The sequence below is a fragment of the Streptomyces sp. NPDC028289 genome (assembly GCF_055565975.1).
This window is the reverse complement of record NZ_JBVHTI010000001.1, coordinates 1,153,999-1,211,534: the sequence shown is the minus strand read 5'-3', so window position 1 is coordinate 1,211,534 and position 57,536 is coordinate 1,153,999. Positions and strand designations below refer to the sequence as shown.

Below are 57,536 nucleotides of genomic sequence, written 5' to 3'. Positions count from 1 at the left end.
GTCTCCGGGTACGGCCCGGCGCGGGCCGGCTGGACCCGGCTCCTCGCCCGGGACTCGCTGACCCGCCGCCTGGACTGGCCGATGCTGGTGGCGGCGGTCGCCCTGTCCCTGCTCGGCTCGGTGCTGGTCTACTCGGCGACCCGCAACCGCACCGAGATCAACCAGGGCGACCAGTACTACTTCCTGGTCCGGCACCTGATGAACACCGGCATCGGGCTCGTCCTGATGATCGGCACCATCTGGGTCGGCCACCGCCAGCTCCGCAACGTCGTGCCGATCCTCTACGGCCTCTCCCTGGCGGGCATCCTCGCGGTGCTCACCCCGCTGGGCGCCACCATCAACGGCAGCCGCAACTGGATCGTCTTCGGCGGCGGTTTCTCGTTGCAGCCCGCCGAGTTCGTGAAGATCACGATCATTCTGGGCATGGCGATGATACTGGCGGCGCGGGTCGACGCCGGTGACAAGAAGTACCCCGACCACCGCACCGTCGTGCAGTCCCTGGGCCTGGCCGCGGTCCCGATCCTGATCGTGCTGCTCATGCCCGACCTCGGCACGGTCCTGGTCATGGTCACCATCATCCTCGGCGTGCTGCTCGCCTCCGGCGCCTCCAACCGCTGGGTCTTCGGCCTGCTCGCGACCGGCGTGATCGGCTGTGTCGTCATCTGGCAGCTGCACATCCTGGACGAGTACCAGATCGCCCGCTTCGCCGCCTTCGCCAACCCGAGCCTCGACCCGGCCGGCGTCGGCTACAACACCAACCAGGCCCGCATCGCCATCGGTTCCGGCGGCCTCACCGGCGCGGGCCTGTTCCACGGCTCGCAGACCACCGGCCAGTTCGTCCCCGAGCAGCAGACCGACTTCGTCTTCACGGTCGCGGGGGAGGAACTGGGCTTCGTCGGCGCCGGCCTGATCATCGTGCTCCTCGGGGTCATCCTGTGGCGCGCCTGCCGTATCGCCCGCGAGGCGACCGAGCTGTACGGCACGATCGTCGCGGCGGGGATCGTGGCGTGGTTCGCGTTCCAGGCGTTCGAGAACATCGGCATGACCCTCGGCATCATGCCAGTCACCGGCCTGCCGCTGCCGTTCGTGTCGTACGGCGGTTCCTCGATGTTCGCGGTGTGGGTGGCGGTGGGGCTGCTGCAGTCGATCAGGGTGCAGCGGCCGATGTCGGCATAGTCGGCTCCGCCCCGGGGAACTCAGGGAGGTGAACACATCAACCCGATCTGTTCACCTCCCATACCGATTCAGTCTTCCTCCGATTCACCCACCTTGGCCTCTGCCTCTGCGGCGGCCCGACCACTAGATTCAACTCATGGCGGATACGAAGCGCGAAATCGAGCGCAAGTACGAATCCGATGACAGCGGCCTGCCCGATCTGACCGGCGTCGCAGGAGTGGCGAACGTCGTGGACAAGGGCACCGCCGACCTCGACGCGACCTACCACGACACCTCCGACCTGCGCCTGGCCTCGGCCAAGGTCACCCTGCGCCGCCGCAGCGGAGGCAGCGACGCCGGCTGGCACCTCAAACTCCCCGTCGCACCCGGCGTCCGGGACGAGATCCACGCCCCCCTCTCCGACACCCTCCCCGACGAACTCGCCGCCCTGGCCCGCTCCCGGGTCCGCGAGGGCCAGCTGGTCCCGGTGATCCGGCTGCGCACCACCCGCGACGTCCAGCACCTCGTCGACGCCGACGGCGCCCTGCTCGCCGAGGTGAGCGTGGACCGCGTCCGGGCCGACCGGCTCTTCGGCGGCGACGGCAAGGCACAGTGGACCGAGATCGAGGTGGAACTCGCCGACGGCGGCGACCCCGCCTTCCTCGACAAGGTGGAGAAACGGCTGGGCAAGGCGGGCGTACGCCCCTCGACGTCCGCATCGAAGCTCGCCCGCGCCCTGGCCGAGACGAAGGGCGGCAAGCCGCGCCCGCCGAAGACCGCCTCCGCCGCGCCCGTCACGGCGGGCGACCACGTCATGGCCTACGTCCGCGCCCAGCGCGACGCGATCGTCGAGCTCGACCCCGCCGTGCGCCTGGACACCGAGGAGGGCGTGCACGACATGCGGGTCGCCACCCGCCGGCTGCGCAGCACCTTCCGCACCTTCGGCAAGGTCCTCGACCGCCAGGTCACCGACCCGATCGCCGACGAGCTGAAATGGCTGGCCGGCGAACTGGGCGTGGGCCGCGACCAGGAGGTCCTGGCCGAACGCCTGATGTCGGCCCTCGCCGACGTGCCCCCCACCCTCGTCCACGGCCCCGTCCACGACCGCATCCAGCGCTGGGCCGAGGCGAGCGAACGCGGCTCCCGCAGCCGGCTCCTCGGCGTCCTCGACTCCACCCGCTACCTGGCGCTCCTCGACACCCTGGACACCCTGGCCGCCGACCCGCCCCTGCTGAAGGCCGCCGCCAAGGACCCCGAGAAGGTCCTCACCAAGGCCGTCCACAAGGACTTCGCCAAGGTCACCGACCTGATCGAGACGGCCATGGCAGAGCCCCCCGGCCACGACCGCGACCTCGGCCTGCACGAGGCCCGCAAGAAGGCCAAGCGCACCCGCTACGCGGCCGAAGCCGCCCGCCCCGCCCTCGGCAAACCGGCCAAGACCATGGTCAAGTCCATGAAGTCCCTGCAGACCATGCTCGGCGAGCACCAGGACAGCGTCATGGCCCGCGAGACCCTGCGCGAACTGTCCGCGGTGGCCCACGCGGCCGGGGAGAGCGCGTTCACGTACGGGCTGCTGTACGGCCGCGAGGAGCAGCGGGCGGCGGCGGTGGAGACGGAGGCGCCCAAGGCCTGGGAGGACATCAAGACCGAGGCTCCGGTGTGATCCGGGCGTACGGGGGAGTCCGCCGACCGGGTTAGGCTTGATGGTCACCCTTCCCGGCCACCGGCCGGGGGGCGCCCCCAGCCACCTCACAAAGGTCCGCGAGATGCCTGCCGAAGCCGCCGCTCAGGTCGCCGAGTCTGTGTTCCCGCAGCTCGAAGCACTGCTCCCGCATGTGCAAAAGCCGATCCAGTACGTCGGCGGAGAGCTCAACTCCACGGTCAAGCCGTGGGAGGCCTGCGACGTCCGCTGGGCGCTCATGTACCCGGACGCCTACGAGGTCGGCCTGCCCAACCAGGGCGTCATGATCCTCTACGAGGTACTCAACGAGCAGGAGGGCGTCCTCGCCGAGCGCACGTACAGCGTGTGGCCGGACCTGGAGGCGCTCATGCGCGAGCACCGGGTCCCGCAGTTCACGGTGGACAGCCACCGCCCGGTGAAGGCCTTCGACGTGTTCGGTCTGTCCTTCTCCACGGAGCTGGGCTACACCAACATGCTCACGGCCCTCGACCTGGCCGGCATCCCCCTGGAGTCCAAGGACCGCACCCTCGACGACCCGATCGTCCTCGCGGGCGGCCACGCGGCCTTCAACCCGGAGCCGATCGCGGACTTCATCGACGCGGCGATCATCGGCGACGGCGAGCAGGCCGTCCTCGACATGACGAAGATCATCCGGGAGTGGAAGGCGGCGGGCCGCCCCGGTGGCCGCGAGGAGGTCCTCCTGCGCCTGGCGAAGACCGGCTCCGTCTACATCCCGGCGTTCTACGACGTCGAGTACCTCCCCGACGGCCGGATCGCCCGCGTGGTCCCCAACAGGTCGGGCGTCCCGTGGCGTGTCTCCAAGCACACCGTCATGGACCTGGACGAGTGGCCGTACCCCAAGCAGCCCCTCGTCCCGCTCGCCGAGACGGTCCACGAGCGCATGTCCGTCGAGATCTTCCGCGGCTGCACGCGCGGTTGCCGCTTCTGCCAGGCCGGCATGATCACCCGCCCGGTGCGCGAGCGCTCGATCACCGGCATCGGTGAGATGGTCGACAAGGGCCTCAAGGCGACGGGCTTCGAGGAGGTCGGACTGCTCTCGTTGTCGAGCGCCGACCACTCGGAGATCGGCGACATCGCCAAGGGCCTGGCCGACCGCTACGAGGAGGACAAGATCGGCCTGTCCCTCCCCTCCACCCGCGTCGACGCCTTCAACATCGACCTGGCCAACGAACTGACGCGCAACGGCCGCCGCTCCGGCCTCACCTTCGCCCCCGAGGGCGGCTCGGAACGCATCCGCAAGGTCATCAACAAGATGGTCTCCGAGGACGACCTGATCCGCACCGTCTCGACGGCCTACGGCAACGGCTGGCGCCAGGTGAAGCTGTACTTCATGTGCGGCCTGCCCACCGAGACCGACGACGACGTCCTCCAGATCGCCGACATGGCGACGAAGGTCATCGCCAAGGGCCGCGAGGTCTCCCGCTCGAACGACATCCGCTGCACGGTCTCCATCGGCGGCTTCGTGCCCAAGCCCCACACCCCCTTCCAGTGGGCCCCGCAGCTCTCCGCCGAAGAGACCGACGCCCGCCTGGAGAAGCTCCGCGACAAGATCCGAGGCGACAAGAAGTACGGCCGCTCGATCGGCTTCCGCTACCACGACGGCAAGCCCGGCATCGTCGAGGGCCTCCTCTCCCGCGGCGACCGCCGCATCGGCGCCGTCATCCGCGCCGTCTACGAGGACGGCGGCCGCTTCGACGGCTGGCGCGAGCACTTCTCCTACGACCGCTGGATGGCCTGCGCCGACAAGGCCCTCGCCCCCTCCGGCGTCGACGTCGACTGGTACACCACCCGCGAGCGCACCTACGAGGAGGTCCTCCCCTGGGACCACCTCGACTCGGGCCTGGACAAGGACTGGCTCTGGGAGGACTGGCAGGACGCCCTCGACGAAACAGAGGTCGAGGACTGCCGCTGGACCCCCTGCTTCGACTGCGGGGTGTGCCCGCAGATGGACACCAGCATCCAGATCGGCCCGACGGGCAAGAAGCTGCTGCCGCTGACGGTCAAGAACGCTGCCCCGGCGCCGAGTGGACACGCTCACTGAGGCGAGTGAGCCACTGAGGCGCATCGCGGATGTGCCGGTGGGGGCGATGGAGGTCGAGGTTGTCGCTGTGGGCGGCTGACGGCTTGCTGGGGCCTCCTCGTGGTGCCTCAGTTCTGGCAGCCGCAGCCTGATGCGGCCTTGGCGTCTGTGACCGTGACGGCCGGGTCGGTGGAGGTCTCGGCCGGAGTGCAGCAGGAGTTCACGCCGCAGCAGGCGTCGGAGGGCTCCTTGGCTTCGGTCGCTTCGGTCGCTGCGGTGGGCTTGGTGGCGCGCACGGTCGCAGAGTGCATGCCGTCGGCCACGCCGTGGGTCGGAGTGATCTCGACGTCGGTGAAGCCCGCCGCTGCGAGGCCTTCGCGGTACTCGCTGAAGGAAAGGGCGCCGGCGATGCAGCCGACGTGGTCGCCGCGCTCGGCTCGCTGCTCGGGTGTCAGGGAGTCGTCCGCGACGACGTCGGACACGCCGAGGCGGCCGCCGGGCTTCAGGACGCGGAACGTCTCCGTGAACACCGCTGCCTTGTCCGTGGACAGGTTGATCACGCAGTTGGAGATCACGACGTCGATGGTGTTCGCGGGCAGCGGGACGGCCTCGATGGTGCCCTTGAGGAACTCGACGTTCGTGGCGCCCGCCCTCGCGGCGTTGGCCAGGGCCAGGGAGAGCATTTCCTCGGTCATGTCGAGTCCGTACGCCTTGCCCGTCGGGCCGACGCGCCGGGCGGAGAGCAGGACGTCGATGCCGCCTCCGGAACCGAGATCGAGGACACGTTCCCCTTCGTGCAGCTCGGCCACCGCGGTGGGGTTGCCGCAGCCGAGGGAGGCGGCGAGGGCCTCGGCGGGGAGTGCCTCCCGCTCGTCGGCCGGGTAGAGGGCGGCGCCGAAGTTCTCGTCGATCTCGACGGGCTCCGACCCGCAACAGGCGGTGCCGCCTTCGGTGACCTTGACGGCTGCTGCCGCGTAACGCCGGCGGACGGTTTCGCGTAGGTCTGTGGACTTGTCGGGCATGACTCGCTCCTGGATCGTGGGGCATGACGGCGCCCCGGAACGGCTTGTATTGACGTTCATCGATGCAACCTTGCGCCTTGGATCGAGGAACGTCAATATAGAGGCATGTCGAAACAAGAGCTGAAGATCCTCGGCCAGGACGGCGATGACGCCTGCTGCGAGGGGCTGGCCACGGCGCCCCTGGACGAAGAGCAGGCGGCCGACCTGGCGAAGACCTTCAAAGCCCTGGGCGACCCGGTGCGTCTGCGGCTGATGTCGATGATCGCTTCGCGGGAGGGCGGCGAAGTCTGTGTCTGTGAGCTGACCCCCGCTTTCGATCTGTCGCAGCCCACGATCTCGCACCATCTGAAGCTGCTCCGGCAGGCGGGGCTCATCGACTGCGAGCGACGCGGCACCTGGGTCTACTACTGGATCCTGCCGACCGCCCTCGACCGCTTGGCCGGCTTCCTGGCCATGCCGCACGCGGCAAAGGCATCCGTGTGAACGCGCCCCTCGGCCGCCGCGTCGCTGCCGAAGCGGTGGGTACCGCCGGCCTGGTGGCCGTGGTCGTCGGCTCCGGGATCCAGGCGACCGAACTCTCACGTGACGTGGGCGTCCAACTGCTCGCCAACTCGATTTCCACGGTCTTCGGCCTGGGCGTGTTGATCGTGCTCCTCGGGCCGGTCTCAGGTGCGCACTTCAACCCTGCTGTCACCCTTGCGGCATGGTTCGCCGACCGGAGGAGCGGCAGCGGGCTGAGCCTGCTGGACGCGACCGCGTACGTCGCGGCGCAGATCACGGGAGCCGTCGCCGGTGCGGTCCTGGCCGACGCCATGTTCGCCGAACCCCTGGTGAAGTGGTCCACGCACGACCGCTTCGCAGGACACCTGTGGCTGGGGGAAGTCGTGGCGACTGCCGGGCTGGTTCTGCTGATCTTCGGCCTGAACCGGACGGGGCGCGGGCGATTGGCTCCGGGGGCTGTGGCGTCCTTCATCGGGGCCGCCTACTGGTTCACCTCTTCCACCTCGTTCGCGAACCCCGCGGTGACGATCGGCCGGACGTTCACCGACACCTTCGCCGGGATCGCCCCGGCGTCCGTCGCGCCGTTCATCGCGGCACAACTGGTGGGCGCCGCCGTCGGCCTGGGCCTGGTGGCGTTGGTCTTCGGGACCGCCGTTCCCGCCGGAACCGATGCCGTCATGCCGCAAGGCGACACCGAACTCGCTGTTTCCCCTCGCTGACCCCCTTCCAAGGAACTTCCGTCGTGACCGACTCCACCCCTCGCCCCTCCGTTCTGTTCGTCTGCGTCCACAACGCCGGGCGCTCTCAGATGGCTGCCGCCTTCCTCACCCACCTCGCCGGGGACAGGGTGGAGGTCCGCTCGGCCGGCTCCGCCCCTGCCGACACGGTCAATCCGGCCGTGGTGGAAGCCATGAACGAAGTCGGCATCGACATCTCCGCCGAGACCCCGAAGATCCTGACGACGCAAGCCGTGCAGGCGTCCGACGTCGTCATCACGATGGGATGCGGAGACACATGTCCGGTCTTCCCGGGTAAGCGATACCTCGACTGGCAACTCGACGATCCGGCCGGCCAGGGAGTCGATGCCGTTCGCCCGATCCGGGACGACATCGAACACCGCATCCGCGCTTTGGTGAACGACCTGATCGGCTGAACGATGTGGGCTCGGCAGTTGCCATGTGCGACAGCCCGCATCGGTCACGGCGGCACTCACACCTACGGCTGGAGCGACTTCAGCAGTTCCACGGAGCGCTGCGACGTACGCCTCGGCCCCTTCACCTTCACCGGCGATGTGCGGACTCGCCACAGCCCCCGCCGCAAGGTGCCGGCCGCGGTTCCCGCCCGCCCGCGTCGAGTTCCTGACGGCAGACGGCAGACGGCAGACGGCAGACGGCAGACGGCGGCAAGGCGGCAAGGCGGCCCCGGTGGGGCCGGGGGAGTGCCGGCGGGCCCGGATGCCGTTCCGCCGGGTGGGTGACAGACTGAGGTTCCGGAGCCGGGTGGCCGCGGCGGAGAGTTCGGGGCGGCGCCGGCCGTCCCCGCTCTGCGCGTCCCAGCAGCGATCGGTCCGTTCGCCGGCCAGTCGGGAACCTTCCATGACCTCTGAAGCGCGGTACTCCCCGCGGGAAACCGCTCTGCTGATCGTCGACCCGTACAACGACTTCCTCTCCGAGGGCGGAAAGCTGTGGCCCCGGGGGAAGGAGGTGGCGGAGCGGGTCGGACTGCTCGACCACATGCGTACCGTTTTGGCCACGGCCCGTGGCCGCGGGTGCCGCGTCCTCATCGTGCCGCACCACCGGACGACACCGGGCGACTACCGCACCTGGGACCACCTGTCGCCGTCCCAGCGGCGCATCGTGGTCAACCAGACGTTCGCCGAGGGAAGCTGGGGAGGCGAGTGGCACCCCGACTTCCGGCCCCGCGAGGACGAGATCGTCATCGGGCAGCACTGGGCCTCCAGCGGTTTCGCCAACACCGACCTCGACCTCATGCTCCAGCAGCACCGGATCCGCAAGATCGTGCTCATCGGCATGCGGGCCAACACCTGCGTCGACACCACCGCACGCTTCGGCCAGGAACTCGGCTACCACGTGACCCTCGTCCGCGACGCCATCGGCTCCCTCAGCTGGGAGGAGATGACAGCGACCTTCGAGTTGAACGCACCCCTGTACGCCCACGCCGTCATCACCACCGACGAGTTCGTCGGCCTCGTGGAGGGCGAGGACGGCGGGGGCGGCGAAGACGACGGGGACGGCGGGCGCGGCCAAGACGGCGGGGGTGGCGGGGACTTCCGGTGAAGGCCCGGCAGCGCCCACGAGGCGGGCGGTGCCGGCGGACGTGGAGGCGGTCATGACCGACAGGTCGAGCGGAGCGCACGGAGAACTGGCCGGGCAGACGGTCGTCGTGGTGGGCGGCAGCGCCGGCATCGGTCTGGAGACGGCACGGCAGGTGCGGGCGGCCGGCGGCGACCTGGTGCTGGCGGCACGCAACGCCGAGCGCCTGCGGCGGGCCGCGGACGAGCTGCACCCGCTGAGCACCGCCGTGCTCGACGCCCGGGACACCGCCCACCTGGAGCGCTTCCTCGGGGAACTGCCCGGACGGGCCGACCACGTGCTGGTCACGGCGGGCAGCCCGTCGTACACCCCGTTCGGCGAGCTCGATCCGGCCGACGCCGCCCGGGACTTCGGCGAGCGGATGGCGATGCTGCTGGCGGTGGCGCGGGCGGCCCGGGAGAAGGTCAGGCCCGGGGGAACGCTGCTGTTCATCGGCGGCACCGGCGGCCGGCGGCCCGCGCCCGGGATGGCCGTGGTGGGCGCGGTCACCGCGGCGCTGCCGGCGCTCACCGCCAACCTGGCGCTGGAGATCGCCCCGGTCCGGGTCAACCTGATCGCGGCCGGGTTCGTGGACACACCGCTGTCCGCCGCCCTCCTCGGCGACCAACTGGAGGCGCGGCGCGAGGAGTTGCGCAACTCGCTGCCCATCCGCCGGGTGGTCGGCCCGGCCGACGTCGCCGCTCTCGCCCTGCACATCATGGTCAACGACGCCCTCACCGGCGCCACTTACGACATCGACGGCGGTCAGCAACTGCTCGCACGCTGACCGCCCGTCCTCACCCGACATCCCCCACGCCCCTACGAGACGGGAGGCGCAAGCCATGGACATGAAACTGGAGGTCGTCGTGGTGCCGGTGGCCGACGTCGACCGGGCCAAGGACTTCTACACCACGCTGGGCTGGCGGCTCGACGCGGACGTCGCCGGCGACGGGGACTTCCGGGTGGTGCAGGTGACCCCGCCGGGCTCCCCGGCGTCGGTCATCTTCGGCTCCTCGGTCACCGACCAGGCTCCGGGCACGGCCCAGGGCCTGCACCTGATCGTCGACGACATCAGGACCGCCCACGACGAGCTGGCCCGCAACGGCGCCCACCCGAGCGACGTGTTCCACGACGCCGGCGGCCTCTTCCACCACGCGGGCACCGACGCCCGGGTGGCCGGCCCCGACGGCAGCTACGGCTCCTTCCTGTCGTTCAGCGACCCGGACGGCAACGGCTGGCTCCTCCAGGAGGTCACCACCCGGCTCCCCGGCAGGGTCGACCCCGCGGCCACCGCGTTCTCCTCGGCCGGCGACCTGGCGAGCGCCCTGCGCCGGGCCGCGGCGGCGCACGGCGAGCACGAGGCCCGCATCGGCGCCGAGGACCCGGACTGGCCGGACTGGTACGCGCGGTACCTGGTGAGCGAGCAGGCCGGGACCGAACCGCCCTCGTAGCCGGCCGTAGCCGTCCCCTCCCTTCCGGCCTGCTGTGATGTGTCCCACGGGCCCTTGTCCGCACCCGGAAGGCTTACCTAAATTCGGTTATATGTCCGACAAAGATGCCTCCCGTCCCACCGAGCCGGTCGAGTTCGCCGTAGACCTCACCGGTCACGAGCTGACCCGCCGCGCCCATGTCATGGCGGCCCTCGGCGACGACTGGGACCCCGTCGAGACGGTGCGGGGCGAGGAGGAGGCGTACGACCTGCTGTACTCCGGCCTCGACCCGGAACAGCAGCGGCTCTACGACACCCTCCTCGCGGCCGGCGTCCTGCCGCGCCGCGGGGACGGCGGACGTCCTGGCGGGGACGGCGACGGCTCCACCGCCTGAACCACCCGCCCAGGGGGGAACCACCCCTGAGGGGTGAGGACGTCCCCCGGCGGCCGGCGGAAGCATGGTGGCTCCGGAATCATGGTCGGTCCGGAAGGGCGTGTGGGCCATGGGCGACGACAGAGCCGACCGCATCGCGGAGTTCATCGAGCCGCTGCGGGTGGAGCCCGGCAGCAAGGTGCGGCTGGCCGAGGACTTCGACCCCGGTTTCAGAGCCGGCATCCGCAAGAAGAAGGACGGCGTCGAACTGCTCCGCAGCGGTATCGAGCAGCTGGCCGACTACCAGCGGCGGCTGGCCGCCCAGGACACCTACGGCGTGCTGCTGTGCCTGCAGGCCCTGGACGCCGGCGGCAAGGACGGCACGATCCGCCACGTCATGAGCGGAGTCAACCCGCAGGGCGTGCGCGTGGTCGGCTTCAAGGTCCCCTCGAACGAGGAACTCGACCACGACTACCTGTGGCGCTACTCCCGGAACCTGCCGGGCCGCGGTGAGATCGGCATCTTCAACCGCTCCCACTACGAGGAAGTGCTCGTGGTCCGGGTGCACCAGGACAACCTGCGCCGCCAGAAACTGCCCGACACGGCCCGCGGCCCGGACGTGTGGGAGCGGCGCTACCGCGAGATCAACGACTGGGAGCGCTATCTGACCGACAACGGCTTCAGGATCGTGAAGATCTTCCTGAACCTGTCGAAGGAAGAACAGCGCAGCCGTTTCCTCAAGCGCATCGACGTACCCGAGCGGAACTGGAAGTTCTCGTCGGCCGACGTGCGCGAACGGGCCTACTGGGACGACTACCAGCGGGCGTTCTCGCAGATGTTGTCCGCAACCAGTACGCCGTGGGCACCCTGGTACGTCGTTCCCGCCGACCACAAGTGGTTCGCCCGGGTGTGCGCGGCCGCCGTCCTGGTGCACACCCTGATGGTCATCGACCCGCAGTACCCGCAGGTCAGCGACGAGTCCCGGCGCGAACTCGCCCAGGTCAGGGAGGAGCTGGAGGCGGAGGCACCCGCGGGCGCGGCCCCGGACCCGTACGCAGAGGGCGAGAAGAGAAACAACGCGAAGAACAAGAAGACGAAAACCAGGAAGACGAAAACCGCGAGGGCGAAAACCGCGAGGGCGAAAACCGCGAGGGCGAAAACCGCGAAGACGAAAAACAAGAAGGCGCCTTCATGACCGCGCAGACAGACGCCCCGCAGGATCGGGCGGCCGACGGCAGGCCGTGGTACGCGTGTCCGCCCGAGCAGGTTGCCGCCGCGTTCGAGGTGGATCCGGCCGCCGGGCTGTCCACCGCCCGCGCAGCGGAACTGCTGCGGACGCACGGCCCGAACGCGCTGCCGGAGGAGAAACCGCTGCCGGGCTGGCGCCGTTACCTCGCCCAGTACCGCAGCTACATGCAACTGGTCCTGGTGAGCGCCGCCGTCGTCTCGCTCGTCATCAAGGAGTGGAGCACCGGGATCCTGCTGCTCGTCCTGACCGTCGTCAACGCGGTCGCCGGGATGCGCCAGGAGGGCAAGGCCGACAGCGCCATGAACGCGCTGAAGTCGATGATGAAGGCCACCGCGCGGGTACGCAGGGACGGAACCGAGTCGAAGATCCCGGCCGAGGAGGTCGTACCGGGCGACGTGGTGCTGCTCGCGGCCGGCGACGAGGTGCCGGCGGACGGCCGTGTCGTCACGGCGAACGCCCTGCAGATCGACGAGTCGGCGCTGACCGGCGAGAGCGTGCCGGCCGCGAAGGAGGCGGCCACGCTGACCGACGGCGACCTGCCGCCGGGGGAGCGCCGGAACATGGCGTTCATGAACACCCCCGTCACCCACGGCAGCGGCACGGTGGTGGTCACCGCCACCGGTGCGGACACCGAACTCGGCCGTATCTCGGGCATGTTGTCCACCACCCGCCGGGAGGCCTCGCCGCTGACCCGGGAGATGGACCGGCTCACCCTGTGGATCACGGCGACGGCCGGGGTGACGATGATCCTGATGTTCGTGCTCGGCCGCGGCCGCGGTACGGCGTGGGACGCGCTGTTCGTCAGCGCCGTCTCGCTGGCCATCGCCGCCATCCCGGAGGCCCTGCCCACCGTCTCCCAGACGATCCTGTCCATCGGCGCCGTCGACCTCTCGAAGCGCCAGGCGATCGTGAAGGACCTGCCGTCGGTGGAGGCGCTGGGCTTCACCTCGGCGATCAACTCCGACAAGACCGGCACGCTCACCATGAACCAGATGACGGCCGTGGAGGTCGTCGACGTCGGCGACCGCTACACCGTCTCCGGCACCGGTTACAGCTTGGAGGGGCGGATCCGGCATCCCGTCGGCAGCGCCCCGGACATGGCGGACGCGATCCTGCCGTACCTGGTCGCCAACGACGCCCGGCTGGTGGACGGCAAGGTCGTCGGCGACCCCACCGAGGGCGCCCTGCTGGTCCTCGGCCACAAGGCCGGCCTGGACGTCGACGCCACCCGGGAACGGCTGCCCAGGCTCGCCGTACTGCCCTTCGACCCCTCCTACAAGCTGATGGCCACCTTCAACCGGGCCACCGACGAGACCGGCCGCCCCGTCGTGCGCTGCTTCGTGAAGGGCGCGGCGCCCGCCATGATGGACCGGGCCGCCACGGCACTCCGGCAGGGCGCCTCCGTCCCGTGGGACGAGGGGCTGCGGCAGCGGGCGCAGGAGCACGTCGAACGGATGGGCGGCGAGGGCCTGAGGGTGATGGCCGCGGCGCGCCGCGACCTCGACCCGGCGACGTTCGACCCGGACGGCGACCTGCTCGGCTACGTCACCGGCCTGCAGATGACCAGCCTGGTCGGCATGGTCGACCCGCCGCGCGCCGAGTCCAGGGCCGCGGTCGCCGACGCGCAGGCCGCGCACATCAGGGTCCGCATGGTCACCGGCGACGACGTCGTCACCGGCGCCGCCATCGCCCGGCAGCTCGGCATCGAGGGCGAGGCCATGCTGGGCGCGGACTTCGCCGCCCTGCCGGAGAGCGAACGGCTCGCCCGGATCGACGGCATCGGCGTCGTCGGCCGGGTCGCGCCCGAGCACAAGGTGCTGCTCGCCGAGACGCTGAAGAAGAAGGGCGGCGTCGTCGCCATGACCGGCGACGGCGTCAACGACGCGCCCGCGATCAAGGCGGCCGACGTCGGCATCGCCATGGGCTCCGGCACCGAGGTAGCCAAGAACGCCGGCCGCATGGTCCTCGCCGACGACAACTTCGCCACGATCGTCTTCGCGGTGGAACAGGGCCGCAAGATCTACGACAACCTCACCAAGTACATCCGGTTCGTGCTCGTCCTGCTCGTGGTGTTCGTGCTGACGTTCCTCGGCGCGACCCTGTTCGACATCGCCGCCGGGGAGCCGTTCACCCCGGCGCAGGTGCTGTGGATCCACTTCTTCGTCAACGCGGCCTTCGGCTTCGCGCTCGGCTTCGACCGGCAGAGCCCCGGCCTGATGGCGCGCCGCCCGCGACCGCGCGGCGCGCACGTGCTCACCCGGGGTGTCGTGCTCACCGTCGGGCTGTCCGGCCTGGTGATCACCATCGGCCTGCTCTGCCTGATCGACCTCGGCACCTCCCGCTACGGCAGCGTCGCGATCGGCCAGTCGATGGCGTTCACGTCCTTCGCGCTCTGCCTGATCGTGGCCGCCCTGGAGTGCCGCGGCGAACGCGACACCGTGCTCACCATCGCCAGCTTCGACAGCAAGCAGATGAACCGGGCCATGCTGATCGAGTTCGTCCTCGCGATCCTGGTCACCCAGACGGACGCCTTCCGCAGGCTGCTCGGCACGACCGAACTGAACCTGGCCCAGTTCGCCTGGACGCTGCTGCCGGCGCTCGCGCTGCTGGTGCTGTGGGAAGTCGGCAAGTTCCTCGCCCGCTGGAACGGCAGGCCGGGCCCGCGGACCTGACGCGCCGCGGACCGGGTCTTCCGGGCGCCGACGAAACCGTGACACGACCGCCATGGAAGCCGTACCGAACCGGCCGCACAATCAGGAAAACCGAACACGGGTGTGGAGCCGAACACCGGCGGACAGCGGGGGAACTGGCGGACATGGAACTGGAACTGAGGTACGACCTGCTCGGCGGCCGGCTCCGCAGCATCGGGGAGGTCGAACTGACCTACGGCCGGTGGGGCGGCCGGCCCCGCGCGCTCGGGCCGCATCCGCTGGAGTACGACCTGCTCGGCAGCCGGCTGCGCCGGATCGGCGACGTCGAGATCGGCTACGGCCGCCTGGGCAGCGTTCCCAGGACGTTCGGGAGCTGGGACGTCGACTGCGCCGCCTGGTCCGGGATCCCGCGGCGGATCGGGCCGTACCCGATCGACCACCCCAGGCTCAGCGGCCGGGTGCGCGGAGTCGGCCCGCTCTCGGTGGAGTACGACCTGCTGGGCGGGCGGCCCCGCCGCGTCGTCCTGCCCGCGGGTCTGCACGCCCTCCCCGACGACCTGCTGCGCGTCCTCTTCCTGGTGCTGCACCTGCAGACCGAACGCAACAGGAGTTCGTCCTCCGGCGGGTAGCGGAAAGCGGCGAAGGCCCGCCGGACGGTTCCGGCGGGCCTTCGGGTGTCGGCGTGTCAGACGGCGGCCGCGAACTTCGGGTTGGCGCCGTACTGGTTCTCCTCCGGCTTGCCGTCGGAGGCGAGCCAGACGAGCACGAAGATCCAGCCGACCAGCGGGATGATGCCGACCAGGATCGCCCAGCCGGAGCGGCCGGTGTCGTGCAGTCGGCGGACCGCGACACCGAGGCTGGGCAGCAGGACCGCGAGGTCGTAGATCGCCGCGAGGGCGCTGAAGTGGATGGCCGCGCCGACCGCGATGAGCACGATCGCGACGATCGTGTTGATCAGCGTGAACATCCAGTATTCCTGCCGACGCGCGCGTCCGCTGAACACCACGTACTTCTTCAGTACGTCCACGTACCAGTTCATTACTCGTCCCCCCGGGGATCAAGGCGTGATTGTGCGCACAGCAAATCAAGCCGACATGGCCGGTTCCAATCAGATTGGCGTGTGCGGGTCAACCGTTACCGTCTCGCCGCCGATCGGTGATCAACGCCACCCGATCGCATCCGCACGGCCCGCGATAACGTCTCTTCGGCCATGGACATGCAGAAACGGCCCCGGCGGCCGCCACAACCACCGCCACAGGCGCAGCACCCCGAGGGATGCCTGGTCGTCGCGATCAGAATCCCCGTCCGTATCTTCGTCTTCCTGGTCGTGCTGCCGGTACGCCTGCTCTGGGACGCGTTCGCCGCGGCCGCACGGTTCCTGTGGCGATACGTCCTCGCCCCGGTGGGACGCGCGATCGGCCTGATTCTCCACGCGCTCCTCGTCGCCCCCCTGATCTGGCTGTACCGCTACCTGCTCACCCGCCTCGGCCACGCCCTCCTGTGGCTCTGCGCGCGGGTGTTCCCCCCGGCCGGCCGTGCGCTCGTGTGGTTCTACGCGCGCGTGCTCACCCCGATCGGCCACGCGCTCGTACTGCTCCTCACGCCCGCCGTGAAGGCCGTGGCCTGGGCACTCCACATGCTCGGCACCGCCCTGTACTGGACCGCGCGGGTGCTCCTCGTCGTGCCCGCCCTCGCCCTGTGGCGCTGGATCCTCGCCCCGGTCGGCCGCGTCCTCGGCATCGTCCTCACGGAGATCGGGGAGGCACTCGGCCACGCCTGGCGGGCCGCCGGACACGTCGCACGTGCCGTCGGACGGGTGCTCGGCACCCTCTTCCGGTGGATCTTCCTGGAGCCCGCGCGGTGGGTGTACCGGACCGTCCTCACCCCGGTCGGACACGTCGTCCGCGACCTCGTCCTGCACCCGGTGGCCGAGGCCGCACGCGCGATCGGCCGTGCCGTCCGCCAGGCCCGCGCCGACCTCCGCCGCGCCCTCTTCGGCGAGCCGCGGCGGCCCGCGCCCGTGGACCGCCGGGAACCCAGGGGCCGCGACACACGTACTCTTGATGGATAGCAGTACACAGCCGTACGGCCCACAGCGGTACGGCCCCCGCACAAGAACGCACCAGAACCACGAAGGACTGACGACACTGGGCAAGCGACAGCCCGAAGGCCCGCCGCCCGCACCCGCGGTGCAGCGCATCCGACTGCGCTACACCAAGCGCGGCCGCCTCCGGTTCACCAGCCACCGTGACTTCCAGCGCGCCTTCGAGCGTGCGCTGCGCCGCGCCGAGGTGCCCATGGCGTACTCGGCGGGGTTCACACCGCACCCGAAGGTGTCGTACGCCAATGCCGCACCCACCGGCACGGGCAGCGAGGCCGAGTACCTGGAGATCGCGCTCACCGCACACCGCGACCCGGAGCGGCTGCGCGCCCTCCTCGACGAGTCCCTGCCCGCCGGGCTCGACATCGTCGACGCGGTCGAGGCACACACGTCCGGACTGGCCGACCGGCTCACCGCCTCCGTGTGGGAGCTGCGACTGGCCGGCCAGGACCCGGCGGAGGCCGAGAACGCCGTCGCGGCGTTCAACGCCGCCGAGTCCGTCGAGGTCCGGCGCACCACCAAGAACGGCGTCCGCACCTTCGACGCCCGCCCCGCCGTCGTACAACTTGAAACACAGAGTGAAACGGCTGATAGGCCGACCGACCAGCCCTGTGCGATACTGCGGCTGGTTGTTCGGCACGTGACGCCTGCCGTACGACCCGACGACGTCCTGTCCGGTCTCCGCGCCGTGGCCGACCTGGCGCCGCCGGTCCCCGCAGCGGTGACCAGGCTGGCGCAGGGGCTGCTCGATGAAGAGACCGGCACGGTGACCGACCCGCTCGCGCCCGACCGCGAGGCAGCCGAGGCCCTCTCGAAGGCCGAACCGACTGCCGCCGCGACGGTGCCGGCGTAAGGAAGGTCCCGCGAAGGACGGACGTCGTAGCGCAGCCCTCGTACTCGGGAGCCACCTGGGTCGGGCAGCGCACCGACCAGAAGACTTTCGCCAGGCCGTCCGCGACAAGGCGTACGGAACCGGCGAGACAGGACACAGAGAGCTCCTGTGCGGCGCCCGCGCCCCACACGGCGGCACCGCGCATCGCGCGAGCCGTGGACGTCACCGGCGGTCGCTCGAACCGATCGACGCCGGACCAGGCGCGGCGCCCGGGAGCCTGACGGGAGAAACGCCCGCATGCTCGAACCGACCGAGCCCACCGAGGGCTCCGAACTGAACACCCCCAGCGACACCCTGCCGCCGCGCAGGCGTCGCCGTGCCGCGTCCCGCCCCGCGGGACCGCCCGCCGGGACCGAGGCCGTGGCCGAGACCACCGTGCAGGCCGTACCGGCCGCCGAGACCTTCGAGTCCGCCGCCGAAGCGCCGGAAGAGGTCACGGAAGAGGTCGCCGAGGCCCCTGAGCCGGTGGAGGCCGCAGAAGCCGTCGAGGAGGCCGCGCCCGCTCCGCGGACGCGTCGCCGTGCGACCCGCCGGGTGTCCGCGCCCGCCGGTGCCCCCGCCGAGGCAGCCGAGGCCGCGGAGACCGTCGTCCCCGCCGCCGCTCCCGCTGCCGCCGGTGCCGTGAGCGAGCTCGCCGAGAGCACCGCCGCGGTCGAGTCCGCCGCAGAAGCCGTCGAGGAGGCCGCGCCCGCTCCGCGGACGCGTCGCCGTGCGACCCGCCGGGTCTCCGCGCCCACCGCGTCCCCGGCGGCCGTCGAGGCCCCTGAGCCGGCCGAGGCCGCCGACACCGTCGAGGCCGTAGAAGCCGCAGAGGCCGCAGAAACCGTCGAGGAGGCCGCGCCAGCTCCGCGGACGCGTCGCCGTGCGACCCGCCGGGTGTCCGCTCCCGCCGGTACCCCGGAGACTGCCGAGGCCGGCGAAGAGGCCAAGACCCCGGCCGTCGCGGCCGAGGCCGGTACCGAGACCGCCGCGTCCGCCGAGGCCATCGAGGAGCCCGAAGCCGTTGAGGCCGTCGAGGCTCCCGAGGAGACCCCGGCCGTTCCCCGTACCCGTCGCCGCGCCACCCGCCGGGTGTCCGCGCCCGCCGGTGCGCCCGAGGCCGCTGCCGCCGAGACGGCCGCCGCCGAGGAGCCGCAGGCCGTGGTCGCCGAGACCCCGGCCGCCGAGCCCGTCGAGGCCGAGGCGCCCCGCCGCCGGCGGCGCGTCGTGCGGCAGGCCGCCACCGGGTTCTCCGAGCCGGCCGCCCGGGCCGGCGCCGAGGAGGAGCCGCAGCGCCGCCCGGCCCGGCCCGCCGTCGCCGTCTTCCAGGCGCCCGTGTTCACCGAGCCGAAGTTCCAGACCCCGGAGCGCGCCGCCGCGGAGGCCGCCGCCTCGGCCGCGGGCGCCGGGGAACCGGAGGAGCTCCCGGCAGCCACCGCTGCCCCCGTCTCCGCCGCCCCCTCTGCTTCCACCGCTTCCGCCGCTGCCACGGCCTTCGCCGTCGAGCCGGCCGAGCAGGCCGAGGCCGGTTCGCGCCGCCGACGCCGCCGCCGGGGCGCCGTGGAGGAGGCCCCGGTCGCCGAGACCACCGCCGAGGACGAGACCGACGAGCCGGAGGAGTCCGTCGAGGACATCGCCGACGGCGAGGACGAGGCCGAGGAGTCCGGCTCCCGCCGGCGCCGCCGTCGTGGTGGCCGACGCCGCCGCCGCGGTGACGCCGCCGACGGCGAGGGCGGCGACGACGGCACCGACGAGCTTGCCGCCGAGCAGGCCGAGCAGGACGCCGAGGACACCGCCGAGCAGGAGGAGGAGGACGACGAGGAGGCCCACGACGAGGCCGGCCTGTCCTCCTCCAGCAGCCGCCGTCGCCGGCGCCGCCGCAGGCGTGCCGGGGACACCCCCGACAACGAGCCCGGCGAGAACGACCCGGAGCGCACGGTCGTCAAGGTCCGCGAGCCCCGCAAGCCCTCCGAGCCGTCCGACGAGGTCCAGTCCATCAAGGGCTCGACCCGCCTGGAGGCCAAGAAGCAGCGCCGCCGCGAGGGCCGCGAGCAGGGCCGCCGACGCGTCCCGATCATCACCGAGGCCGAGTTCCTCGCCCGCCGCGAGGCCGTCGAGCGCGTGATGGTCGTACGCCAGCACGGCGACCGCACCCAGATCGGCGTCCTGGAGGACGGCGTGCTCGTCGAGCACTACGTCAACAAGGAGCAGTCGACCTCGTACGTCGGCAACGTCTACCTGGGCAAGGTCCAGAACGTGCTGCCGTCGATGGAGGCCGCCTTCATCGACATCGGCAAGGGCCGCAACGCCGTCCTGTACGCCGGCGAGGTCAACTTCGAGGCGCTGGGCATGGCCAACGGCCCGCGCCGTATCGAGTCCGCCCTGAAGTCCGGCCAGTCCGTGCTCGTCCAGGTGACGAAGGACCCGATCGGCCACAAGGGCGCCCGCCTCACCAGCCAGGTCTCCCTCCCCGGCCGTTACCTCGTGTACGTCCCCGAGGGCTCGATGACCGGCATCAGCCGCAAGCTGCCCGACACCGAGCGCGCACGGCTGAAGACCATCCTCAAGAAGATCGTCCCCGAGGACGCGGGCGTCATCGTGCGCACCGCCGCCGAGGGCGCCAGCGAGGACGAACTGCGCCGCGACGTCGAACGGCTCCAGGCGCAGTGGGAGGACATCCAGAAGAAGTCGAAGAACGGCAACGCCCCGACGCTGCTGTACGGCGAGCCGGACATGACCGTCCGGGTCGTCCGCGACATCTTCAACGAGGACTTCTCCAAGGTCGTCGTCAGCGGTGACGAGGCCTGGGAGACCGTCCACGGCTACGTCTCCCACGTCGCGCCCGACCTCGCGGAACGCCTGTCGAAGTGGACCTCCGAGGTCGACGTCTTCGCCACGTACCGGATCGACGAGCAGCTGTCCAAGGCCCTGGACCGCAAGGTCTGGCTGCCCAGCGGCGGTTCGCTGGTCATCGACCGGACCGAGGCGATGGTCGTCGTCGACGTCAACACCGGCAAGTTCACCGGCCAGGGCGGCAACCTCGAAGAGACGGTGACCCGCAACAACCTGGAGGCGGCCGAGGAGATCGTCCGCCAGCTCCGGCTGCGCGACCTCGGCGGCATCATCGTCATCGACTTCATCGACATGGTCCTGGAGTCCAACCGGGACCTGGTGCTGCGGCGCCTGCTCGAATGCCTCGGGCGGGACCGTACGAAGCACCAGGTGGCCGAGGTGACCTCGCTGGGGCTCGTCCAGATGACCCGCAAGCGCGTCGGACAGGGCCTCCTGGAGTCCTTCTCCGAGACCTGCGTGTACTGCAACGGCCGTGGCGTCATCGTCCACATGGAGCAGCCCAGCTCCAGCGGCGGCGGCGGTGGCGGCGGCAAGCGCAGGAAGCGCGGGCGCGGCGGCGACGGACACGACCACGACGTGCACGAGACCCACGAGGTCGTGTCCGACGGGGCCGTCGAGCACGCCGAGGCCGTCCACGCGGTCGAGACCGCGGCGGAGGTCGCGGCCGAGGCCGCCGAGCCCGTCGCGCTGCCCGCACCCGACTTCGCACCGGACGAGGAGCTGTACAGCAGCGTCGCCGAGGCGGAGGCCGCGGCCGGCCGCGGCCGTACCCGCCGCCGCGCGAGCCGCAGGGCCTCGGCTCCGGCCGGCGCGCCCAAGGGCCGTACGGCACGCACCGAGACCGCCGCCGAGGCGCCGACCGCGCAGGACGCACCGGCCGCCGCCGAGGCGGAGCGTCCGGTGCTGCCCGAGCCGGCCGCCGCGGCACACGCCGAGCCGGTCGCCGTCGAGGACCCGGTGGTCGAGGCCGCCGAGGAGGCCGCGCCCAAGGGCCGTACGCGTCGGCGTGCCACCCGGAAGGTGTCGGCGCCCGCCGGTTCCCCGGCCGGTGCCGAGGCGACCGTGGTGACGGTCGTCGCCGAGAGCGCCCCGGTGGCGGAGACCGTCGCGGAAGCGGTGGCGGAGACGGTCGCCGAGACGGCGCCCGAAGCGGTCGCTGAGCCCGAGGCGGCCGCGGCCGCCGAGAGCGCCGCTCCGGCCCGCCCGCGCCGCCGTGCGGTGCGCAAGGCCACCGCGCCGACCGCGTCCGAGGAGGCGGCCGTCGTGGTCGTACCGTCGGCGGAGACGCCGGCGGGCGAGGAGGCACCCACCGAGGCCGCTGAGGAGGGTGTCGAGGAGGCCGTTCCGGCCAAGAAGACGGCCCGCAAGACGGCCGCCAAGAAGACCGCGGCGAAGAAGACGGCGGCCAAGAAGACCACTGCCAAGAAGACGGCTGCGAAGAAGACGACGGCCAAGAAGGCGGCCAAGACCGCCAAGACGGCCGCCGCCAAGTCGACGGCGAAGAAGACCACCACGGTCACCACCGCCTCCGACGAGGACTGACGGCCCTCGGCCTGCACATGTGCGAACGGCTCCCGGCCCCACGGCCGGGAGCCGTTCGCATGTCCGGGCAACGACCTGGACGCCCGCCACACAGTGTGACCGACCGGACGATAACGGTTGCCAGGACGCCGGCCCGTTCACAGGGAACGCTCGGTAAATTGACGGGAAAGGTTACGCGCATGCCAGTCATACGAGTAACTTCGCCGGGAACCCGAACAGCGGAATTACGACGAAAGGCCGCTTGAGTGAACCGTCATGAACTGCTGCGTGGACTGCACCGTGTCTACCACCCGCGCAACTATCTGGAGATCGGTGTCAATGACGGTCGCAGCCTGGCGCTCTCGCGTGTGGCGTCCGTGGCGATCGACCCGGCCTTCAAGGTGGTGACGTCGATCAGCTGCGACGTCCACCTGGTCCAGTCGACCAGTGACGACTTCTTCGCCCGCAAGGACCCGCTGGTGCACCTGCGGCGCGGCCGCAACCCCTTCCGCGCTCTCGCCCGTCGCGACCCGCTCGGGGTGCTCGGAGGCGATCCCACGCTGGAACTGTCCTTCATCGACGGCATGCATCTCTTCGAGTACGCGCTGCGCGACTTCATGAACGTCGAACGCCACTCACGCTGGTCGAGCGTGATCGTCCTCGACGACATGCTGCCCCGCGACGTGGACGAGGCGGCGCGCGACCGGCACACCAAGTACTGGACCGGAGACGTCTACAAACTGGTGACGGTCCTGCGCAAATACCGCCCCGACCTGGTGGTCCTCGAGATCGACACCGCACCGACCGGCGTCGCCGTGGTCTTCGGGGCCGATCCGCAGAACACGGTCCTCAAGGACGCCTACGACGACATCCTCAAGGAGTACGTCACCCCGGATCCGCAGGCGGTCCCCGACGAGGTGCTGGTGCGCAAGCACGCCGCGCGGCCGGAGGCGCTGCTGGCGGCGGACTTCTGGCCCGCCCTGATCCGGGCCCGGAACCTGCGCCGTCCGCGCGCCGGCTTCGAACGGCTGCGGGGGCAGATCGCGGCGCTGGGCGGCTGAGCGGCAGAGCGAAAAGGACGAGGGGCCTCGCGGATCTTCCGCGAGGCCCCTCGTCATACCGGTCTCAGGCGCGCAGCTCCGCCAGGTAGGCCTGGCACGCCTCGTAGGACGGCAGCAGGCCCGCGGCTTCCGCCTCGGCCAGGGACGGCGCCGCGGCGTCCTTCTCGGACAGCACCGGGGCCAGCCCCGACGGCCACTCGATGCCCAGCTCGGGGTCGAGCGGGTGGATGCCGTGCTCGCGCTGCGGGGCGTACCCCTCGGAGCACAGGTACACCACGGTGGCGTCGTCGGTCAGCGCCATGAAGGCGTGCCCGAGCCCCTCGGAGAGGTAGACCGAGTGGTGGTCCACGTCGTCCAGCCGTACGGCTTCCCACTGCTTGTACGTGGGTGAGCCCGTACGGATGTCGACGATGACGTCCAGCACGGCGCCACGCACGCACTTGACGTACTTGGCCTGGCTGGGCGGCACGTCGGCGAAGTGGATGCCGCGCAGGGTGCCGCGGCTGGAGACCGAACAGTTGGCCTGCGCCAGATCCAGCCGATGGCCCGTGGCCTCGGCGAAGTCCGGTCCCTTGAACCACTCGTGGAAGCTCCCGCGGGCGTCCGGAAAGACCTTCGGTTCATGGATCCAGGCGCCGGCGATGCCGAGCTCCCGCATGTCGATCACATCCTTGTCGTGGTGCGTGTCCGTGGTGGGTCCGGCGGATCAGCCGGTCAGTCTCGCCGCCAGGCCGCGCAGCTTCTTGCGGGCCGGGGCGGGCAGCCTGCGCACGACCGGACCGCCGACGGCGCGCAGCCGCCGCCGCAGGGCCGCCTTGCGGCGCTTGGCCAGCGTCGCGCGGACGAGCTGGGGATCCACCACGGGCAGGCCGTCGTCGAGCCGCAGCCGCCCGTTGCTCCTGACGGTCACGGTGCACAGCGGCAGGGCCGCGTCCTTCTCGCCGTCCAGCCGGGCCGCCAGGTTCCAGCGGCCCGCGGGAACCGACGCCGCACGCGTGGGAACGGCGATGTGGGCGCGGCCGGCCACGTTGCGGATCTCGGCGGACACCACGTGCGTACCGCCGCCCTCGGAACTGAGCACCAGCTCGGTCCTGGCCGGCGCGGTCTTCGGGCGGGTGAACACGTCCAGCCGCAGCTCCGGACGGCTGCCCGGCATCCGCTGCACGGGGCGGTTCTCCAGGTACGGCGCCAGCCTCTTGCTGCGGCGGGCGACGTCCAGGGTGAGGTTGCCGTGCGGGTCGGTGAAGTACGGGATGACCGGGCGGGCGGGGGAGCCGAGCAGCGCGGGGCGCAGATCCGTCTCCACACCGGTGACGCGGTCGGCGCCGAGCCGGGCCTTGCGGACCAGACCGAGGCCCCGGACGCTGATCCAGATGTCCCAGAAACCCTTGGAGACCGGGCCGCGCCCCTTCACGCCCTGGGGACTGACCACACCGCTGCCGCGCAGGACGACCTCGCAGGCGCCGTCGCCGAGGTCTTCGACATGCGAGGTGAACTCGGCCGCGCACGGCCACTCGACGGCCGTCTCGCGGTTGCGCAGCGACATCTCGGCCTTGAACTGGTCCATCTCGTCCGTGACATCGACCAGCTCGCCGGCCTCCAGCACGTCCTGGACCAGCTCGGGGTGCAGATAGAAGCGGCCGTCGCGGCGCAGCAGGCGGACCGGTTCGGCGTCGTCGCCGTGCACCAGCCGGGCGCTGACGGTGACGGCGAGCTTGCCGTCGGACCGCCACTCGGCCGTCTCCAGGCGGGTCGCGCCCTTGACGGAGAGCCCGAAGCGGGCGAACCGCAGCAGGCCCTCGCTGTCGTCTCGGCGCAGCAGCGTCGAGCGGACACGGGTGAGGGCGCCGAGCCCGTCGCGCACGCCCTCGCCCATGAACTCCTCGGCCAGCGGCCGCACGGCCTCCAGCATCTCGCCGAGGTAGGCCTCGTCGTACTTGAGGACGTTGGGCTCGCTGAGCCGGCCGAGCATCTCCACCCGGTAGAAACGGCGCAGCAGCAGGTCGCGGAACTCACCGGGCTCGGTGTTCGCCATGACGACGTCGAGCACCTCACGGAGGTTCCCGTAGTAACCCGACGGGACGATGCGCGTGGAACCCGCGTTCTTGCCGTCGTCGCGCTTCGAGTAGTAGTAGCAGGTGTAGCTGCCGAGGATGGAGACGACCTTGGCGGGGAAGTACGCCTCCATCATGTACAGCTGGTCCTCCAGGCGCCGCTTGCCCTCGGGATAGGCGATCTTGTTCTCGCGCAGGAACTCCGCGCGGAACATCTTGTGCGGCGTGAGACTGTCGTACAGCGGCGCGTCGTGGATGGTGCACTTCTCCCGGTCCGCCTTGAAGACGCCGTGCGGTACGCCCCGGAAGTTGCTGGCCACCTTGCCGATGACGATGTCGGAACCGTTGCGGTGCCCCATCTCGTACAGCCGGCGCAGGGCGTCGGAGGCCAGGTAGTCGTCCTGGTCGACGAACTGGACGTATTCGCCCTTCGCCTCGCCCACGCCGATGTTCCTCGGCTTGCCGGGCCAGCCGGAGTTCGGTATGTGGATCACCCGGAAGTGCGGGTGCTTCTCGGCGAGGGCGTCCAGTTCCGCGGGACTGTCGTCGGTCGAGCCGTCGTCAACGAACAGGACCTCGAACTCGTCCGCGGGAAGAGTCTGCCTCAACAGGGAGTCGATGCAGGGTTGGATGTACTTTCCCGGGTTGTAGACCGGGATGATGACGCTCACCTTGATCGACATCTCTGTTACCTGGCTCCACTTTTAGGATGCTGACGACGACATTAATGATCCGTGTACAGCCGGTGACCAACTGACGCACGAGTGGAGTCACAGGGTAACCGCAGCTGTTTCTCAGGGGCGACCGGGTCGGCGGGAGGATCGGTCGCGGAGATCGGCACAGGCCCGGTTTGACCGCCTCCGCGCGGCCCCGTAACCTTGACCGTCGGCGTGTCCATGGATATGAGGACGTGCCACATCCCCGTAAACCTCTTCCTCCGGAGCGCACGCTGTTCCGGAGAGGCCGCCCGCGTCCGCCGGGCGGCTGGACTGCGGGGGTGCCGTTCCCGAGCGAGAGAGTGAGATCCGCGTGTACGCCATCGTGCGCAGCGGTGGTCGCCAGCACAAGGTTGCTGTCGGCGACATCGTCGAGGTTGACAAGATTTCCACCGCCAAGGTTGGCGACACGGTCGAGCTCTCGACCCTGCTCGTTGTCGACGGCGACGCTGTGACCAGCGACCCGTGGGTCCTGGCCGGCATCAAGGTCCAGGCCGAGGTCGTGGACCACCACAAGGGCGTCAAGATCGACATCCTTCGCTACAAGAACAAGACCGGCTACCGCCGTCGTCAGGGCCACCGCCAGCAGTACACGGCGATCAAGGTCACTGAGATCCCCGCGGCTGCGAAGTAAGGGACTGAGGAGAGATGGCACACAAGAAGGGCGCATCGTCCACCCGTAACGGTCGTGACTCCAACGCTCAGCGCCTCGGCGTGAAGCGCTTCGGCGGTCAGGTCGTCAACGCGGGCGAGATCCTGGTCCGTCAGCGCGGCACCCACTTCCACCCGGGTGCGGGCGTCGGCCGCGGCGGCGACGACACGCTGTTCGCGCTCCTGCCCGGTGCGGTGGAGTTCGGTACCCACCGTGGCCGCAAGGTCGTGAACATCGTTCCGGTCGCCTGAGCCTGAGTTTCAGAGCCCAGACCGAACGTTTCGCGAGGCGGACCTCACTTCCCGATCGGGAAGGCGGGTCCGCCTTTCGCGTGTTGACATTGGTATTACCCGTACTCCCTCAGCCTTCGGCCGGGGGGACCCCCAGGAGGCACTGCACCATGACCACCTTCGTGGACCGCGTCGAGCTGCACATCGCCGCGGGTAACGGAGGCCACGGCTGCGCCTCCGTGCACCGGGAGAAGTTCAAGCCGCTCGGCGGCCCCGACGGCGGCAACGGCGGCCGTGGCGGCGACGTCACCCTGACCGTCGACCAGTCGGTGACGACACTCCTCGACTACCACCATTCCCCGCACCGCAAGGCCACCAACGGCAAGCCCGGCGAGGGCGGCAACCGGGCCGGCAAGGACGGCCAGGACCTGGTCCTGCCGGTGCCGGACGGCACCGTGGTGCTGGACAAGGCCGGCAATGTCCTCGCCGACCTCGTCGGCCACGGCACCTCCTACGTCGCCGCCCAGGGCGGCCGCGGCGGCCTCGGCAACGCGGCCCTCGCCAGCGCGCGCCGCAAGGCCCCCGGCTTCGCGCTGCTCGGCGAGCCCGGCGACCTCGACGACATCGTCCTGGAGCTCAAGACCGTCGCCGACGTGGCGCTGGTCGGCTACCCGAGCGCCGGCAAGTCCTCGCTGATCTCCGTGCTCTCCGCCGCCAAGCCGAAGATCGCCGACTACCCGTTCACCACCCTGGTCCCCAACCTCGGCGTGGTGACCGCCGGTTCCACCGTCTACACCATCGCCGACGTGCCCGGCCTCATCCCCGGCGCCAGCCAGGGCCGCGGCCTCGGCCTGGAGTTCCTGCGCCACGTCGAGCGGTGCAGCGTCCTCGTCCACGTCCTCGACACCGCGACCCTGGAGTCCGAGCGCGACCCCGTCTCCGACCTCGACGTCATCGAGGAGGAGCTCAAGCAGTACGGCGGCCTCAGCGACCGGCCCCGGATCGTCGTCCTCAACAAGATCGACGTCCCCGACGGCAAGGACCTCGCCGAGATGGTCCGCCCCGACCTGGAGGCCCGCGGCTACCGCGTCTTCGAGGTATCCGCGGTCGCCCACCTGGGGCTGCGCGAGCTGACGTTCGCACTCGGCGAGCTGGTCGCCAAGGCCCGCGCCGCCAAGCCGAAGGAGGAGGCGACCCGGATCGTCATCCGGCCCAAGGCCGTCGACGACGCCGGCTTCACCGTCACCCAGGAGGAGGACGGCCTCTTCCGGGTGCGCGGCGAGAAGCCCGAACGCTGGGTCCGCCAGACCGACTTCAACAACGACGAAGCCGTCGGCTACCTCGCCGACCGCCTCAACCGCCTCGGTGTGGAAGAGCAGTTGATGAAGGCGGGCGCCCGGGCCGGCGACGGCGTCGCCATCGGCCCCGAGGACAACGCCGTCGTCTTCGACTGGGAACCGTCCATGATGTCCGGCGCCGAGATGCTCGGCCGCCGCGGCGAGGACCACCGCTTCGAGGAACAGCGGCCCGCCGTGCAGCGCCGCCGCGACCGGCAGGCGGAACGGGACGAGTCCCTCCGGGAGTACGGCGACTTCGACCCGTTCGAGTAGGACCGCCGGCCTCCCCGCTTGCCGGGGAGCACCGATCCACCGCCGGACCCGTTGCGGCCGGGACCAGTTCCCGGCCGCAACGGGTTTTCCGTTGCCCGCCTGATCGACACCGCCGTCGACCCGCGGGCCGCCGCGAGCACACTCGCCACTCCGCGCGTTGAAACGGACGAGCCGGAAGTACGGGAGGTGAAGCCTGCGAACCGGGCGCACCGAAGGTCAAGTCTGTGTAACGGGAGCCTGGGACTCATCTGTGTCCCAGGCTTCTCTCAGGTGAACCTAAGGTAAACGTCTTACCTTTCGTTAACCATGGAGACGGACTGTACGAGAGGCGAAGCCCCGGTGAACAACGCCACCACAGGCCCCGCAGGCCCCACCGGTCCCCTTGCCGCCCTGCCCGACGGCACCCGCCTGCTGCACATCGGCCCGCACAAAACCGGCACCACGGCCATCCAGGGCGCCCTGTTCGCCGCGAAGGACAAGCTGCCCGAACACGGTGTGGAGTTCCCGGCGACCACCCGGCACCCGATGGAGGCCGCCCTGGCCGCCTGCGCCCGGCCCGCGATGATGGGCGACACCTTGCCCACCGAGAAGCACTGGGAACGGCTGCTCAAGCAGGTCGAGGCCACCGGCACCCGCACCTCGGTGATCAGCAGCGAGTTCTTCGCCGACGCCCCCGACGACGAGACCGTCGCCCGCATCGTCGAGCAACTCGGCGGCGAACGCGTCCACGTCCTCGTCACCCTCCGCCCGCTCGCCAGGATCATGCCCTCCCAGTGGCAGCAGTACGTGCAGAACGGACTGCGCATGGGCTACGAGGACTGGCTGGACCACATGCTCCGCAAGGCCCCCTACGAGAAGCCCAACCCCAGCTTCTGGCGCCGGCACCGGCACGACCGGCTCGTCGAACGCTGGAGCCGCGCGGTCGGCACCGACCGGATCACCGTCGTCGTGGTCGACGACCGGGACCGCGACGGCCTGATGCGCACCTTCGAAGCCCTCCTCGGCCTCCCCGGAAAACTCCTCCAGCCCGTCCCGGACACGGCGAACCGCTCCCTCACCCTCGCCGAGACCGAAATGCTGCGAAAGCTCAACGTGGAATTCCGCGGCAATGGACTCCCCGACGAGCTGTATTCCAAGCTCGTCCGCAACGGCGCCGTCATGCATATGAAGAACTCGTGCAACCCCACCGCCGCCGACGTGAAGATCTCCACCCCCGCCTGGGCCGTCGAGGCCGCCGGCCGCATCGGCGCCGAGATGGTGGAACGCATCGGCGCCATGGGGGTCCGCGTCGTCGGCGACCCGGCCCTGCTCTACACCCTGCCCGCCATCCCCGCACAGCCGGGACCGCCCGCCGCCGAGGCCCGCATCGCCCCCGAGGTCGCCGCCCAGGCGCTCTACGGCGCGCTCGCCGCTGCGGCCGCGGCCCCGGTACGCCACACCGCCGAGGCGAAGTCCCGCACCGTGCACCAGACGTCGTCGAAGGAGCTGGTGCGGGTCCTGGGGCACCGATGTCTTAAGAAGCTGCGACGACGGTGAGGCACCGGGAGACCGTGGCGGGGACGGCTCAGCGCTGCTGAACCGTCCCCGCCGCACGGCGTAGCGCCGCTGAGACGTGCATCGCGTCACGCACCGCAATCGAAATGCCCTGTGTAGTTACTCACAGCAAATTCACGGAACTCTTTCCAGTGGTCCGGTGGGCGGCGCCCATCACCAGCGACGCAAGGTGAATGAAAGGTTGCGCGCACATATGCAGTGGACGGCGCTCACCTTGCACAGCGGTTACCGGAAGTGGGACCATTTCCTGGTTCCCTGATGCCCCAAGGTAGGTCACCTGTGTCCCAGCACATAGCCAAGCCCCGAACCACCGCAGTGATCCTGGCCGGTGGCACCGGTCAGCGGGTGGGTCTGTCGATCCCGAAGCAGTTGCTGAAGATCGCCGGCAAGGCCGTCATCGAGCACACCCTGGCCACCTTCGAGAAGGCCGACTCGATCGACGACATCATCGTGCTGATGGCCCCGGGCTACGTCGCGGACGTCGAGAAGATCGTCGCCAAGGCCGGGTTCGCGAAGGTCAAGAAGATCATCGAGGGCGGCAACACGCGGAACGAGACCACCGAGCGTGCCATCGAGGCGCTCGGCGAAGGCCTGGCCGAGGGCGAGGACCTCAACGTCCTCTTCCACGACGCCGTGCGCCCCCTGCTGTCACGGCGCGTCATCGACGACTGCGTCACCGCCCTGGAGCGCTACCAGGCCGTCGACGTCGCCATCCCGTCCGCCGACACCATCATCGTCACGCGGACCCACGGCGGGGACGGCGAGTTCATCACCGAGATCCCGGACCGCGCCCGGCTGCGCCGCGGCCAGACCCCGCAGGCGTTCAAGCTGTCCACGATCAAGCGGGCCTACGAGGTCGCCGACGGCGACCCCAACTTCCAGGCCACCGACGACTGCTCCGTCGTCCTCAAGTACCTGCCGGACGTGCCGATCCACGTCGTCGCCGGCGACGAGTACAACATGAAGGTCACCCAGCCCGTCGACGTCTTCATCGCCGACAAGCTCTTCCAGCTCGCCTCCACCGCCGCCCCCGAGCAGAACGGCGAGGACGCCTACCGCGAACTCCTCACCGGCAAGACCGTGGTGATCTTCGGCGGCTCGTACGGCATCGGCAAGGACATCGCCGAACTCGCCGAGTCCTACGGCGCGAGCGTCTACGCGCTGGGCCGCTCCACCACCGGCACCCACGTGGAGAACCCGGAGGAGGTCGACGACGCGCTCTCCAAGGCGTACGCCGAGACCGGGCGCATCGACTACGTCGTCAACACCGCGGGCGTGCTCCGCATCGGCAAGCTCGCCGAGACCGACAACGCCACCATCGAGGAGGCGCTGAAGGTCAACTACCTGGCCCCGGTGCAGATCGCCCGCTCCAGCTACAAGTACCTCGCCGAGACCCAGGGCCAGCTGCTGCTCTACACCTCCAGCAGCTACACCCGCGGCCGCGCCGAGTACAGCCTCTACTCCTCGACCAAGGCGGCCATGGTGAACCTCACCCAGGCCCTGTCCGACGAGTGGGCCGGCGACGCCATCCGCGTCAACTGCATCAACCCCGAGCGCACCGCCACCCCGATGCGCACCAAGGCGTTCGGCCAGGAGCCGACGGGCTCGCTGCTCTCCTCCGAGGCCGTCGCCCGCACCTCCCTCGACGTGCTGCTCTCCGAGCTCACCGGCCATGTCATCGACGTCCGCCAGCAGGACCCGACGGCGGCCGCCGGCCAGGCCTCCGGCTTCGAGCAGGCCCTGGCCAGTGTCCTGGACCGACAGGACGGCGTGGCATAATCGACAACCATTAGTCATCTGTAATTCAGGCCTCTGTGGTTGCGCGTTCGCGGAGCAATCGCAGGGGCCTGAACCCGTAGAACCCGGATCGACCACCCCTCAGATTGTCCGCAAGGTCGAATTCAGGCCTTTTTGTCAGCAAAAGGTTCTCCGTGATATCCACCGCTATTCGCGTCGCCCGAGTGGGCAGCGCGGCCGAGCTGGCCGCGGCGGCACTCATGATCCTGGGCTTCCCGGCCCTCATGGTCGCCGCGCTCGTCCCGAGCGTCTACGCCTTCGCGGCCGCGGCCGCCGTCACGTACCTGGCGGACCACTACCTGCACCGAAAGGGCAGCTACCTCGTCAACCGCCTCAGCAAGGTCCGGGCCGGTCTGTCGATCCGCTTCCTGATCCGGCAGCTGCTGCTGATCCTGCTGCTGGCCAGGATGGACCTCTCCAACGGCCTGGTCTTCTACGGCGCGATCGCCTGCTTCATCGCCTTCTACGGCCTGCAGGCCCCGCACGGCGCACTGGTCACCCTGATCCGCAACCGCCGCCGGATGCCGGTCGCCACCCGCAACGTCGACCTGAAGTCCCGCATCCGCATCCCGGACGCCCCGCCGCGCGGCCTGCTCGACCGCTCCGCCGAGAAGATGCTCCACCTCGACCTCGCGGCCGTCGTCGGCCTGCTGATCTCGGCGGCGACGGACGACGTGGTCGCCGGATTCGTCGGCATCGGCATCACCCTCGCCCTGGGCTGCCTGTACGTACTGGTGCTGATGCCCTACGTGCGCGGCCGCAAGACCCCGCCGGACGCCGACACCGTGCTGGCCGCCGTCGACGACTGGCTGGCCGAGTACCGGCCCGGGACCGTGCTGTACTTCTCCGGCTCCAAGGACTCCGCCTACCAGGTCAACATGTGGCTGGAGACCATGGAACAGCTGGAGTCCCGCCCGCTGATCCTGCTGCGCGAGCGGGTCATCCTGCAGAGCCTCGCCCCGACCACCGTCCCCGTCATCTGCGTGCCCGGCGGCGTGCACCTGATGAACATGGACCTCTCCACGGTCCGCGTCGCCCTCTACGCGGCCAACGTCGGCAAGAACATCCACCTGCTGCGCGTCCCCACGATGAAGCACGTCTTCATCGGCCACGGCGACAGCGACAAGCTGGCCAGCGTCAACCCGTTCAGCAAGGCGTACGACGAGGTGTGGACCGCGGGCCGCGCGGGCCGCGACCGCTACGCCATCGCCGACGTCGGCGTCCGCGACGACGACATCGTCGAGGTCGGCCGCCCCCAGCTGGCCCCCATCCAGAGCCTGCAGGGCGCCCCCGACGGCCGCATCCCCACCGTGCTCTACGCGCCCACCTGGGAGGGCTGGGACGGCAACCCCGGCAACACCTCCCTTGTGCTCGCCGGCGAGAACATCGTGAAGAAGCTGGTCAAGGCCGACCCGCCGGTCCGCGTCCTCTACAAGCCGCACCCCTTCACCGGCACCGTCAGCGCCGAGGCCGGCGCCGCCCACCGGCGCGTCACCGCCCTCGTCCAGAAGGCCGCCACCGCCCGCGCCACCGACGCCCGCTTCACCGCCGACCCGGCCGCCCAGGCGGCGGCACAGGCCGAACTGACCCGCATCGAGACCCGCCTGGCCGAACTGGCCGGTACCGGCGACGACAAGCGCGACGAGGCCGAGGCCAGCCGGGACGACGTCGTCGACCTGAAGAAGCACGAGGAGATCGCCCGGCTGCGCGCCGCCTGGAACGACTCCTACTGGCAGGCCCTGCCGCCGTACCAGCACGCCGTCATCACAGGCGCCGAACCCCGCCTGTACGACTGCTTCAACGTCTCCGACGCGATGGTCTCCGACATCTCCAGCGTGGTCTCCGACTTCATCGCGAGCGGCAAGCCGTACGCCGTCACCGACTCGGCCGGCGTCGGCGTGGAGGAGTTCAAGCGGGCGAACACCGCCGTGCGTGCCGCCGTGATCCTCTCCAACAGCGCCAAGGAACTCGGCGGCCTGCTGGACGCCGTACGCGACCCGTCGGCCGATCCGCTGGCCGCGGACCGGGCCGAGCTCAAGCACTACCTGCTCGGGCCGGACGAGCCGACCTCCATCGAGCAGTTCAACGACGCGGTGGCCGCGCTCGCCCGCAAGGCCGAGACCCGCAACCTGGGCCAGGAGGCCCGGATCGCGGCCGGCGACCCCGAGGCGGCCGAACTCGCCGAGGCGCTGCCCGGCGGAAAGCCGCGGACGACCCCCGGCGAGGCGGAGGGCGCGACCGCCGGCTGACCTCTGCCGCAACGGCCGACGGGCTCGGTCCCAGGGACTTCTCCCCGGGACCGAGCCCATTTCGCGTTCCCGTTTCGCGTTCCCGTTTCGCGGTCTCGTTCTCGCGCCGTGTTCTCTTACCTCTACTTAGGGATGCGCGGCTTTCTTCTTACCCATGCTTCGCCGTTCTTGTTGAGCAGCTCTTACCGCACGTCCGTACTGTCCGGTGTAACCCGCTGTACACCACCCAGCTGTCTGTTCGTCATGTGAGCTGGGCCACTGAGTGCGTCCTTCAGGGCAACCTGTCGTGCCGATCAGCCATCTAAGACGTTGCGATCGAGGTGACGCAGGGGGAACGCACCATTGACTAGGGGGAAACGTGACCGTCGTTGCGCAGCCTGATGTGACCGTGATCATCGGGGCGTACGAAGCGATGCCGTACCTGGTCGAGTGCCTGGCCTCCGTCGAGCGCCAGACCCTCGACCCGGCCCGCATGGAGGTCATCGCCGTCGACGACGGATCGACCGACGGCACGGGGGAGTGCCTGGAGGAGTTCGCGGCCCGCGCCGCCATGCAGGTCACCGTGATCCGCCAGGAGAACTCCGGCGGACCCAGCGGCCCGCGCAACGTCGGCCTCGCCAAGGCCGCCGGCCGCTACGTGTTCTTCCTGGACGCCGACGACCGGCTCGGTGACCAGGCCCTGGAGCGCATGGTCGCGATGGCGGACAAGAACGGCACCGACGTCGTCGTCGGCAAGGTCGAGGGAATCAACCGCAAACCCCCGCAGTCGATGTGGGGAAAGACGCTCGACCGTACCGACGTCTTCTCCTCCAACATCAAGTTCACGCTCAGCGCCCAGAAACTCTTCCGCCGAGCCCTGCTGGAACGCCACAGCATGCGCTTCGACGAGTCCCTGTGGACCGGCGAGGACGCGCTGTTCACCATGGAGGCCTATCTGCGCGCCGACGGCGTCTCGGTCGTCGCCGACTACCCCTGCTACTACCTCGTCGGCCGTGAGGACGGCAAACACGTCACCAAGAGCGGCGGCTACACCCTCCGCTTCGACTCCGCGCGCGCCCTGATGAACCTGATCGCCGAGATGGTCCCGGCAGGGCCGCGGCGCGACAGCCTGATGGTCCGGCCGTTCAAGGTCACACTGCTCCCGCAGTTCGGCCCCCGGTTCCTCAAGGACACCGACGAGGTGCGGCAGCACAAACTGGAACTCGCCGAGCCGCTGATGGACGCCCACTGGAACTCCGAGGTGGCCCGCCGCCTCAAGGTCCACGAACGGCTCCAGCTGCACCTGGTCGCCGTCCGCCGCACCGAACTCCTCCCGGACGTCCTCGAGTTCGTACGCGCGAAGAAGCAGCCCACTCCGGTCCTGGAGGGGCGCGGCACCCGCGTCTACCTCGGCTACCCGCACTTCCGTTCCGAGGCGGCCGGCATCCCCGACCGGATCTACCTCGCCGAACCCCGCGAGGCCCGCGCCGTCGAGGGCTACCGTGAGGAGGCCGCCAACACCTTCGTGCGGCGCGCGCTGCGCAAGCTGCGGCGGTCCCTGCCCGTCCGGGACGTGAAGCCCGCGGCCGCCTGACCCGGCCGCCGCGCGCCTATCCGCCCGACCCCAGCGCCCGCCGGATCGGCCTGCCGACGGCCCGCCGGGCCCGGCGGTAGACCGAGGCCGGCTGCTGCGCGGCGGTCGCCTTCGCGGCGCGGGCCCCGGCACGCGCCAGCTCCCTCTCCAGCCGGGCGTTGTCCAGCGACAGTTCGTCGATACGGCTGTGCAGCCAGCCGAACCGCGAGGTGAGCGAGTCGACGTCCGTGTCGTTCCAGGGGCGGATCCCCGGCGCAAAGGCCAGCGTCCGCATCCGCTCCTCGAAGGCCGCTCCGCCGTCGCCGTGCGTGAAGGTGTTCTCCAGCCCGTTCCTGTCGAGGAACCCGGTGAACCGTTCGAAACGCTCGCGGTGGCCGCCGACCAGTCCGCCGAAGTCAGCCTCCGCGTACAGCTTCGCCGGATCCGCCGACTCGGGATCCTTCACCGCCCGGTCCAGCCGCCGGTGCGGAATCTCGAAGTAGCGGCACAGTTCCAGCGTCCGCGAGTCGCCGCACAGCACGGTGGCCGGCGTGCCCGCCAGTAGCGCCGCGATGTTGCCGTGGATGCGCGATCCGAAGGAGAAGTCGAACGAGCGCAGATCGTCGATCCAGGTGATCGGGTCGACATAGACCCGTACTTTGTCCTCGCGGAACATCGGATGGTCCGGGTGGGTCGGCATCCCGGTCACCGCGGCGTTGGGATCCGACAGGTCGCGCCAGTGCAACTGCCGTGCGTCAGAGAGGTTCTGGCCGACGAAACGCAGCTTCGGATAGCGCTCGTGGGTGCGGGTGATGATCCGGTCCAGGCCCTGCGCGCGTACGGCGTTGTGCGAGCCGTTGATCGCGATCCGCGACTCGGGCGTCAACTCCAGTGCCTTCTTGTGCACCGGGAGCCGCTCGCCGTACATGAACAGCGAAGGGCAGCCGATGACCTCGACGTCCTTGAAGCCCATGGCCTTCAGGTACTGCTCGGTGAACTCGCCCCGCACACCGATCGACGCACTGCGCTCCAGCACCGCCGCGCAGAACTCCCGTACGGTCGGCTCCATCCGCTTCAGCCGGTCCGGGTTGTAGCTCACCCCGGTCTGCGCACCGACGCCGAGCACGACCACCGGGATGTTCAGTTTCGAGATCAGCCGGGTCATGCGCTTCAGGGCGCTTTCGAAGGACGGCCTGAAGGCGTTGGCGAGCGGCACGACGAAGGCGTCGTACTCCTCGTTGATGCGGGCGGCGGCGGAGACGTCGGAGGGCATGCCGTTCGAGACGACTTCGGTGCCCGGCGTCTCAAGGATCTTGTGGGCGGCGTCGCTGAAGATCAGGTTGCCCGAATTGGTGGCGATGACGTCCCGGTGCAGGGCTTCCTCGACGGTGACGACGTCGTAGGGGCTCTTTCCCGACCTGAGGAGGATGCGCTTCACGCGGCGATCTTTGGATGACACAAACTTCAAGTTAACTTTGAGTTCGTTTCGATTTCTATAGACAGTCAACACAACCTTTTTGCCGTGTGCGGTACGTGAATGAACCGTCACGTGCTGTTCTGTTCCGTCCCCGGTCCGTCCCTTGCCCGTCGCCTGTCCGGAGGCTGGACGGTCGGGCCTGGCGCCGGTCCCCTTCGCGTAGATTGCTGCCACGCGCAAGGAAGTGGGGACAGGACGTGGCAAGGGCTAGGCAGGCCGTCGGCGAGGCCCGCAGGATCGTCGTCAAGGTGGGCTCCTCCTCGCTGACCACCGCCTCCGGTGGCCTGGACGCCGACCGCGTCGACGCACTCGTCGACGTCCTCGCCAAGAGCCGCAGCGGCGGGGAGAAGGAGATCGTCCTCGTCTCCTCCGGTGCCATCGCCGCCGGACTCGCCCCGCTCGGCCTGCGCCGCCGCCCCCGGGACCTGGCCCGCCAGCAGGCCGCCGCCAGCGTCGGCCAGGGCCTGCTCGTCGCCCGCTACACCGCCTCCTTCGCCCGCTACGCCGTCCGCGTCGGGCAGGTCCTGCTCACCTCCGACGACATGAGCCGCCGAGTCCACCACCGCAACGCCTCCCGCACCCTCGACAAGCTCCTCGCGATGGGTGCCTTCCCGATCGTCAACGAGAACGACACCGTCGCCACCGACGAGATCCGTTTCGGCGACAACGACCGCCTCGCCGCCCTCGTCGCCCACCTCGTCCACGCCGACCTGCTGGTCCTCCTCTCCGACGTCGACGGCGTCTACGACGGCGACCCCAGCAAACCCGGCACCTCGCGGATAGCGGAGGTGAAGGGCCCGGAGGACCTTGCGGGCGTCGAGATCGGCAGCGCCGGAAAGGCGGGCGTCGGCACCGGCGGGATGGTCACCAAGGTGGAGGCCGCGCGGATCGCCGCCGCCGCGGGCATCCCGGTGGTCCTCACGAGCGCCGTGCACGCCGCCGACGCGCTCCTGGGCGGCGACACCGGCACCTACTTCCACCCCACCGGAAAACGGTCCGCAGACCGCCTCCTGTGGCTTCAGCACGCCTCCACTCCGCAGGGCTCCCTCACCCTCGATGACGGCGCCGTCAGCGCGGTCGTCGAGGGCCGCAAATCGTTGCTGCCGGCCGGGATCGCCGCGGTGGAGGGCGAGTTCGCCGCCGGCGACCCGGTCGAACTGCGCGACACCGAAGGCCGCGCGGTGGCCCGCGGACTCGTCAGCTTCGACGCCAAGGAGATCCCCCAGCTGATCGGGCGTTCGACCAGGGAGCTGGCACGCGAGCTGGGACGGGCGTACGAACGCGAGGTCGTACACAGGGACGACCTGGTGATCCTGCACCCGTAAAAACGGGGCGTAACGACGGACCCCGGTGGGGGACGTTCCGTAAAACCGCCACACGAACCCTTGCGGCCTGCTCAACTTTGTCTCAGGACCACGTTCCGCGCGAGCACAGCTGAAGGAGGCCGTCGTGAGACGAGTGCGCCCTGGGGCTGCGGCCTCCCGCGGTGCTCTGACGAGCGTCGCGGCCGGGGACACCTACGAGGAGCCGAAGGACCTGCCGCGCCTGTGGCACGTCACCCTCAGCGTCTGCGGTGCCGAGGTCCCCCTGCCGGAACTGCGCCGCGGACTCGAACAGCTGGCCCACGACCACCCGTTCCTCCTCACCAGCCGCTACGCCTGCGACCACGCCGAGATCCGCTACTGGGAAGAGGCCCGCGACCTCCACGACGCCGCCGCCGTCGCCCTGCGCCTGTGGGGGGAGCACCGCCAGACCGCCGGCCTGCCCGCCTGGGAGATCGTCGGTCTCGAGGTCATCGACCGCGCCACCTACCACCAGCGCGTCGCCGAGGGCTACGGCCCGCCGCCCGCGACACCGGTCGGCATCCACCCCTTCTGATCCTCCCGGTCCTTCCGGCCCTTCCTGGGCCGCCTCCGCCGCCCGCCGGTAATCGCCCGTTTTGATCCACGTCTCGCGGTGTGGGATGCCGCGTGGACGGCCCGCCGGGGCGCACTACCCTTCCTTCATGACCACGCTCTCGCCGTACGACGCCATGTCCCCGGTCACCCAGGCCGCCTACCGTGCCAAGGCCGCCGCCGCCGACCTCGCGCCGCTGCCGCGGGCCGTGAAGGACGACGCGCTGCTCGCCGTCGCGGACGCCCTGGAGGTCCGTACCAGCGAGATCGTCGAGGCCAACGCCAAGGACATCGCCAAGGCCCGCGAGAACGGCACCAGCGAGGCGATCGTCGACCGTCTGACCCTCACCCCGGAGCGGGTCCGCGCCATCGCCTCCGACGTCCGCGACGTGGCGAAGCTGCCCGACCCGGTCGGCGAGGTCGTCCGCGGCTCCACCCTCCCCAACGGCATCGACCTGCGCCAGGTCCGTGTGCCGCTCGGCGTCGTCGGCATCATCTACGAGGCCCGCCCGAACGTCACCGTCGACGCCGCCGCGCTCTGCCTGAAGTCCGGCAACGCGGTCCTGCTGCGCGGTTCCGCCTCCGCCCACGCGTCCAACACCGCCCTCGTCCGCGTCCTGCGCGACGCCGTCGGCGGCGCCGGGCTGCCCGCCGACGCCGTACAGCTGGTGCCCGGCGAGGGCCGCGAGTCCGTCCACGAGCTGATGTGCGCCCGCGGCCTCGTCGACGTCCTCATCCCGCGCGGCGGCGCCTCCCTCATCCAGACGGTCGTCATGGAGTCCAAGGTCCCGGTCATCGAGACCGGCACCGGCAACTGCCACGTCTACGTCGACGCCCACGCCGACATCGACATGGCCGTCGACATCCTGATCAACTCCAAGGCGCAGCGGGTCAGCGTCTGCAACGCCGCCGAGACCCTCCTCGTCCACCAGGACATCGCCCCCGAGTTCCTGCCGCGCGCCCTGGACGCCCTCGCCGAGGCCGGCGTCACCGTGCACGGCGACGAACGCGTCCTCGCCTACGCCAAGGACTCCAAGGCGACCGTCGTCGAGGCGGTCCCGGAGGACTGGGAGACCGAGTACCTGTCGTACGACATCGCCGCCGCCGTCGTCGACTCCCTCGACCGGGCCGTGGAGCACATCCGGCTGTGGACCTCCGGGCACACCGAGGCCATCGTCACCACCTCACAGCAGGCCGCCCGCCGTTTCACCCAGCTGGTCGACTCGACCACGGTCGCCGTGAACGCCTCCACCCGTTTCACCGACGGCGGCCAGTTCGGCTTCGGCGCCGAGATCGGCATCTCCACCCAGAAGCTGCACGCCCGCGGCCCCATGGGCCTGCCGGAGCTGACCAGCACCAAGTACATCGTCACCGGCGACGGCCACATCCGCCGCTGACGCCCGTACGGCCCAGCCGCGCACCCCGTACGGCGTGCGGGCGCGCGGCAGGGCGTACACGAGCCCGGTCGGCGTGAGAGGCGTCTCACTGGCCTATGAATTTCCATACCGTCTGCCCAAATTGACCCCCCAGGTCTACTCTGGATCCGTGCCGGAGGACGTGGGGGGCACGCCGTTCCCTGACGGCTGGGAGCCCGACGACGACCATGACCACGGAATGTCGGACGAAGAGTTCGACTCCGTGGTCTTCGACGAGGCCTTCGTGAAGGCGGCCGTGGTCCACGAGCCGACCGCCGTCGAACGCCTCCTTGCCGCCGCCCAGGCCAGAGCCGAGGCCTCCGAGGCCGAAGCCCGCCGCGCCCACGCCAGAGGCGAGCGCTACGACGACCGCTACAGCCCGGACGGCACCGACCTCGGCGGCGAACTCGACGACCTGGACGACACCGACGTACTCGAGGACCGGTACGGCGCCTCCGGGACGTACGGCAAACACGTCCGCTGGCACCGTCCCGTCGCCTGGGTGCTCGCCCTCGTCATGGGCATCGGCATGGTCGCGCTCGCCTTCGCCGCGGTCTACCGCAGCGCCTCCTCGGGCAGCAGCCGCGACCAGGTGCCCAGGCCCCCCTCCACCGGCCAGGAACAGGGCACCGCGGCGGCACCCTCCGTGTCCGCCGACTACTCCCAGCCCGCCAAGCCGGCGGCCTCGGTGGTCCCGCGCACCCCCTGAGCGATTGCGGCCGCCCTGGTGGCAGTCCTGGTGAGAACCTGTCAGAAGTTGTCGCGTAGCAGGGCGTTTACCTGAGGCTTCCGAGACCTACTCTGAGAGTATGGGCGGGCCAGGAGACCCACCTGAGGGGACACCCGAGGGCGGCCCCGTGGGTGGAGAGGACGAGTACCGATCCGTCGTCTTCGACGAATCGTTCGTCCGCGCTGCCCGCCTCCAGGAGTCCTCCGCACGCGAACGCATGACCGACCACGCGCCCGCAGTACGCCGTCGCCCGCCCCTGCGCCGGGGGCTCACCCGGCAGGCCCTGATCCTCGTCGTGCTGATCCTCGTCGCCTTCGGCACCGCGATCTACATGGGTGTCCGCCACCCCTACGGCACCGACGACGCCCAGCAGCCCGTCGAACCCCTGCGGATGACCGTCATACCGCTCTCCCCGCAGGGCAGGGTGCCCGGTGCCGCCGACGCCGAGACGCTGTTCGCGCACAGCCCGGCCGCGCAGTACGAGGTCGGCGCCGAGGGGATACCGCTGCCGGCCGCCCGGAGCACCGCGCACTTCTCCGACAGCCAGGTCGTCACCGCCCTGACCACGGCCAAGGACTACCTGGTCCGCTCCTCGCTCTACCCCGAGGTCCTCGACAGCAGCGCGGTGAGGCCCGCGCGGGCGCTGCTCGACCCCGCTCAGCTCGACCAGTTCGACCAGAGCGTCGACCACCCCGCGGCGGACGGCCGGCACGCTCCCACCGGATGGCTGGTCCGCTTCGACCCCACCCGCGCCGAGCTCGCCGACCCGAGGATCCGCGTCCAGGGCAACCTGACGGCCGCCGAGACCGACCCGGCCACCCTGGAGGTCACCGCCGACCACACCTTCGTCTACGCGCTGCGGCCCACCGGCGCCCCGGCGGGTGCCCAGGCGTCCCTGTTCACCGTGCGCCGCCAGCTGACCTTCCGCTTCGACCGCGACGACCTGCGCCTGCACCAGGCCCAGCTGGTCGTGTCCTACGTCCAGGCGGGCCCCCTGTCCTGCGCCGAGGACGCCGCCGACCACCTGCACCCCCTGCTGGCCGGCCAGACGGCCAAGGCGGGCGGCCCCGCGGGCACGAACCCGTTCGCCACGGACAGCGCCACCGCCCTGTGCGGGACGCTGTCCACCGCGGCCGAACCGAAGGTCTGAGCGCGGGCGAGCCGGAAACCCGAAGAGAGCCCGGCCCCGCTACGCCTCGCCGTCCTCCGGGGAGGTGTCCCGGGGCGGTGCGTCCTTCGGCGGGGGCGCGCTCGTGAACCCGTCGAAGCCGCGCTTGACCCGGCCGCCCAGGCTCCCGGCCCCGCCCGCGATGTCCGTGACCAGCTTCATCAGCGGGTCCTTGGACGTCTTCACGTCACTGGCATAGCTCGCCGCGGACTCCTTGAACGAGTCGCCGACCGAGGTGTCCTTGTCCTCGGTGCGCCGCGGGTAGTGACCGTCCATGATCCGCTGGTAGTCGCGCGACGCGGCCCACTTCTTCAGCTCGGCCGCGCGGACCGTGGTGAAGGGGTGCGAGCGCGGCAGTACGTTCAGGATCTTCAGGACCGAGTCACGCAGGTCGCCGCCCGCCTCGTACTCCTCGGCCTGCTGCAGGAACGCGTCCACGTTCATCTCGTGCAGGTGGTTGCCGCCCGCGATCTTCATCAGTCCACGCATCGAGGCCCGCAGATCCTGGCCCACCAGCAGCCCGGCCCGGTCGGCGGACAGCTCCGACTTGCGGAACCACTCCCGCAGGGCCGTCACGATCGCCAGGATCGCCAGGTTGCCCAGCGGGATCCAGGCGACCTTGAGCGCGAGGCTGGTCAGGAACAGCAGGATCGTCCGGTACACCGAGTGCCCGGACAGCGCGTGCCCGACCTCGTGGCCGACGACCGCCCGCATCTCCTCCTCGTCGAGAAGTTCCACCAGGCCCGTGGTCACCACGATGATCGGCTCGTCCAGGCCGATGCACATCGCGTTCGGCTGCGGATCCTGCGTCACGTACATCGGCGGGACCTTCTCCAGGTCCAGGATGTAACAGGCGTCCCGCAGCATGTCGTTCAGGTGGACGAACTGCTGGTCGGACACCCGGACCGAGTCGGACAGGAACAGCAGCCTCAGGCTCCGCTCCGGAAGCAGCCCGCTGAGCGCCTTGAACACCGCGTCGAAGCCGCTGAGCTTGCGCAGCGCCACCAGCGCCGAACGGTCCGCGGGATGCTCGTACGCACGCGAGGAGATCCCCGGGAACCGCCTGCGCTGCCTGCTCGGCACCCGCTCGTGCCCGTTCTGCTCGTGGCCGTCGTCGGACATGTCATCCCCCATGTGCGTGAGTGTCTGCCGTGCCCCCGGGGCAGAGCCCAGCCTAGGCGGCGATACCGTGGACGGGCAGTACAGCCGAAGGAGTCCTCATGGAGCACCACCCCCCGGCCGCCTGGCTCACCCAGGCCGCGAGCGCCGCCCAGCACCAGGGCTCGGGCGATCTGCTCCGGGTCGTCATCGTCGTCATGTTCGTCGGCTGCGCACTGACCGCCTGGTTCCTGCTGCGCGGGTACAAACAGAAGGACGACTGAGCCGCCGGGATCGTTCCCCAACGGAGGAGTCGGCGTGATCGCCGCCGGGGCGCCCGCATACGATGAGCCGACATCTTTATCCCGTCCACACGCGATAGGTCCTGCCGCAGATGATGAATCTCCACAGCGCCGCTGCCCAGTTGGTCACCCTCGCCGCAGAGGGCGAGGAGCACGGCGGCAACCACAACAGCCTCAACCCGGCCGTCACCGGCGGCAGCGCCTTCGTCATCCTGCTGCTCCTGCTGTGGATCACCACCCGCTTCAACCGCGACCGCTGAGCCGGACGCCGAGCCCGGCACCGGTCCTCCGGGCGGGGCCCACGGACCGGGCCGGTAGGGTCTGCACGCATGGGAGAGCAGGACATGCCTACCGGTCCGGCAGCTGACGAGGCCGACGACATGGCGACACGGCCGCGGTACACGCCGGCGGGCCCCGCGCACACCGGCAAACGCCGCCTCGGTGTCATGGGCGGAACGTTCGACCCGATCCACCACGGGCACCTCGTGGCGGCCAGCGAGGTCGCCGCCCAGTTCCACCTCGACGAGGTGGTCTTCGTGCCCACCGGGCAGCCGTGGCAGAAGACCTCCCGCGCCGTCTCACCGGCCGAGGACCGCTATCTGATGACGGTCATCGCGACCGCGGAGAACCCGCAGTTCTCCGTCAGCCGTATCGACATCGACCGCGGCGGTCCCACCTACACCGTCGACACCTTGCGCGACCTGCGCGCCCTCAACCCCGACGCCGACCTGTTCTTCATCACCGGTGCCGACGCGCTCGGCCAGATCCTCACCTGGCGGGACTCGGAGGAGCTCTTCTCCCTGGCCCACTTCATCGGCTGCACCCGGCCCGGCCACCACCTGACCGACCGCGGTCTTCCCGAGGGCGGCGTCTCGCTGGTGGAGGTTCCCGCGCTCGCCATCTCCTCCACAGACTGCCGTGCGAGAGTCGCCAAGAGCGACCCCATCTGGTACATGGTGCCGGACGGAGTCGTGCGCTACATCGACAAGCGCGAGCTGTACCGCGGCGAGTGAGCCGAGAGGGGCACCGGTGAACGACCGATACGACGCGGGCTACGGAAGCGACCAGTACGAACTCGTCGGCTACGACGAGTACGGGCAGCCGGTGTACCGCCAGATCCCTGCGCAACAGCAGCAGACGTACGACCCGTACGCAGGGCAGGGGCAGGGGCAGGGGCAGGGGCAGGGGCAGGGGCAGGGCTACGGGTACGACCCGTACGCGGGCGGCGGGCAGCAGGCCGCGCCGTCGTACGACACCGGGCAGCAGGCCGCCGTCCACGACACCGGCCGGCAGCCGGCCACGCCCCCGTACGACCCGTACGGCACCGGCGGCCACACCGCCTACGACCCCTACGGGCAGGCGGCCACCAGCGGCCGGCAGCCCCGGGTCGCCGAGCAGACCGCGCACATCCCGCAGCAGGCCGGACCGGCCGACCGCGAGACCGGTCCCCGGCAGGACGACGACGAACGGGACTACCACACCGGCCAGTTCGCGTTCGTCGAACAGCCCGACGGCGACTCCGAGGACGTCATCGACTGGCTGAACTTCACCGAGAACCGCACCGAGCGCCGCGAGGAGGCCAAGCGCCGCGCCCGCAGCCGGTTGATCGCCCTGGTCGTCGTCCTCGCCCTGGTCGCCGTCGGCGGCGTCGGCTACCTCTGGTACGCCGGAAAGATCCCCGGCCTGTCCTCCTCCACCGCCAAGGGCGGCACGACGACCTCGGTGGCCGCCCAGAAACGCGACGTGATCGTCGTCCACCTGCACAACACCGGTGGCGGCGGCACCTCGACCCTGCTGCTCGTCGACAACACCACCACCAAGCAGGGCAGCACCGTCCTGCTGCCCAACTCCCTCGCCCTCACCGACGACGACGGCACCACCACGACCCTTGCCAAGTCCGTCGACGACGACGGCTCCTCCGGCACCCGCGACCAGCTCGACACCGTCCTGGGCACCAGCATCGAGGGCACCTGGCGCCTCGACACCCCCTACCTGCAGAACCTCGTCGAACTCGTCGGCAACATCGACATCGACACCAACGCCGACGTCCCCGACCCGGACGCCAAGAAGAAGGGCGAGGAGCCCCTGGTCCACCAGGGCAAGGACCAGACCCTCGGGGGCAAGGCCGCCGTCGCCTACGCCACCTACCGCGCCTCGGGCGAGGCCCAGAACGCCCAGCTGGAGCGGTTCGGACAGGTCATGCAGGGCGTGCTGCGCAAGCTGTCCTCCGACGCCTCCGCCGCGACGACCACCGTGCAGACCCTCGCGCAGATCCTCGACCCGTCCCTCACCGACAAGGACCTCGGCACCTTCCTCGCCAAGCTCGCCGACCTCGCCAAGGACGGCGACTACAAGACCGCCCTGCTGCCCGTCCAGAGCGACGGCACCCTCAGCACCCAGACCAGCTCCAGCGTCGTCAAGGACATCCTCGGCGGCACCGCCAAGAGCCCGTCGGCGGGATCCGCGGTGCGCGTCTCCGTCCAGAACGCCACCGGCGTCAAGGACGACACCGAGAAGGCCCGCGTGGTCCTCGTCAACGGCGGCTACACCTTCCTGGAAGGCGGTACGGCCTCCGGCACCCAGGCCACCTCCAAGGTGCTGTACTCCGACGCCGCCGACAAGGAGAACGCCACCGAGGTCGCCAAGACCCTCGGCCTCGGCACGGGTGCCGTCCGGAAGGGCTCCGTCGGCTCCGGCGCGGACGTCTCCGTCGTCCTCGGCCAGGACTACAAGCCGTCCTCCTCCTGAGAGGGCCCGCCGCACCCCACGTGACCCGGTAATCACGTGGGGTGCGCCCTGCGGTCCGTGAGACCCTTGACGTCAAACGACCGCCGACGGAAAGCCACGCAGTGACCGCCACCGACCGTTCCCTCGAGCTCATCACCGCCGCCGCGCAGGCGGCCGCCGACAAGCTCGCCCACGACGTCATCGCCTACGACGTCAGCGACGTCCTGTCGATCACGGACGCCTTCCTGCTGGCCTCCGCGCCCAACGACCGCCAGGTCAAGTCGATCGTCGACGAGATCGAGGAACGACTCCAGAAAGAACTCGGCGCCAAGCCGGTGCGCCGCGAGGGCGACCGCGAGTCCCGCTGGATCCTGCTCGACTACGTGGACATCGTCGTCCACGTCCAGCACAGCGAGGAGCGCGTCTTCTACGCCCTGGAACGGCTGTGGAAGGACTGCCCCGAGATCGAGCTGCCCGCCGACGCCAAGGCCACCCGCGGCAAGGCGGCGGAGCACGCCAGGCTGCAGGCCGCCGAGGACTCCGGCGAGCCGGGCGGGGACTGGTGATGAGCGCCACGGGCGAGGTGACCGACAGCAGGGGCCGCGGCCGCCGCATCATCCTGTGGCGGCACGGCCAGACCGCCTGGAACGTGGAGCGCCGCTTCCAGGGCTCCACCGACGTCGAGCTCACCGAGACCGGCATCGGCCAGGCCCGCCGCGCGGCCCGCCTGCTCGCCTCCCTCGGCCCGGACGCGATCGTCTCCTCCGACCTGCAGCGGGCCGCCGACACGGCCGCCCAGCTCGCCGCCCTCACCGGCCTCGACGTGATCCGCGACGAGGCACTGCGGGAGACCTACGCGGGCGTGTGGCAGGGACTCACCCACGAGGAGATCATCGCCCGCCACGGCGACGAGTACGCCGCCTGGAAGCGCGGCGAGCCGGTCCGCCGCGGCGGCGGCGAACTGGAGACCGAGGTCGCCGACCGGGCCGCCCCCGTCGTGCTCCGGCACGCCGAGAAGCTCCCCGAGGAGGGCACCCTCGTGGTCGTCAGCCACGGCGGCACCATCCGCACCACCATCGGCCGCCTCCTCGGCCTGGAGTCCCGGCACTGGGAGAGCCTCGGCGGCCTCACCAACTGCTGCTGGTCCGTGCTCGGCGAAGGCGCCCGCGGCTGGCGGCTCCTGGAGCACAACGCCGGCACCCTCCCGGAGGCCGTCCTCGGCGACGACGACTGAGGAACCTGTCGCCACCCGGCCCGCCCGGAGCCCGGATTTCACTTTCCGGCAGGTCGCAGGCTAAAGTTCTTCTTGTTCGCCCCGCCAAGCGGAAAGACGGGAAGAACGCAAGGGGCTATAGCTCAGTTGGTAGAGCGCCTGCATGGCATGCAGGAGGTCAGGAGTTCAATTCTCCTTAGCTCCACAGATCGGCACTCCACGCACTGTCGAGTTGTCAAAGATCGGTGATGAGAATCCCGTCCTCTTCAGAGGGCGGGATTTCTTGTGTTCCACTCCCGGATGATCTCGGTGGCCTCCTCCTCCGTCACCGGCCACAGCCGCTGCCTGCGCTCCCGCAGCAACGCCACCCGCTCCCGCGTCCGTTCGTCCTCCGGCGTGTAGACCACGATCCGCGCCTCCGGCATCCCGTCGATCGACAGCGACTGCGACGTCATCCGCAGCTCGCCCACCGCCTCATGACGGAACGTCTTCACCCGCGGCCCCGGCTGCGCCACCGCCCCGCTCTCCCACAACCGGACGAAGTACCCACTGGCCTGGGACAGCGCCCGTATGAAGTCCTCCCAGGCCGGCTCGCCGACGTGTCTGCCGTAGGAGGAACGCAGGGTCGCCACCATCACCGGCAGTTCACGCTGCAGGTGCACCACCGGGCTGCTCTCCTCCGGGACCGTGAACAGCGTCCACAGCACGTTCGGCACCCCGATCCGCACCGTCTGCGGCACCAGGAACAGGTCCCGGTAGGCGGCGTTGGTGGCCAGCACGTCGTAGCGCGAGGTGTACACCACCGCCATCAGCGGGTCGAGGGCGTCGATGATCCCCTGCACCTCCGCGCCGACCGACCGGGACAGCCCCTCCGGCGCCGGGGCGAACGGCACCTCCGCCAGCCGGTACAGATGCTCCCGCTCCGGCAGGTCCAGCATCAGGGTCCGCGCCACCGCGTCCAGCACCTGCGCCGACGCGTTGATCGGCCGGCCCTGCTCCAGCCACGTGTACCAGGTCACGCCCACACCCGAGAGCTGGGCGACCTCCTCCCGGCGCAGGCCCGGCGTGCGCCGCCGCAGCCCCGGCGGCATCCCGACGTCCGCGGGCTGCACCCGGGCCCGCCTGCTGCGCAGGAACGCGGCCAGCTCCGGCCTGCGGCGGTGTGCTGTCGTCGGCATCGTCACGTCCCCCGTCGTCACGTCTCCATCGTGGGCGCAGCCCCCGTCCCCTGCCAGGTGCTGCCAGTACCAGCATCGGCGGGCTCTCGGCACCCGTACCGGCCCGCCGCCACGCTCGGACGCATGACGACGACATCCCGGACGGGACCAGGTCCCGCACCCGCTCCGACCCCTGCGAAAAGTGAAGCACCCGGCACTGACAACCGGCCCCGGCTGCTCCTCGCGGTCGTCCTCTCGGCCCTGTTCATGGCCGTGCTGGACGTCTTCATCGTGAACGTCGCGGCCCCCACCATGGGTTCCGAACTCCACGCCTCGGGCGCCGACTTGCAGCTGGTCGTGGCCGGCTACGCCATCACGTACTCGGTGCTGCTGATCACCGGTGCCCGGCTCGGCGACCGGCTCGGCCACGGCCGGGTCCACCTCGCAGGGCTCGCCCTGTTCACCACGGCGTCGCTCGCCTGCGGCCTGGCCCAGGGGGCCACCGAGCTGATCGTGTTCCGGCTGGTGCAGGGCGCCGGATCGGCGGTGATGATCCCGCAGGTCCTCAGCATCATCCAGCGTGCCTTCACCGGCGAGGCCCGCATACGGGCGCTCGGCGCCTACTCCGCGGTCCTCGCGGTCGGCGCCGCCGCCGGCCAGATCATCGGCGGCGTCCTGGTCAGCGCCGACCTGTTCGGCACCGGCTGGCGGCCGGTGTTCCTCGTCAACGTGCCCGTCGGCGCCGTACTCCTCGTCCTGGGCCGGCGTGTCCTGCCGCCCGGCGGCGGATCCGGCCCCGAGCGGGCCCGCGGCCTGGACCTGCCCGGCCTCGTCCTGCTGGGGGCCGCCGTGTCGCTGCTGACGGTCCCGCTGGTCCTCGGCCAGGAGGAGGACTGGCCGCTGTGGTCCTGGCTGTCCTTGGCAGCCGCCGTGCTCCTGTTCGCGCTGTTCTGCGGGTACGAGGCGAGGCTTGCCCGGCGCGGCGGCGCCCCGATCGTCGCACCCCGGGTACTGCGCCACCCCGGCATGGGCCTGGCCGTCCTGCGGATCCTCGCCGTCATGGCCGTCAACGCCGGATTCCTCTTCACCCTCACCCTGCACGTCCAGCGCGGCCTCGGCTACAGTGCGCTGCGCGCCGGTCTCACCTTCGCGCCGACCGCCGTCGTCTTCGGCACGGTCGCTCTCACCTGGCGCAGGTGGCCGGCCGCGTGGCAGCGGGCGCTGACCCCGGCCGGGTTCGTGCTCACGGCGCTGGGCGTGGCCGGTGTCGGGCTCGCCTTCCACGGGGGCGGCGACGGGGGCGTGCAGCTCTATGTGGCGTACGCCGGCGTGGGCGCGGGGCTCGCGCTCGCGTTCAGCCCGACGCTCACCGGCGCGCTCGCAACCGTGCGCCCCGAGGACGCCGCGGACGCCAGCGGACTCCTCGCGACCGTCACCCAGCTCGGCCAGCTCATCGGCGTCGCCGCGTTCGGCACACTGTTCTTGAACCGGCTTGAGTCAGTTGGGGGCCCGCAGGCGTATACCTCTGCGGAGGCGCTGACAGCCTGTGCATGGGCGCTCGCCGCGACGGCGGCCGCGGGGGCCGTGTCCGGACTGGTACTGAGGCGTCGCTGACCGTATTGGTCCGGCCGTGGCAGAATCAAACGGCCGGAAGGGGGCGCGGCCCGACGGGAGGAGTAGCGATGCCTGCGAGCATCCTTGAGGAGGGCGGCCACCTCCTCGGTGCGGCGTTGATACGGGACACGATCACCCGGCTGCTCTGCCCTTCCTGCGGTTCCGCGCATGTCGCCCAAGTGCTCGGCGACAACGGCGGGATCTCCTACGTGTGCACGGCCTGCGGCCACAGCTGGAGCTGATCGATGGGTGCACACAGGCGGAAGTGCGACTGGTGCGGGAGCGGCACCCCCATCGTCCGCGACATGGAGCCGATCAACCCCGACTACCAGTACTGGTGCGAGGAATGCGCGCGGGCGCTGATCATAAAAGGCGACCCGATCGAGACCTACCGTGAGCTGGAGGGCGAGCCGATCTACGGCCGGCTCCTCGAAGAGCACTGCACGCTCAAGCGTTTCTACTCGTTCGTCACGGCCTGACCGGGGCCCGGCCTCGGCAACGATGTCCGGGCGAGCGCGAGGAACAGCACCCCGGTGACCGTGTAGAGCGCCGACAGCGTCAAGGAGACGGCGTTCTGGTGCAGTTCGGGCCGCCCGTGCCCGTGCGGCACCCACCACAGGGCGTACGAGCAGAAGACCAGCAGCGCGCCCGCGGCCACCGTCCGGTGCCCGCGGGTCCACAGCAGCAGCACCACCGGCACGCACCACACCCAGTGGTGCGACCAGGACACCGGGCTGATCAGCAGTGCGGTCACCGCGCAGACGGCCACTGCCCAGGGCCGCCGGCCGTGCAACTCCGCCGTCACCGCCATCGCGAGCCCCAGGACGGCCGTCAGGGCCGCCGCGGCGGCCCACAGGGCTCCCGGGTCGGGAGTGTGCAGCAGACGCGCCAGAACGCCGCGCAGGGCCTGATTCGCGGTCTCCTCGGCCTGCCCCACCCGTCCCGTCCGGAACACCATCCCGGTCCAGAACCGCCACGAGTCGTACGGCAGGACGGCCGCCGCCAGCAGGGTCGCCCCCGCGAAGACGGCGGCCGCCCCGCGCGCGTGCCGCAGCCACGGGCCGCCGTCCCGTCCGGCGAGGCGCGCGGCCAGGCCGGTGGCGAGCAGGAACACCGCGAACAGCGCGGGCGTCAGCTTGACCGCCGCCGCGAGCCCGACACCCACCCCCGCCCAGCGGTCCGGGCGTTCGGCAGGACGACGTGACAGATCCCACAGCACCAGTACGGCCAGCAGCAGATTGACCTGCCCGTAGCGCACGGTCGTCCACACCGGCTCGCACCACACCGCCGCCGCCGCGACCCACAGGACGTGCTCCACGCGCGCGTGCCCGACGAGCCGCATCGACAGCCCGACGAACACCAGCAGCAGGACCAGGTTTCCGGCCGTCGCCAGTGTGCGCATGCCCGTGACGTCCAGCAGCGTCAGCGGGACGAACAGCAGCGCCGCGAACGGCGGGTAGGTGGACGGCAGGTGAGCCGCCGTCGTACGCAGCGCGTAGAGATCGCCGCCCGCGCGGACGGTCGCCCCCTCCGCCCGGTAGACCATCAGGTCGATCATCGAGACGTGCGCGGCCCGCTGGGCCACCCAGAACGCCGTGAACGACAGGAGACACGACCCCAGGGCCACCGGCACCCGGCGCCGGGTCTCGGAGAACGCGATCACGGTCACGAAGCCCGACACTAGCGTCCGTATCCATACAGAACGGAAACGATTTGGTGGTGCACCCCTTCGACCGTGTAATGTTGGCGTCGCCGCCAGGGAAACCGGGCGGACCAAAACACGGGGCTATAGCTCAGTTGGTAGAGCGCCTGCATGGCATGCAGGAGGTCAGGAGTTCAATTCTCCTTAGCTCCACAGAAGTCGAAGACGGACCATCCGAACGGATGGTCCGTCTTCGGCGTTGTCCGGGTCGACAGTGTCCCGAAAACCCGCGGAAACCTTGTCGGCGGGAACTCCGCCCGCGGACTCCTCTCGCACACGTGGGGCGGGCCACCCGATCAGGGTGACCCGCCCCACGTGTGCCAGAAGGTGCGATCAGCGCCCCAGCGCCCGGCGGCCGCGGCCCTGCGAGAGAACCGGCAGGTTCTTGGCCGGCGCCTGCGAGCGGGTGTCCTCCTCCAGGCGCAGGGCGAGCGCCGGGCAGCGGCGCACCGCACGCAGCGCCTTGGCCTCCGCGAACCTGGGCACCTTCGCCTGCGCGACCGTCGGGAAACCGTCCGCGCCCAGCTCGAAGACCTCCGGGAGGATGTCCGCGCACAGACCGTGGCCCCGGCACAGCGTCCAGTCGACGTAGATCTTCTGCCGGCTGCCGCCGCCGTTGTCCTCGGGCTCTCCGCCGCCCGGGATGCCCGTAGGCATCTTGCCGTCCTCGAAGAGCGGCAGAACGCCCTCCACGGGCCGTCCGCAGCCGTTCCCGAGAACGTGCGCGGCGAGGTCGTCGGTAAACGCCTTGATCGTCGACTCGAGGAACATGGCGGAGCCGTCCGGGTGCGAGCACGCCCCGCGCCGCTTCACGTTCTTCGCGACCTGCTTGAGCGCCTCCAGGGCGGCCGGTCCGCCGCCGTTCAGGATGTCCTCCATACCGCGCGCGGCCGCCGGCAGACCCAGGTAGCAGGGACCGCACTGTCCCGCGCTCTCCTCCGCAAGCCACTGGGCGACCCGCAGCGACTCGCCCAGCGGACAGGTCTCCTGCGTGATCGGCAGGATGGCGCCGGCACCCAGCGCACCGCCCACCGCGTCGAGCGAGTTGCGGGAGACGATCGCCTCGTTGACGGTGGCCGCGTCGATCCACTTGCCGTGGTAGCCGCCGGTCAGCACACCCTGCGGCACCGGCGGGGCGCCGGCCAGCTGCAGGACGTAGCGCAGCGGCACACCCGTGGGGACCTCGATCACCATGGGGCGGGCGACCGCGCCGGAGACCGTCAGCATGACGGTGCCCGGCTCGTCGTACAGGCCGGTGTTGCCGTAGCGCTCCGGGCCGATCCGGGCGGCGATCGCCAGCTGAGCGAACGTCTCCGCGTTCGACAGCAGGGTGGGCGCGCCGCCGACGCCGTTCTGCGAGGCACTGGTCTTGCGGCCGGGCGGGATCGCCGGGCCGCCGTCGATCGAGCGGATCAGTGACGCGGCGGCACCGGTGACCATGCGGACCGGGTTGCGCTGGACGAACGCCTTCAGCGCCGAACGCCGGCCGTTGCTCAGACCGCGCTCGGCCAGCGCCTGCTCCATCGAACGTTGCGTGGACTCCCGGGTGACCCCCACCACGAGCGTGCGGGCACCCAGCGCCTCCGCGCAGAGCAACGCGCCGTCAAGGATCAGATGCGGGGCACGGTTGATCAGCACCGTGTCCTTGCGGCAGGCCGGCTCGTCCTCACTGCCGTTGACGACGACGACCGGCCGTACGCCGCGCTTGATCGCCGCCTCGGCGACCGAGCGCAGCTTCTTGTGGAAGGGGAAGCCCGCGCCGCCGCGGCCCTTCAGGTTGATGCGTTCGGAGAGCTGCGCGAGCTGCTCCCCGCCCAGGGGTTCGAGCGGCCCGTGCACCTTGAGGTGCATGGGCAGATCGAGTCTTTCGACAAGGTCGAAGCCCGACGTGAGCTGCGGAAGGCCGACCACGCGGACTTCTGGGACGTCGGGCAGGGCCTCGTTCACCTATAGCCTCCGGAAGGCGTGTTCCAAGGTTCGCCCGAACCCGGGGCGTCGAAGGACGCGCCGGGCGCTGGTTCGTTGGCGGGACCGCTGTTGTACGTGTCATTCGAGTTGTACGTCCCGTACCGGGCATTCGTCTCACCCGTGTCGTATACATCACGTCCGCCCGTGCCGCCGGCGCCCGGATTGCCATAGGCCGGGATGTTGTATCCGGTGTCCTGCATCGGGTCGTACGCCGACCGGGGCGCCTCGCCGACCGGCGGCGGCGACGGGATCGGCCAGCTGCCCGAGGTGCTGGACGGACCGTCCACGCGCGGGGCGGACTGCGTGGCCTGCATGTCCAGGCGTTCCATGCGCGCGGTCTGGCCGGCCGCGAACGGCGACTGGGGCTGGCCGGGCGTGGACGTCGCCCGGTAGGCGGCGGCGAAGCCGGACGCCGGCTCGGGGCCGGGCGCGGCGGCAGCCGCGGACGGGAACAGCGGGTTCGACTGCGAGGTCGCCGTGTCCGCGCGCGACGGCCTCGGCTCGCGCTCCCGCATGGACTCGTAGCCCGGCAGCCCGGACTCGCTCACCCGGGCGCGGCTGGCGTCCAGATCGTCCAGCTCCGGCCGCTCCGAACTGCCGAGGACGGAGACGAGACGGTCGGCCACCCTCCGCTTGAACGGACGCGGGGCGGCGCGCAGTGCCAGCGCCGCCATCACGCCGATCAGGCACAGGTCGTACGAGATCATGAAGAACGGCTTCGCCGCGCGGCCCGCGTACAGGCCGTGGATCAGCGCTGCGCACCAGGCCGGATAGGCCAGCATGTGCATGGCCCGCCAGCGGGCCGCAACGACGGCCGGGGCGGCGAAATTGCTGCGCAGGGCGCCAGTGACACCCACGAAGATCATCAGGAGTCCGGCCAGCGAACCGAGTCCGATCAGGCCGGCGCTTCCGGTGATGCCGAGCGAGAACGGAATGATCGCGGCGATCACCACGGTGTGATCCAGCGCGATCTTCGTGACGATGTGCACCAGCAGGAACGCGATCGAGGCGACCGCGGTCGTCCGGTGCACCGCCTGGCCGACGATCCGCTGGCGGGTGTTGAGGAAGATGCGGTCCTGTGCGATCAGACCCCAGATCACCGAGCAGCTCAGCGACACGAGCGAGAGCACGCCCGCGCCGAAGTTCAGGAACGATTGGAACTGGCTGCCTCCGGTCAGCACAACCACGGGTATGAGCAACAGGACGACAGCGGACGCCACCCCCCAGGCCGAACGGCCTGGCTTGGGAAGCGAGCTGTTACTACGACGAGGGTTCATGGGGGCAACTCCGAGCAGTTCGGGAAAGCGGTCCCGGTGCCGCAGCCTAAGTGGCGCCATACCGATCAGTACGAGGTTTGAGTTATTGCGTTGTTACCAAAGAGCGACGCAGTCCTTGTGATGTCCCTTAGCGGACGTTACGCGAAGTAAATTTTGAACCTGGTTCAACTCTCGTCCCGATGGTCGCCTCAGACGCACGTGTCAACCATTGATACGCAAGCGCGTCGCAGCTTGCTCAAGCGCTGCGGTACCCTGACGCCATGCGTGCCGTACGCCTTCTGCTTAGCGGGCCGCGCTGATCAGTCCCGACCGCCGGACGAAACGGCTGGTCGGCATCGGCGCGGCGTCCCCTCCTGTGTGAGGGGATTTTTCGTTTCTAGAAAGTTCGCAGCCGCTGGCAGAGACGACCGATGGAGCTTTGAGGATCATGAGCGAGACGAACCCCGCTGCCGCCGCCACGTCGGCGGAGGCCGCGCCGCACCGCTACACGGCCGCCCTGGCGGCCGAGATCGAGGCACGCTGGCAGGACTTCTGGGACGCCGACGGCACCTACGCCGCGCCGAACCCCACGGGTGACCTGGCCGGCGACCCCGAGGTGGTCGCCCGGCCCAAGAAGTTCATCATGGACATGTTCCCGTACCCGTCCGGGGCGGGCCTGCACGTCGGTCACCCCCTGGGCTACATCGCCACCGACGTCTTCGCCCGCTTCCAGCGGATGAACGGCCACAACGTCCTGCACACCCTGGGCTTCGACGCCTTCGGCCTGCCCGCCGAGCAGTACGCCGTGCAGACCGGCACGCACCCGCGCGTGTCCACCGAGGCCAACATCGAGAACATGAAGGTCCAGCTGCGCCGGCTGGGCCTGGGCCACGACAAGCGCCGTTCGTTCGCCACGATCGACCCGGACTACTACAAGTGGACCCAGTGGATCTTCCTGCAGATCTTCAACTCCTGGTACGACGACGAGGCGGACAAGGCCCGCCCGATCTACGAGCTGATCGCCCAGTTCGAGTCCGGTGAACGTGGCGTGCCGGGCCACACGCGCGCGTGGAACGAACTGACCGCGACCGAGCGCGGCGACGTCCTGGGCGAGTTCCGCCTGGCCTACGCCTCCGACGCGCCGGTCAACTGGTGCCCCGGCCTGGGCACCGTGCTGGCCAACGAGGAAGTCACCGCCGACGGCCGCTCCGAGCGCGGCAACTTCCCCGTCTTCAAGGCCAAGCTGCGCCAGTGGAACATGCGCATCACCGCCTACGCCGACCGGCTGCTGGACGACCTGAACGAGCTGGACTGGCCCGAGGCCATCAAGCTGCAGCAGCGCAACTGGATCGGCCGCAGCGAGGGCGCCCGCGTCGACTTCCCGATCGACGGCGAGAAGATCACCGTCTTCACCACGCGCCCGGACACCCTGTTCGGCGCGACCTACATGGTGCTGGCACCCGAGCACCCGCTGGTCGACCGGTTCGTCCCGGACGCCTGGCCCGAGGCCACCCACGACGTGTGGACCGGCGGCCACGCCACCCCCGCCGACGCCGTCGCCGCCTACCGCGCGCAGGCCGGGGCCAAGTCCGACGTGGAGCGGCAGGCCGAGGCCAAGGACAAGACAGGTGTGTTCACCGGCGCGTACGCGACCAACCCGGTCAACGGCGAACAGATCCCGGTGTTCATCGCCGACTACGTCCTGATGGGCTACGGCACCGGCGCGATCATGGCCGTACCGGCGGGCGACCAGCGCGACTTCGAGTTCGCGCGCGCCTTCGAACTGCCGATCACCTGCATCGTCGAGCCGACCGACGGCCGCGGCACCGACACGTCGACGTGGGAGAACGCCTTCGGCTCGTACGACGCGAAGATCGTCAACTCCTCCAACGACGACATCAAGCTGGACGGCCTGCCGGTCGCCGAGGCCAAGGCCCGCATCACCGAGTGGCTGGCCCGCAAGGGCATCGGCGAGGGCACCGTCAACTTCCGGCTGCGCGACTGGCTGTTCAGCCGTCAGCGCTACTGGGGCGAGCCCTTCCCGATCGTCTACGACGAGGACGGCGTCGCCCACGCGCTGCCCGAGTCGATGCTGCCGCTGGAACTGCCGGAGGTCGACGACTACTCGCCGCGCACCTTCGACCCCGAGGACGCCGACACCCAGCCCGAGACGCCGCTGTCACGCAACGAGGACTGGGTCAACGTCACCCTGGACCTGGGCGACGGACCGAAGAAGTACCGCCGCGAGACCAACACCATGCCCAACTGGGCCGGTTCCTGCTGGTACGAACTGCGCTACCTGGACCCGCACAACAGCGAGCAGCTGGTCGACCCGCAGATCGAGCAGTACTGGATGGGCCCGCGCGAGGCCATGCCGCACGGCGGTGTCGACCTGTACGTCGGCGGCGCCGAGCACGCCGTGCTGCACCTGCTGTACGCCCGATTCTGGTCGAAGGTCCTGTACGACCTGGGGCACGTCTCGTCCGCCGAGCCGTTCCACAAGCTGTTCAACCAGGGCATGATCCAGGCCTACGTCTACCGCGACGGCCGCGGCTTCCCGGTGCCCGCCGCCGAGGTC

General features: G+C 70.5%; 49 protein-coding genes and 2 tRNA genes (2 of these 51 only partly in view). 41 read left to right on the top strand and 10 right to left on the bottom strand.

Annotation, left to right across the window (positions count from 1 at the left end; genetic code table 11):
* The 3 genes from rodA to ACZ4UV_RS05295 all read left to right on the top strand — a co-directional run.
* Positions 1–1,176 carry the 3' portion of a rod shape-determining protein RodA gene (gene rodA, locus ACZ4UV_RS05305; protein ID WP_467835880.1) on the top strand. Its footprint begins 24 nt before the window's first position, so the window shows 1,176 of its 1,200 coding nt (coding positions 25–1,200); its start codon lies off the left edge, out of view; it ends in the stop codon at positions 1,174–1,176.
* 136 nt (positions 1,177–1,312) lie between these two features.
* Complete coding sequence (locus ACZ4UV_RS05300; RefSeq protein WP_467835878.1) at positions 1,313–2,818, top strand: CYTH and CHAD domain-containing protein; 1,506 nt, start codon at positions 1,313–1,315, stop codon at positions 2,816–2,818.
* 103 nt (positions 2,819–2,921) lie between these two features.
* The gene (locus ACZ4UV_RS05295; RefSeq protein WP_467835877.1) at positions 2,922–4,898 is read left to right on the top strand and encodes a TIGR03960 family B12-binding radical SAM protein; all 1,977 of its coding nucleotides are present in this window, start codon (positions 2,922–2,924) and stop codon (positions 4,896–4,898) included.
* 107 nt (positions 4,899–5,005) lie between these two features.
* On the opposite strand, the gene arsM is transcribed toward ACZ4UV_RS05295, so the two are convergent.
* On the bottom strand, positions 5,006–5,899 hold the full coding sequence (arsM, locus tag ACZ4UV_RS05290) for an arsenite methyltransferase (protein ID WP_451018260.1): 894 nt from the start codon (positions 5,897–5,899) through the stop codon (positions 5,006–5,008).
* Positions 5,900–6,004: 105 nt separating this feature from the next.
* Between arsM and ACZ4UV_RS05285 the strand changes: the two genes are divergently transcribed.
* From ACZ4UV_RS05285 to ACZ4UV_RS05240, 10 genes are all read left to right on the top strand, one after another.
* Positions 6,005–6,382 carry an ArsR/SmtB family transcription factor gene (locus tag ACZ4UV_RS05285; protein ID WP_451018261.1) on the top strand — a complete coding sequence of 126 codons (378 nt, stop codon included), beginning with the start codon at positions 6,005–6,007 and terminating at the stop codon, positions 6,380–6,382.
* A complete protein-coding gene (locus ACZ4UV_RS05280) occupies positions 6,373–7,119 on the top strand; it encodes an aquaporin (protein ID WP_451018269.1) in 747 nt (248 codons plus the stop codon). The genes ACZ4UV_RS05285 and ACZ4UV_RS05280 overlap by 10 nt, the downstream gene beginning before the upstream one ends.
* Before the next feature lie 23 nt (positions 7,120–7,142).
* Complete coding sequence (locus tag ACZ4UV_RS05275) at positions 7,143–7,553, top strand: arsenate reductase ArsC (RefSeq protein WP_390040096.1); 411 nt, start codon at positions 7,143–7,145, stop codon at positions 7,551–7,553.
* A gap of 442 nt (positions 7,554–7,995) precedes the next feature.
* Positions 7,996–8,697, top strand: a complete 702-nt coding sequence (locus tag ACZ4UV_RS05270) for a cysteine hydrolase family protein (RefSeq protein WP_451018262.1) — start codon at positions 7,996–7,998, stop codon at positions 8,695–8,697.
* Between the two features lie 52 nt (positions 8,698–8,749).
* Complete coding sequence (locus tag ACZ4UV_RS05265) at positions 8,750–9,499, top strand: SDR family oxidoreductase (protein ID WP_451018263.1); 750 nt, start codon at positions 8,750–8,752, stop codon at positions 9,497–9,499.
* A 55-nt stretch (positions 9,500–9,554) separates the two neighbouring features.
* Entirely contained in the window at positions 9,555–10,163 is a 609-nt protein-coding gene (locus ACZ4UV_RS05260; RefSeq protein WP_390040100.1) for a VOC family protein, read from the top strand.
* Between the two features lie 91 nt (positions 10,164–10,254).
* Entirely contained in the window at positions 10,255–10,536 is a 282-nt protein-coding gene (locus ACZ4UV_RS05255; RefSeq protein ID WP_390040101.1) for a DUF6400 family protein, read from the top strand.
* A 109-nt stretch (positions 10,537–10,645) separates the two neighbouring features.
* Positions 10,646–11,710: a polyphosphate kinase 2 family protein gene (locus ACZ4UV_RS05250; RefSeq protein WP_467835873.1), complete on the top strand. Its 1,065-nt coding sequence runs from the start codon at positions 10,646–10,648 to the stop codon at positions 11,708–11,710.
* The gene (locus tag ACZ4UV_RS05245) at positions 11,707–14,436 is read left to right on the top strand and encodes a cation-translocating P-type ATPase (protein ID WP_467835872.1); all 2,730 of its coding nucleotides are present in this window, start codon (positions 11,707–11,709) and stop codon (positions 14,434–14,436) included. The genes ACZ4UV_RS05250 and ACZ4UV_RS05245 overlap by 4 nt, the downstream gene beginning before the upstream one ends.
* Positions 14,437–14,579: 143 nt before the next feature.
* Positions 14,580–15,044, top strand: coding sequence for a hypothetical protein (locus ACZ4UV_RS05240; protein ID WP_390040104.1), 465 nt, complete (start codon positions 14,580–14,582; stop codon positions 15,042–15,044).
* A gap of 56 nt (positions 15,045–15,100) precedes the next feature.
* Here ACZ4UV_RS05240 and ACZ4UV_RS05235 read toward each other — a convergent pair whose 3' ends face one another.
* Positions 15,101–15,454, bottom strand: coding sequence for a DUF805 domain-containing protein (locus ACZ4UV_RS05235; protein WP_351493018.1), 354 nt, complete (start codon positions 15,452–15,454; stop codon positions 15,101–15,103).
* 171 nt (positions 15,455–15,625) lie between these two features.
* On the opposite strand from ACZ4UV_RS05235, the gene ACZ4UV_RS05230 reads away from it, so the two are divergent.
* From ACZ4UV_RS05230 to ACZ4UV_RS05215, 4 genes are all read left to right on the top strand, one after another.
* The gene (locus ACZ4UV_RS05230; protein WP_467835870.1) at positions 15,626–16,486 is read left to right on the top strand and encodes a hypothetical protein; all 861 of its coding nucleotides are present in this window, start codon (positions 15,626–15,628) and stop codon (positions 16,484–16,486) included.
* A gap of 118 nt (positions 16,487–16,604) precedes the next feature.
* Positions 16,605–17,369: a TIGR03936 family radical SAM-associated protein gene (locus tag ACZ4UV_RS05225; RefSeq protein WP_390040107.1), complete on the top strand. Its 765-nt coding sequence runs from the start codon at positions 16,605–16,607 to the stop codon at positions 17,367–17,369.
* A 276-nt stretch (positions 17,370–17,645) separates the two neighbouring features.
* Entirely contained in the window at positions 17,646–21,782 is a 4,137-nt protein-coding gene (locus ACZ4UV_RS05220; RefSeq protein ID WP_467835868.1) for an Rne/Rng family ribonuclease, read from the top strand.
* A gap of 245 nt (positions 21,783–22,027) precedes the next feature.
* Positions 22,028–22,822 (top strand): class I SAM-dependent methyltransferase, encoded by a 795-nt coding sequence (locus tag ACZ4UV_RS05215; RefSeq protein ID WP_390040111.1) that lies wholly within the window; start codon positions 22,028–22,030, stop codon positions 22,820–22,822.
* A gap of 64 nt (positions 22,823–22,886) precedes the next feature.
* On the opposite strand, the gene rfbC is transcribed toward ACZ4UV_RS05215, so the two are convergent.
* Together rfbC and ACZ4UV_RS05205 are read right to left on the bottom strand one after the other, a co-directional pair.
* Complete coding sequence (gene rfbC / locus ACZ4UV_RS05210) at positions 22,887–23,480, bottom strand: dTDP-4-dehydrorhamnose 3,5-epimerase (RefSeq protein WP_451018268.1); 594 nt, start codon at positions 23,478–23,480, stop codon at positions 22,887–22,889.
* Positions 23,481–23,528: 48 nt separating this feature from the next.
* Entirely contained in the window at positions 23,529–25,559 is a 2,031-nt protein-coding gene (locus tag ACZ4UV_RS05205; RefSeq protein WP_467835865.1) for a glycosyltransferase family 2 protein, read from the bottom strand.
* A 346-nt stretch (positions 25,560–25,905) separates the two neighbouring features.
* On the opposite strand from ACZ4UV_RS05205, the gene rplU reads away from it, so the two are divergent.
* From rplU to ACZ4UV_RS05170, 7 genes are all read left to right on the top strand, one after another.
* Positions 25,906–26,226, top strand: coding sequence for a 50S ribosomal protein L21 (gene rplU, locus ACZ4UV_RS05200; RefSeq protein WP_007381993.1), 321 nt, complete (start codon positions 25,906–25,908; stop codon positions 26,224–26,226).
* Positions 26,227–26,240: 14 nt separating this feature from the next.
* Positions 26,241–26,495 carry a 50S ribosomal protein L27 gene (gene rpmA, locus ACZ4UV_RS05195; protein ID WP_030779398.1) on the top strand — a complete coding sequence of 85 codons (255 nt, stop codon included), beginning with the start codon at positions 26,241–26,243 and terminating at the stop codon, positions 26,493–26,495.
* 149 nt (positions 26,496–26,644) lie between these two features.
* Complete coding sequence (obgE, locus tag ACZ4UV_RS05190) at positions 26,645–28,084, top strand: GTPase ObgE (protein ID WP_390040116.1); 1,440 nt, start codon at positions 26,645–26,647, stop codon at positions 28,082–28,084.
* A gap of 306 nt (positions 28,085–28,390) precedes the next feature.
* Positions 28,391–29,620: a hypothetical protein gene (locus tag ACZ4UV_RS05185; protein ID WP_467835863.1), complete on the top strand. Its 1,230-nt coding sequence runs from the start codon at positions 28,391–28,393 to the stop codon at positions 29,618–29,620.
* 297 nt (positions 29,621–29,917) lie between these two features.
* Complete coding sequence (locus tag ACZ4UV_RS05180) at positions 29,918–31,417, top strand: D-ribitol-5-phosphate cytidylyltransferase (protein ID WP_451016486.1); 1,500 nt, start codon at positions 29,918–29,920, stop codon at positions 31,415–31,417.
* Positions 31,418–31,569: 152 nt separating this feature from the next.
* On the top strand, positions 31,570–33,684 hold the full coding sequence (locus ACZ4UV_RS05175; protein WP_451016487.1) for a hypothetical protein: 2,115 nt from the start codon (positions 31,570–31,572) through the stop codon (positions 33,682–33,684).
* A gap of 412 nt (positions 33,685–34,096) precedes the next feature.
* A complete protein-coding gene (locus tag ACZ4UV_RS05170; protein WP_451016492.1) occupies positions 34,097–35,257 on the top strand; it encodes a glycosyltransferase family 2 protein in 1,161 nt (386 codons plus the stop codon).
* 16 nt (positions 35,258–35,273) lie between these two features.
* Here the strand turns inward: ACZ4UV_RS05170 and ACZ4UV_RS05165 are convergent, their stop codons facing one another.
* Entirely contained in the window at positions 35,274–36,674 is a 1,401-nt protein-coding gene (locus tag ACZ4UV_RS05165; RefSeq protein ID WP_451016493.1) for a polysaccharide pyruvyl transferase family protein, read from the bottom strand.
* 236 nt (positions 36,675–36,910) lie between these two features.
* On the opposite strand from ACZ4UV_RS05165, the gene proB reads away from it, so the two are divergent.
* The 5 genes from proB (at position 36,911) to ACZ4UV_RS05140 (ending at position 41,903) form a co-directional block, all read left to right on the top strand.
* Positions 36,911–38,038: a glutamate 5-kinase gene (gene proB, locus ACZ4UV_RS05160; RefSeq protein WP_467835861.1), complete on the top strand. Its 1,128-nt coding sequence runs from the start codon at positions 36,911–36,913 to the stop codon at positions 38,036–38,038.
* Between the two features lie 124 nt (positions 38,039–38,162).
* On the top strand, positions 38,163–38,591 hold the full coding sequence (locus tag ACZ4UV_RS05155) for a hypothetical protein (protein ID WP_293995677.1): 429 nt from the start codon (positions 38,163–38,165) through the stop codon (positions 38,589–38,591).
* Positions 38,592–38,718: 127 nt separating this feature from the next.
* Positions 38,719–40,005 carry a glutamate-5-semialdehyde dehydrogenase gene (locus ACZ4UV_RS05150; protein WP_467835860.1) on the top strand — a complete coding sequence of 429 codons (1,287 nt, stop codon included), beginning with the start codon at positions 38,719–38,721 and terminating at the stop codon, positions 40,003–40,005.
* A gap of 148 nt (positions 40,006–40,153) precedes the next feature.
* On the top strand, positions 40,154–40,732 hold the full coding sequence (locus ACZ4UV_RS05145) for an SCO2584 family spore wall biosynthesis protein (RefSeq protein ID WP_351492989.1): 579 nt from the start codon (positions 40,154–40,156) through the stop codon (positions 40,730–40,732).
* Between the two features lie 100 nt (positions 40,733–40,832).
* A complete protein-coding gene (locus tag ACZ4UV_RS05140; RefSeq protein ID WP_467835858.1) occupies positions 40,833–41,903 on the top strand; it encodes an SCO2583 family membrane protein in 1,071 nt (356 codons plus the stop codon).
* Positions 41,904–41,942: 39 nt separating this feature from the next.
* On the opposite strand, the gene ACZ4UV_RS05135 is transcribed toward ACZ4UV_RS05140, so the two are convergent.
* Positions 41,943–43,043, bottom strand: coding sequence for a M48 family metallopeptidase (locus ACZ4UV_RS05135; RefSeq protein WP_467836574.1), 1,101 nt, complete (start codon positions 43,041–43,043; stop codon positions 41,943–41,945).
* Positions 43,044–43,141: 98 nt separating this feature from the next.
* On the opposite strand from ACZ4UV_RS05135, the gene ACZ4UV_RS05130 reads away from it, so the two are divergent.
* From ACZ4UV_RS05130 to ACZ4UV_RS05100, 7 genes are all read left to right on the top strand, one after another.
* Positions 43,142–43,303: a hypothetical protein gene (locus ACZ4UV_RS05130; protein ID WP_217549548.1), complete on the top strand. Its 162-nt coding sequence runs from the start codon at positions 43,142–43,144 to the stop codon at positions 43,301–43,303.
* 110 nt (positions 43,304–43,413) lie between these two features.
* Positions 43,414–43,581 carry a hypothetical protein gene (locus tag ACZ4UV_RS05125; RefSeq protein ID WP_167450157.1) on the top strand — a complete coding sequence of 56 codons (168 nt, stop codon included), beginning with the start codon at positions 43,414–43,416 and terminating at the stop codon, positions 43,579–43,581.
* 69 nt (positions 43,582–43,650) lie between these two features.
* Positions 43,651–44,334 carry a nicotinate-nucleotide adenylyltransferase gene (gene nadD / locus ACZ4UV_RS05120; RefSeq protein WP_390040132.1) on the top strand — a complete coding sequence of 228 codons (684 nt, stop codon included), beginning with the start codon at positions 43,651–43,653 and terminating at the stop codon, positions 44,332–44,334.
* Between the two features lie 16 nt (positions 44,335–44,350).
* Positions 44,351–46,069, top strand: a complete 1,719-nt coding sequence (locus ACZ4UV_RS05115) for an LCP family protein (RefSeq protein WP_467835855.1) — start codon at positions 44,351–44,353, stop codon at positions 46,067–46,069.
* A 101-nt stretch (positions 46,070–46,170) separates the two neighbouring features.
* Positions 46,171–46,614, top strand: coding sequence for a ribosome silencing factor (gene rsfS, locus ACZ4UV_RS05110; RefSeq protein ID WP_351492982.1), 444 nt, complete (start codon positions 46,171–46,173; stop codon positions 46,612–46,614).
* Complete coding sequence (locus tag ACZ4UV_RS05105) at positions 46,614–47,282, top strand: histidine phosphatase family protein (protein ID WP_451018124.1); 669 nt, start codon at positions 46,614–46,616, stop codon at positions 47,280–47,282. Before rsfS ends, ACZ4UV_RS05105 begins: the two co-directional genes overlap by 1 nt.
* Before the next feature lie 111 nt (positions 47,283–47,393).
* Positions 47,394–47,466: transfer RNA gene (locus ACZ4UV_RS05100), tRNA-Ala, on the top strand.
* 61 nt (positions 47,467–47,527) lie between these two features.
* Here the strand turns inward: ACZ4UV_RS05100 and ACZ4UV_RS05095 are convergent.
* Positions 47,528–48,439: a helix-turn-helix transcriptional regulator gene (locus ACZ4UV_RS05095; RefSeq protein ID WP_467836571.1), complete on the bottom strand. Its 912-nt coding sequence runs from the start codon at positions 48,437–48,439 to the stop codon at positions 47,528–47,530.
* 123 nt (positions 48,440–48,562) lie between these two features.
* Here ACZ4UV_RS05095 and ACZ4UV_RS05090 point away from each other — a divergent pair, with 123 nt between their 5' ends.
* From ACZ4UV_RS05090 to ACZ4UV_RS05080, 3 genes are all read left to right on the top strand, one after another.
* Positions 48,563–50,032: an MFS transporter gene (locus ACZ4UV_RS05090; RefSeq protein WP_451018125.1), complete on the top strand. Its 1,470-nt coding sequence runs from the start codon at positions 48,563–48,565 to the stop codon at positions 50,030–50,032.
* A 68-nt stretch (positions 50,033–50,100) separates the two neighbouring features.
* Positions 50,101–50,274 (top strand): hypothetical protein, encoded by a 174-nt coding sequence (locus tag ACZ4UV_RS05085; protein WP_107408581.1) that lies wholly within the window; start codon positions 50,101–50,103, stop codon positions 50,272–50,274.
* Positions 50,275–50,277: 3 nt separating this feature from the next.
* Entirely contained in the window at positions 50,278–50,511 is a 234-nt protein-coding gene (locus ACZ4UV_RS05080; protein ID WP_006136074.1) for a hypothetical protein, read from the top strand.
* Here ACZ4UV_RS05080 and ACZ4UV_RS05075 read toward each other — a convergent pair.
* Positions 50,490–51,701, bottom strand: a complete 1,212-nt coding sequence (locus tag ACZ4UV_RS05075) for a glycosyltransferase 87 family protein (RefSeq protein WP_451018126.1) — start codon at positions 51,699–51,701, stop codon at positions 50,490–50,492. The two genes, ACZ4UV_RS05080 and ACZ4UV_RS05075, sit on opposite strands and share 22 nt — an antisense overlap.
* A 113-nt stretch (positions 51,702–51,814) precedes the next feature.
* On the opposite strand from ACZ4UV_RS05075, the gene ACZ4UV_RS05070 reads away from it, so the two are divergent.
* Positions 51,815–51,887, top strand: a tRNA-Ala gene (locus ACZ4UV_RS05070).
* A 180-nt stretch (positions 51,888–52,067) separates the two neighbouring features.
* On the opposite strand, the gene ACZ4UV_RS05065 is transcribed toward ACZ4UV_RS05070, so the two are convergent.
* Together ACZ4UV_RS05065 and ACZ4UV_RS05060 are read right to left on the bottom strand one after the other, a co-directional pair.
* Positions 52,068–53,681, bottom strand: coding sequence for an NADH-quinone oxidoreductase subunit NuoF family protein (locus tag ACZ4UV_RS05065; RefSeq protein WP_181801638.1), 1,614 nt, complete (start codon positions 53,679–53,681; stop codon positions 52,068–52,070).
* A complete protein-coding gene (locus tag ACZ4UV_RS05060) occupies positions 53,678–54,979 on the bottom strand; it encodes a cytochrome b/b6 domain-containing protein (protein ID WP_467836564.1) in 1,302 nt (433 codons plus the stop codon). Before ACZ4UV_RS05060 ends, ACZ4UV_RS05065 begins: the two co-directional genes overlap by 4 nt.
* Before the next feature lie 427 nt (positions 54,980–55,406).
* Between ACZ4UV_RS05060 and leuS the strand changes: the two genes are divergently transcribed.
* On the top strand, positions 55,407–57,536 hold the 5' portion of the coding sequence (gene leuS, locus ACZ4UV_RS05055) for a leucine--tRNA ligase (RefSeq protein WP_451021857.1). The gene runs 750 nt beyond the window's last position; the window shows 2,130 of its 2,880 coding nt (coding positions 1–2,130); the start codon lies at positions 55,407–55,409; its stop codon lies off the right edge, out of view.

What these genes read in the sequence shown, in the direction of transcription:
- ACZ4UV_RS05135 (WP_467836574.1), bottom strand. Translation starts at nt 43,043, where the DNA reads ATGTCCGACGACGGCCACGAGCAGAACGGGCACGAGCGGGTGCCGAGC.
- rfbC (WP_451018268.1), bottom strand. Translation starts at nt 23,480, where the DNA reads ATGCGGGAGCTCGGCATCGCCGGCGCCTGGATCCATGAACCGAAGGTC.
- ACZ4UV_RS05270 (WP_451018262.1), top strand. Translation starts at nt 7,996, where the DNA reads ATGACCTCTGAAGCGCGGTACTCCCCGCGGGAAACCGCTCTGCTGATC.
- arsM (WP_451018260.1), bottom strand. Translation starts at nt 5,899, where the DNA reads ATGCCCGACAAGTCCACAGACCTACGCGAAACCGTCCGCCGGCGTTAC.
- ACZ4UV_RS05240 (WP_390040104.1), top strand. Translation starts at nt 14,580, where the DNA reads ATGGAACTGGAACTGAGGTACGACCTGCTCGGCGGCCGGCTCCGCAGC.
- ACZ4UV_RS05260 (WP_390040100.1), top strand. Translation starts at nt 9,555, where the DNA reads ATGGACATGAAACTGGAGGTCGTCGTGGTGCCGGTGGCCGACGTCGAC.
- obgE (WP_390040116.1), top strand. Translation starts at nt 26,645, where the DNA reads ATGACCACCTTCGTGGACCGCGTCGAGCTGCACATCGCCGCGGGTAAC.
- ACZ4UV_RS05085 (WP_107408581.1), top strand. Translation starts at nt 50,101, where the DNA reads ATGCCTGCGAGCATCCTTGAGGAGGGCGGCCACCTCCTCGGTGCGGCG.
- ACZ4UV_RS05170 (WP_451016492.1), top strand. Translation starts at nt 34,097, where the DNA reads ATGCCGTACCTGGTCGAGTGCCTGGCCTCCGTCGAGCGCCAGACCCTC.
- ACZ4UV_RS05300 (WP_467835878.1), top strand. Translation starts at nt 1,313, where the DNA reads ATGGCGGATACGAAGCGCGAAATCGAGCGCAAGTACGAATCCGATGAC.
- ACZ4UV_RS05230 (WP_467835870.1), top strand. Translation starts at nt 15,626, where the DNA reads ATGGACATGCAGAAACGGCCCCGGCGGCCGCCACAACCACCGCCACAG.
- ACZ4UV_RS05080 (WP_006136074.1), top strand. Translation starts at nt 50,278, where the DNA reads ATGGGTGCACACAGGCGGAAGTGCGACTGGTGCGGGAGCGGCACCCCC.
- rpmA (WP_030779398.1), top strand. Translation starts at nt 26,241, where the DNA reads ATGGCACACAAGAAGGGCGCATCGTCCACCCGTAACGGTCGTGACTCC.
- ACZ4UV_RS05285 (WP_451018261.1), top strand. Translation starts at nt 6,005, where the DNA reads ATGTCGAAACAAGAGCTGAAGATCCTCGGCCAGGACGGCGATGACGCC.
- ACZ4UV_RS05125 (WP_167450157.1), top strand. Translation starts at nt 43,414, where the DNA reads ATGATGAATCTCCACAGCGCCGCTGCCCAGTTGGTCACCCTCGCCGCA.
- ACZ4UV_RS05095 (WP_467836571.1), bottom strand. Translation starts at nt 48,439, where the DNA reads ATGCCGACGACAGCACACCGCCGCAGGCCGGAGCTGGCCGCGTTCCTG.
- ACZ4UV_RS05250 (WP_467835873.1), top strand. Translation starts at nt 10,646, where the DNA reads ATGGGCGACGACAGAGCCGACCGCATCGCGGAGTTCATCGAGCCGCTG.
- ACZ4UV_RS05060 (WP_467836564.1), bottom strand. Translation starts at nt 54,979, where the DNA reads ATGAACCCTCGTCGTAGTAACAGCTCGCTTCCCAAGCCAGGCCGTTCG.
- ACZ4UV_RS05235 (WP_351493018.1), bottom strand. Translation starts at nt 15,454, where the DNA reads ATGAACTGGTACGTGGACGTACTGAAGAAGTACGTGGTGTTCAGCGGA.
- ACZ4UV_RS05205 (WP_467835865.1), bottom strand. Translation starts at nt 25,559, where the DNA reads ATGTCGATCAAGGTGAGCGTCATCATCCCGGTCTACAACCCGGGAAAG.
- ACZ4UV_RS05130 (WP_217549548.1), top strand. Translation starts at nt 43,142, where the DNA reads ATGGAGCACCACCCCCCGGCCGCCTGGCTCACCCAGGCCGCGAGCGCC.
- ACZ4UV_RS05295 (WP_467835877.1), top strand. Translation starts at nt 2,922, where the DNA reads ATGCCTGCCGAAGCCGCCGCTCAGGTCGCCGAGTCTGTGTTCCCGCAG.
- ACZ4UV_RS05105 (WP_451018124.1), top strand. Translation starts at nt 46,614, where the DNA reads ATGAGCGCCACGGGCGAGGTGACCGACAGCAGGGGCCGCGGCCGCCGC.
- ACZ4UV_RS05245 (WP_467835872.1), top strand. Translation starts at nt 11,707, where the DNA reads ATGACCGCGCAGACAGACGCCCCGCAGGATCGGGCGGCCGACGGCAGG.
- ACZ4UV_RS05140 (WP_467835858.1), top strand. Translation starts at nt 40,833, where the DNA reads ATGGGCGGGCCAGGAGACCCACCTGAGGGGACACCCGAGGGCGGCCCC.
- ACZ4UV_RS05220 (WP_467835868.1), top strand. Translation starts at nt 17,646, where the DNA reads ATGCTCGAACCGACCGAGCCCACCGAGGGCTCCGAACTGAACACCCCC.
- ACZ4UV_RS05150 (WP_467835860.1), top strand. Translation starts at nt 38,719, where the DNA reads ATGACCACGCTCTCGCCGTACGACGCCATGTCCCCGGTCACCCAGGCC.
- ACZ4UV_RS05185 (WP_467835863.1), top strand. Translation starts at nt 28,391, where the DNA reads ATGGAGACGGACTGTACGAGAGGCGAAGCCCCGGTGAACAACGCCACC.
- ACZ4UV_RS05265 (WP_451018263.1), top strand. Translation starts at nt 8,750, where the DNA reads ATGACCGACAGGTCGAGCGGAGCGCACGGAGAACTGGCCGGGCAGACG.
- ACZ4UV_RS05255 (WP_390040101.1), top strand. Translation starts at nt 10,255, where the DNA reads ATGTCCGACAAAGATGCCTCCCGTCCCACCGAGCCGGTCGAGTTCGCC.
- ACZ4UV_RS05090 (WP_451018125.1), top strand. Translation starts at nt 48,563, where the DNA reads ATGACGACGACATCCCGGACGGGACCAGGTCCCGCACCCGCTCCGACC.
- nadD (WP_390040132.1), top strand. Translation starts at nt 43,651, where the DNA reads ATGGGAGAGCAGGACATGCCTACCGGTCCGGCAGCTGACGAGGCCGAC.